The sequence below is a fragment of the Butyrivibrio sp. AE3006 genome (assembly GCF_000424165.1).
Lineage (GTDB): Bacteria > Bacillota > Clostridia > Lachnospirales > Lachnospiraceae > Butyrivibrio.
In genome coordinates this window covers 1-57,671 of sequence record NZ_AUJJ01000013.1, presented here as the reverse complement: position 1 = coordinate 57,671, position 57,671 = coordinate 1, and the positions used below count along the sequence as shown (strand labels likewise).

General features: G+C 43.1%; 46 protein-coding genes and 2 pseudogenes (1 of these 48 running past the window's edge). 41 read left to right on the top strand and 7 right to left on the bottom strand.

The features are described from left to right. From G603_RS19800 to G603_RS21480, 3 genes are all read left to right on the top strand, one after another. On the top strand, positions 1-2,202 hold the 3' portion of the coding sequence (locus G603_RS19800; protein ID WP_051207670.1) for a DUF3160 domain-containing protein. 147 nt of this gene lie to the left of the window's left edge; the window shows 2,202 of its 2,349 coding nt (coding positions 148-2,349); its start codon lies beyond the left edge, outside the window; it ends in the stop codon at positions 2,200-2,202. Next, positions 2,202-3,626 (top strand): CapA family protein, encoded by a 1,425-nt coding sequence (locus G603_RS21485; RefSeq protein WP_051207668.1) that lies wholly within the window; start codon positions 2,202-2,204, stop codon positions 3,624-3,626. The genes G603_RS19800 and G603_RS21485 overlap by 1 nt, the downstream gene beginning before the upstream one ends. Before the next feature lie 193 nt (positions 3,627-3,819). After that, the gene (locus G603_RS21480) at positions 3,820-5,649 is read left to right on the top strand and encodes a sensor domain-containing diguanylate cyclase (RefSeq protein ID WP_081669874.1); all 1,830 of its coding nucleotides are present in this window, start codon (positions 3,820-3,822) and stop codon (positions 5,647-5,649) included. Position 5,650: 1 nt separating this feature from the next. Here the strand turns inward: G603_RS21480 and G603_RS0108865 are convergent, their stop codons facing one another. Beyond that, positions 5,651-6,517: an AraC family transcriptional regulator gene (locus G603_RS0108865; RefSeq protein WP_026670003.1), complete on the bottom strand. Its 867-nt coding sequence runs from the start codon at positions 6,515-6,517 to the stop codon at positions 5,651-5,653. 316 nt (positions 6,518-6,833) lie between these two features. On the opposite strand from G603_RS0108865, the gene G603_RS0108860 reads away from it, so the two are divergent. The 6 genes from G603_RS0108860 to G603_RS0108835 all read left to right on the top strand — a co-directional run bounded on the left by G603_RS0108860 (position 6,834) and on the right by G603_RS0108835 (position 14,578). Further along, on the top strand, positions 6,834-7,814 hold the full coding sequence (locus G603_RS0108860) for a glycoside hydrolase family 43 protein (RefSeq protein ID WP_026670002.1): 981 nt from the start codon (positions 6,834-6,836) through the stop codon (positions 7,812-7,814). A gap of 150 nt (positions 7,815-7,964) precedes the next feature. Beyond that, complete coding sequence (locus tag G603_RS0108855; protein WP_026670001.1) at positions 7,965-8,357, top strand: pyridoxamine 5'-phosphate oxidase family protein; 393 nt, start codon at positions 7,965-7,967, stop codon at positions 8,355-8,357. A gap of 204 nt (positions 8,358-8,561) precedes the next feature. Further along, positions 8,562-9,848: an ABC transporter substrate-binding protein gene (locus tag G603_RS0108850; protein ID WP_026670000.1), complete on the top strand. Its 1,287-nt coding sequence runs from the start codon at positions 8,562-8,564 to the stop codon at positions 9,846-9,848. An 88-nt stretch (positions 9,849-9,936) separates the two neighbouring features. Further along, positions 9,937-12,759 carry a response regulator gene (locus G603_RS19785; RefSeq protein WP_051207664.1) on the top strand — a complete coding sequence of 941 codons (2,823 nt, stop codon included), beginning with the start codon at positions 9,937-9,939 and terminating at the stop codon, positions 12,757-12,759. Next, positions 12,760-13,530, top strand: a complete 771-nt coding sequence (locus tag G603_RS0108840) for a response regulator (protein ID WP_026669999.1) — start codon at positions 12,760-12,762, stop codon at positions 13,528-13,530. A gap of 37 nt (positions 13,531-13,567) precedes the next feature. Next, positions 13,568-14,578 (top strand): HD-GYP domain-containing protein, encoded by a 1,011-nt coding sequence (locus tag G603_RS0108835; protein ID WP_026669998.1) that lies wholly within the window; start codon positions 13,568-13,570, stop codon positions 14,576-14,578. A 134-nt stretch (positions 14,579-14,712) separates the two neighbouring features. On the opposite strand, the gene G603_RS0108830 is transcribed toward G603_RS0108835, so the two are convergent. Beyond that, the gene (locus G603_RS0108830; protein WP_026669997.1) at positions 14,713-16,077 is read right to left on the bottom strand and encodes an MATE family efflux transporter; all 1,365 of its coding nucleotides are present in this window, start codon (positions 16,075-16,077) and stop codon (positions 14,713-14,715) included. A 177-nt stretch (positions 16,078-16,254) separates the two neighbouring features. On the opposite strand from G603_RS0108830, the gene G603_RS19780 reads away from it, so the two are divergent. The 9 genes from G603_RS19780 to G603_RS0108785 all read left to right on the top strand — a co-directional run bounded on the left by G603_RS19780 (position 16,255) and on the right by G603_RS0108785 (position 24,317). Continuing rightward, the gene (locus G603_RS19780) at positions 16,255-16,998 is read left to right on the top strand and encodes a DUF4886 domain-containing protein (protein ID WP_051207662.1); all 744 of its coding nucleotides are present in this window, start codon (positions 16,255-16,257) and stop codon (positions 16,996-16,998) included. A gap of 25 nt (positions 16,999-17,023) precedes the next feature. Further along, positions 17,024-17,266, top strand: a complete 243-nt coding sequence (locus G603_RS0108820; RefSeq protein ID WP_026523978.1) for a hypothetical protein — start codon at positions 17,024-17,026, stop codon at positions 17,264-17,266. A gap of 147 nt (positions 17,267-17,413) precedes the next feature. Further along, positions 17,414-17,776, top strand: a complete 363-nt coding sequence (locus tag G603_RS0108815; protein ID WP_026523979.1) for a GntR family transcriptional regulator — start codon at positions 17,414-17,416, stop codon at positions 17,774-17,776. A gap of 4 nt (positions 17,777-17,780) precedes the next feature. Beyond that, positions 17,781-18,479 carry an ABC transporter ATP-binding protein gene (locus tag G603_RS0108810; RefSeq protein ID WP_026523980.1) on the top strand — a complete coding sequence of 233 codons (699 nt, stop codon included), beginning with the start codon at positions 17,781-17,783 and terminating at the stop codon, positions 18,477-18,479. Further along, positions 18,473-19,297 (top strand): hypothetical protein, encoded by an 825-nt coding sequence (locus G603_RS0108805; protein WP_026669996.1) that lies wholly within the window; start codon positions 18,473-18,475, stop codon positions 19,295-19,297. Before G603_RS0108810 ends, G603_RS0108805 begins: the two co-directional genes overlap by 7 nt. Before the next feature lie 200 nt (positions 19,298-19,497). Next, positions 19,498-20,574: a mannonate dehydratase gene (gene uxuA / locus G603_RS0108800; RefSeq protein WP_026669995.1), complete on the top strand. Its 1,077-nt coding sequence runs from the start codon at positions 19,498-19,500 to the stop codon at positions 20,572-20,574. Positions 20,575-20,576: 2 nt separating this feature from the next. Next, a complete protein-coding gene (locus tag G603_RS0108795) occupies positions 20,577-22,079 on the top strand; it encodes a mannitol dehydrogenase family protein (RefSeq protein WP_026669994.1) in 1,503 nt (500 codons plus the stop codon). A gap of 546 nt (positions 22,080-22,625) precedes the next feature. After that, entirely contained in the window at positions 22,626-23,669 is a 1,044-nt protein-coding gene (locus G603_RS0108790; protein WP_026669993.1) for a Fic family protein, read from the top strand. Positions 23,670-23,708: 39 nt separating this feature from the next. Next, entirely contained in the window at positions 23,709-24,317 is a 609-nt protein-coding gene (locus G603_RS0108785) for a UvrD-helicase domain-containing protein (protein WP_026669992.1), read from the top strand. Between the two features lie 87 nt (positions 24,318-24,404). Here the strand turns inward: G603_RS0108785 and G603_RS0108780 are convergent, their stop codons facing one another. Together G603_RS0108780 and G603_RS0108775 are read right to left on the bottom strand one after the other, a co-directional pair. Continuing rightward, positions 24,405-26,120, bottom strand: coding sequence for a leucine-rich repeat protein (locus tag G603_RS0108780; protein ID WP_026669991.1), 1,716 nt, complete (start codon positions 26,118-26,120; stop codon positions 24,405-24,407). Between the two features lie 187 nt (positions 26,121-26,307). Continuing rightward, entirely contained in the window at positions 26,308-27,735 is a 1,428-nt protein-coding gene (locus G603_RS0108775; RefSeq protein ID WP_026669990.1) for an APC family permease, read from the bottom strand. A gap of 325 nt (positions 27,736-28,060) precedes the next feature. Here G603_RS0108775 and G603_RS0108770 point away from each other — a divergent pair, with 325 nt between their 5' ends. The 6 genes and pseudogenes from G603_RS0108770 to G603_RS0108745 form a co-directional block, all read left to right on the top strand. Beyond that, positions 28,061-29,017 (top strand): glycoside hydrolase family 43 protein, encoded by a 957-nt coding sequence (locus G603_RS0108770; protein ID WP_026669989.1) that lies wholly within the window; start codon positions 28,061-28,063, stop codon positions 29,015-29,017. Positions 29,018-29,029: 12 nt separating this feature from the next. Beyond that, positions 29,030-30,754 (top strand): glycoside hydrolase family 43 protein, encoded by a 1,725-nt coding sequence (locus G603_RS19775; RefSeq protein WP_051207660.1) that lies wholly within the window; start codon positions 29,030-29,032, stop codon positions 30,752-30,754. Between the two features lie 253 nt (positions 30,755-31,007). Further along, positions 31,008-32,537 (top strand): ABC transporter substrate-binding protein, encoded by a 1,530-nt coding sequence (locus G603_RS0108760; protein WP_026669988.1) that lies wholly within the window; start codon positions 31,008-31,010, stop codon positions 32,535-32,537. 95 nt (positions 32,538-32,632) lie between these two features. After that, positions 32,633-33,550 carry a carbohydrate ABC transporter permease gene (locus tag G603_RS0108755; protein ID WP_026523988.1) on the top strand — a complete coding sequence of 306 codons (918 nt, stop codon included), beginning with the start codon at positions 32,633-32,635 and terminating at the stop codon, positions 33,548-33,550. Positions 33,551-33,563: 13 nt separating this feature from the next. Then, the gene (locus G603_RS0108750; RefSeq protein ID WP_196808058.1) at positions 33,564-34,478 is read left to right on the top strand and encodes a carbohydrate ABC transporter permease; all 915 of its coding nucleotides are present in this window, start codon (positions 33,564-33,566) and stop codon (positions 34,476-34,478) included. Positions 34,479-34,762: 284 nt separating this feature from the next. Next, a pseudogene (locus tag G603_RS0108745) lies at positions 34,763-35,002 on the top strand (diguanylate cyclase domain-containing protein); the annotation flags it as partial. A 29-nt stretch (positions 35,003-35,031) separates the two neighbouring features. Here G603_RS0108745 and G603_RS0108740 read toward each other — a convergent pair. Then, the gene (locus G603_RS0108740) at positions 35,032-35,955 is read right to left on the bottom strand and encodes an ArsR/SmtB family transcription factor (protein WP_026669985.1); all 924 of its coding nucleotides are present in this window, start codon (positions 35,953-35,955) and stop codon (positions 35,032-35,034) included. Between the two features lie 189 nt (positions 35,956-36,144). On the opposite strand from G603_RS0108740, the gene G603_RS0108735 reads away from it, so the two are divergent. The 3 genes from G603_RS0108735 to G603_RS0108725 all read left to right on the top strand — a co-directional run bounded on the left by G603_RS0108735 (position 36,145) and on the right by G603_RS0108725 (position 43,200). After that, positions 36,145-37,557, top strand: coding sequence for a sensor domain-containing diguanylate cyclase (locus G603_RS0108735; RefSeq protein WP_026669984.1), 1,413 nt, complete (start codon positions 36,145-36,147; stop codon positions 37,555-37,557). Positions 37,558-37,933: 376 nt separating this feature from the next. Then, the gene (locus G603_RS0108730) at positions 37,934-40,711 is read left to right on the top strand and encodes a family 78 glycoside hydrolase catalytic domain (protein WP_026669983.1); all 2,778 of its coding nucleotides are present in this window, start codon (positions 37,934-37,936) and stop codon (positions 40,709-40,711) included. A 38-nt stretch (positions 40,712-40,749) separates the two neighbouring features. Then, entirely contained in the window at positions 40,750-43,200 is a 2,451-nt protein-coding gene (locus tag G603_RS0108725; protein ID WP_026669982.1) for a glycoside hydrolase family 2 TIM barrel-domain containing protein, read from the top strand. 16 nt (positions 43,201-43,216) lie between these two features. Here G603_RS0108725 and G603_RS0108720 read toward each other — a convergent pair whose 3' ends face one another. Continuing rightward, complete coding sequence (locus G603_RS0108720; protein WP_026669981.1) at positions 43,217-44,335, bottom strand: AraC family transcriptional regulator; 1,119 nt, start codon at positions 44,333-44,335, stop codon at positions 43,217-43,219. 176 nt (positions 44,336-44,511) lie between these two features. On the opposite strand from G603_RS0108720, the gene G603_RS22330 reads away from it, so the two are divergent. From G603_RS22330 to G603_RS19765, 11 genes are all read left to right on the top strand, one after another. Further along, positions 44,512-44,685, top strand: coding sequence for a hypothetical protein (locus tag G603_RS22330; protein ID WP_155832655.1), 174 nt, complete (start codon positions 44,512-44,514; stop codon positions 44,683-44,685). A gap of 1 nt (position 44,686) precedes the next feature. Continuing rightward, positions 44,687-46,459 (top strand): sensor histidine kinase, encoded by a 1,773-nt coding sequence (locus G603_RS0108710; RefSeq protein WP_155832654.1) that lies wholly within the window; start codon positions 44,687-44,689, stop codon positions 46,457-46,459. Next, on the top strand, positions 46,449-47,237 hold the full coding sequence (locus tag G603_RS0108705; RefSeq protein WP_196808057.1) for a response regulator transcription factor: 789 nt from the start codon (positions 46,449-46,451) through the stop codon (positions 47,235-47,237). Before G603_RS0108710 ends, G603_RS0108705 begins: the two co-directional genes overlap by 11 nt. Positions 47,238-47,338: 101 nt before the next feature. Next, positions 47,339-48,901, top strand: a complete 1,563-nt coding sequence (locus G603_RS0108700) for an ABC transporter substrate-binding protein (RefSeq protein ID WP_026669978.1) — start codon at positions 47,339-47,341, stop codon at positions 48,899-48,901. A gap of 27 nt (positions 48,902-48,928) precedes the next feature. Beyond that, a complete protein-coding gene (locus G603_RS0108695; RefSeq protein WP_155831433.1) occupies positions 48,929-49,855 on the top strand; it encodes an ABC transporter permease in 927 nt (308 codons plus the stop codon). Positions 49,856-49,876: 21 nt separating this feature from the next. Next, positions 49,877-50,764 (top strand): carbohydrate ABC transporter permease, encoded by an 888-nt coding sequence (locus tag G603_RS0108690; protein WP_026523999.1) that lies wholly within the window; start codon positions 49,877-49,879, stop codon positions 50,762-50,764. Between the two features lie 123 nt (positions 50,765-50,887). Beyond that, a complete protein-coding gene (locus tag G603_RS0108685; RefSeq protein ID WP_026669977.1) occupies positions 50,888-52,228 on the top strand; it encodes a carboxylesterase/lipase family protein in 1,341 nt (446 codons plus the stop codon). A 20-nt stretch (positions 52,229-52,248) separates the two neighbouring features. Continuing rightward, the gene (locus G603_RS0108680) at positions 52,249-54,147 is read left to right on the top strand and encodes a family 43 glycosylhydrolase (protein ID WP_026669976.1); all 1,899 of its coding nucleotides are present in this window, start codon (positions 52,249-52,251) and stop codon (positions 54,145-54,147) included. Positions 54,148-54,725: 578 nt separating this feature from the next. Next, positions 54,726-55,691: a virulence RhuM family protein gene (locus G603_RS21945; RefSeq protein ID WP_242834860.1), complete on the top strand. Its 966-nt coding sequence runs from the start codon at positions 54,726-54,728 to the stop codon at positions 55,689-55,691. After that, positions 55,574-55,900 (top strand): MarR family winged helix-turn-helix transcriptional regulator, encoded by a 327-nt coding sequence (locus G603_RS22595; RefSeq protein WP_334291104.1) that lies wholly within the window; start codon positions 55,574-55,576, stop codon positions 55,898-55,900. Before G603_RS21945 ends, G603_RS22595 begins: the two co-directional genes overlap by 118 nt. Next, entirely contained in the window at positions 55,897-56,199 is a 303-nt protein-coding gene (locus G603_RS19765; RefSeq protein ID WP_330367601.1) for a hypothetical protein, read from the top strand. Before G603_RS22595 ends, G603_RS19765 begins: the two co-directional genes overlap by 4 nt. A 36-nt stretch (positions 56,200-56,235) precedes the next feature. Here the strand turns inward: G603_RS19765 and G603_RS0108660 are convergent, their stop codons facing one another. Next, complete coding sequence (locus tag G603_RS0108660; protein ID WP_013282515.1) at positions 56,236-56,568, bottom strand: winged helix-turn-helix transcriptional regulator; 333 nt, start codon at positions 56,566-56,568, stop codon at positions 56,236-56,238. Between the two features lie 145 nt (positions 56,569-56,713). Between G603_RS0108660 and G603_RS0108655 the strand changes: the two genes are divergently transcribed. The 3 genes and pseudogenes from G603_RS0108655 to G603_RS19760 form a co-directional block, all read left to right on the top strand. After that, positions 56,714-57,067 carry a cupin domain-containing protein gene (locus G603_RS0108655; protein ID WP_026669975.1) on the top strand — a complete coding sequence of 118 codons (354 nt, stop codon included), beginning with the start codon at positions 56,714-56,716 and terminating at the stop codon, positions 57,065-57,067. A 132-nt stretch (positions 57,068-57,199) separates the two neighbouring features. Continuing rightward, positions 57,200-57,364 carry a hypothetical protein gene (locus tag G603_RS22325; protein WP_155832653.1) on the top strand — a complete coding sequence of 55 codons (165 nt, stop codon included), beginning with the start codon at positions 57,200-57,202 and terminating at the stop codon, positions 57,362-57,364. Positions 57,365-57,498: 134 nt separating this feature from the next. After that, a pseudogene (locus tag G603_RS19760) lies at positions 57,499-57,671 on the top strand (MarR family transcriptional regulator); the annotation flags it as partial.

The following is a 57,671-nucleotide window of genomic DNA, read 5'->3' as shown; positions in this document are numbered from 1 at the left end:
GAATCAGCTTCCGGTGAGACGACTCCTGAAGTAACTGACGAAATACCGGAGAATAAAACTGAAAATACCGATAATGTCGAGGTTGACCAGGATAGTACCAAGGAGGCTTCGAGCCAGGCTGACAGCGGCTTTAAGGCGACTAAAGTATCTTTGCTTGGTGATACAGAAGAGAAATATTACGATGAAAACATTGTTCCTTCCGTACCTGCATATAAGGTTGCGGAGGACTTCTCCAATGTTGAGTACGCCGATAAATTCTCGTATTTCTTTGATCCGGCTGAGGATACAAGCTATAACCATGTGAATGAATTGCGTGAAGCTCTTATAAAGAATTCCTTTGCTGTGAGGCGTGATGGCGGAGACGAGTTCTTTGATATCTACGAATCCAATCGCTATATGATGTTTCCGAACTTTATAACGGTTGATTCACTGATGCATACCTATCATCTGTATTTTGCGCATCTGATGAAAACCACGGAGAAATCCTATCTGTCAGAGAGGCTTGAGATCCTTACGACCACAATGCTTGATCTGACATCAGCGCAGTATGATGAGCTTAAGGGTACAGATTTTGAGGCGGCTGCGTTCAATAATCTGGTTTTCTTTAATGTAGGTGCAAAGCTCCTTGAACTGCCGGGGGCAGACAAGGTAAGCGATTCTACAGTGATCAGTACATCAGACGATGAATATCAGAAGATTAAGGCTGCAAAATCCGCCGATCTTTGCAGTATTACCGGAGTTATGGAGGATTATACCCAGTATAAACCAAGGGGTTATTACGAAGGTGACGCCACACTTGAGAAGTACTTCAGATGCATGATGTGGTATGGACGCATTCCATTCATCCTTGGCAGTGAAGAGAGTGTTGGAAGTGCGCTGCTTATGACCAGTGCCATAGAGCAGGATCTTTCAGATTGGGATAGCATTTACACTATAACCAGTTTCTTTGCAGGAGCCTCTGATGATGTGGGATACCCGGAATTCGAGACAATGGTAAAGGATTCTTATGGAAAAATACCTGAAACTGCAGAAATCGCCTCAAACAGCGATGCCTTCAGTAAGCTTGTAGAAGCTTCTAAAACAGTGGAACCGCCAAAGATCAACTCAGTCCCCGTAGGAGAAGATGAGGAGAATGTGATACCATCCTTCAGATTCATGGGACAGAGATTTACAATTGACGCAGCGATTATGCAGCAGCTGGTTTACAGGGCTGTTGAGGAGGATTCCAAGGGCAATCGGCGTATGCTTCCCGACACTCTTGATGTGGCTGCAACCCTTGGCTCAAAGGAGGCTTATTCCATACTTGAGGAGCAGGGTGACACCGACTACAAGAATTATACCGACAATATGACATTTCTTAACGGATATTTTAATAATTCCGATCCAGCCCTTTGGAATGCTAGTTTGTACTCCGGATGGCTCAATACATTACGGCCGTTATTCAAAGAAAAGGGCAAGGGCTATCCCTCATACATGCAAAGTGAGGAATGGCAGAAAAAGGATCTGGAAACCTTCGCAGGCTCCTATGCGGAGCTTAAGCATGACACAATCCTCTACGCTAAACAGATTATGGCAGAAATGGGCGGCGGCGAAGATGAAGAGATAATCGACGACAGAGGTTACGTAGATCCTGAGCCTGAGATATACAGCAGATTTGCTTTTCTTTCTAAGAAGACCAAGGATGGTTTGGATGAGCTGGGAATGATCAGCGAAAGTGACAAAGAGGAACTTGATAAACTCACTGAGATTGCAATGAATCTCCTAAAAATATCTGAAAAGGAGCTCCAAAACGAGACACTTACAGATGAAGAGTATGAGCTCATCAGATGCTACGGCGGAGATATCGAGCATTTCTGGTATGAAGCAAATAAGAACGACGTAGATGATCTTTGCTATCCATATCAGGCACCCTGTCCTGTTATTGCAGATATTGCCACAGATCCAAACGGAGAAGTACTTGAAGTTGGAAGCGGTCAGGTAGACCTCGTTTATGTTGTTTTCCCTATTGATGGCAAGCTTCATGTAGGAAGAGGAAGTGTGTACAGCTTCTATCAGTTCACAACAGGTATGGATAACCGAATGACTGATTCTGAGTGGAGAGACATACTCAGAGGCGGACATTATGACGAAGACTGGAACTGGATCCCGGATGAGAATAAGCCGGAACAGCCCGCATGGACTCAGAGTTACCGAATTGACTGATGATGAAAAAAAGAGCCGGAATAATTAAAAAATCAGTATGGCTGCTGCTTTTATTAGTGGCAGCCATTTGCTGCATATACGCCTCTAAAAGCCCATATTTCAGGGTTAAGTGGCAGGATAAGTCCTTTACATCAAAACAGGGCTTATTTCTTGAGCTTAAAGCGAAAAGAGTCACTTTAAAAGCTTCTGATGGCAGCCCGATTTGGCACAGTGAGAAAAAGCTCCGGGTTCAGGATGCTTTTATCGAGGATGTGGATAGAAACGGTGATGAAGAGCTGGTTTTGCTTGTCTGGAAAAGAGGAAAGTACGGCAAACACAGACCATTCTGGGTAAAAAGCGACGAGATATGGTTGTCTCAGCATATTTTTATCTATGACATTGCGGAAGAGGGCGTAAAACAGAAGTGGTTTGCCTCAGACATAGGCCGCATAGTCACAAGGATGAAGGTGGTAAGCGAAGAAAATGCCTTTTTCCTGGTGGAGGATGAGAGCGGTGACAATACCCTGTGGAGGTGGAGTTCATTTGGGTTAAAGAACTTTGATAACGGGGTTAAGTTCGTAGCTTTTGGGGATAATTTAATTCATAAGGATGTCTATGAATATGCTTATCAGCGGCAGAAGGGGAATTTTGACTTCCTTTACGAGCCCTTTATAGGCGAGATTCAAGGCGCTGACATAGCTGCGATTCAGGCGGAAACAGTTCTTGTAGATAAGGATCAGGCTGTAAGCGGCTATCCTGCCTTCGGATCCCCCATAGCAGTGGGAGAAGCCATAAAAAACGCGGGTTTTGACGTAGCTGCCTGTGCCAATAACCACTGTCTGGACAAAGGAATGTATGGTATAGATGTAAGCACAGATTTTTACAGGGAAAACGGCATAACCTGTGTGGGGATCCAGGGAACATCTGATACTGAGTACAGACCTTATGAAATCATCAGTAAAAATGGCATAAAATTTGCTCTTTTCGCCTATACATACGGAACAAACGGCAACGAAGCTCCGGCAAAATATCCGGCGGCGGTACATTACCTCCCAAAAACTACCGAAGAAGAGACCCGGTTTGTGGAAGAGATAAGAAAGGCCCGGGAAGATACGGATTTTACAGTTGTTTTCGTGCATTTTGGAGAGGAATACAATACAGAAGTCACAGAAGACCAAAAGTATGTGACAGAGCTTCTGGCTGAGGCCGGGGCTGATGTGGTAATCGGTGCTCATCCTCATGTGGTTCAGGAGATGAAGATGATGGATAGACCTGACGGCGGACAAATGCTTGTGTATTATTCGCTGGGGAATTTCAGGTCGGCTAAAATGAAGGACAGAAATGCGGATATCGGCGGAGAAGCGGTCTTTACTGTGTGGCACACATTCGACGGTGTAGGCCTTAAAGACTATGAAATGAAGGAGATAAATACTTTTTACAAATAGTTGATGTCATGACATCAATACAACAAAGCAACATGATGTGCGCTGGGAGAAACCAATTACCTCCAGGCGCACTATTTTATTAATTTTAAATTTATAGGTTGTTAATGGAATTTGAGCTTTTTGCTGTTTAAAATTATTTTATGTAGCTGTGCAATGAGAGTCTTTTTGTAGTCATACAGCGCAGGTAACGCCTATGCATAGATCCAAGCAAAAGTTATATCTTCGCAGGATTGGTATCTTTTTACTGATAATGACAATCACAGCGGGGGTCATGATTGGCATATTCTATAAACTATATGATGCATCTAAGCAGAGCATCATTGGTTCATGGCGCAATAAAACAAAAGAAATCGCGCAGGAATTCAGTTATTACATAAAAATGCCCATGGATGCTGTTTCATTTTCAGCCATCAAGGTCAATGAGATGCTTAAGGACAATGTTCCGGAAAATGAAGTTGGGCGCTATCTGATAGACGAAACCCAGGTTTATTCAACCATAATCAGCGATAATACCACCGGTATTTACGGATATTACAGAGGAACCTATCTCGATGGAAGCGGATGGACACCGCCGGAGGATTATGAACCAACCAGCAGGCCCTGGTACATTGATGCGGTCAAGGGCGATGGTGAAATTGTCACGGTTAAACCATATAAGAATTTGCAGACATTTACTATGATGATGTCTGTTTCACAGCTTCTTGATGATGGCGAGAGCGTGGTCTCTATGGATATTTTCATAGATGGCGTCCAGAAAATGATAGAGGATATCTCTGAAGACAAGCATATACAGGAAGCCTTTGTTATCGACAAAAACGGATTTATTGTGGCCCATACAGATAGTAATAAGATAGCGGTTCACCTCAGTTATGACGGCAATGAAACGGATAGAGAGCTCTATGAGATTCTTAAAAAAGAGGATCGCAATTATGTTGAGTTTTCGTCTTCCGACGGAAGTAACATCGTTTTCATCGAGGATGTGAACGGTGTATGGAAAACCGTGGTGGTTTTGGATAAAAGAGATACGTTTTCATCTCTTAAATCCATCTATGTTATGTCGGGAGCAGTCCTTTTTGCCATTGCCATGACGCTGATCCTTTTGTTTATGTATCTGAATGAGAAGCACAGGGAAAATGTGGAGCTTAGCAGGGAAGTTGAGGCTATAGCTGATATTTATATGATCGTCCTAAAGATCGATCTGGTGCGGGATACGGTAAAGACTCTGCGTTTTAATAAAGGCGATGCCAGAAGTTTTCAGAGCAGTTTCAAGAACTACAGGCATAGTGCGCTTAAAATGGCTGATCAGATAGCATCAGGTCAGTTTAAGGCGCTTTTGGAACGGTTTATGGACCCCAATACGCTGGAAAAACGTCTGGAGGGAATTAATTCAATCTCCCAGGAATTTATAGATTATAACAACAGATGGATGCGCATCAGATTTATTGTTGTAGACAGAGACGAAAAGGGATCACTGCAACAGGTCATTCTGGCCTTTGAGTCCATTGATGAGGACAAAAAGAGGCAGGAAGCCTTCAAAAAGCTGTCTGAAACAGACAGAATGACAGGAATAAGAAACCGCGGAAGCGGAGAATCCATGATAAAGAGCAGGCTTGCAGAAGGAAGAAGCGGCATGTTCTGCGTAATGGATGCGGACAATTTTAAATCTATAAATGATAATTATGGTCACAAGGTTGGAGATAAGGTGATCATTGAGATGGCAAAATGCATGCAGTCTGCCTTCAGAGATTCTGATGTGGTATTCAGACTTGGAGGCGATGAATTTGCTGCCTTTGCAGATGGCGTAGAAAATGAGAGCGTAGGACGTCTGGTAATAGGACGTTTCTTTGAAGCTATTAACAATATGAGTATCCCGGAACTTGGGGATAGAAAAGTCAGCATCAGTGTCGGTGCCGCTTTCTATCCTTCGTCCAACGTGGATACATTTGACCTGTTATATATGCGCGCAGATGAAGGCGCATACGAAAGCAAGAGATATGAAGGAAACTTCATAACCTTTAAATAGCCTATCTTGAAGTCCAGTACATGTTTCTGAACTCGGTAGGTGTGCAGTTTTTGATGATCTTAAACATTCTGATAAATGAGGACAGAGACGGGAAGCCGCAGTTAAGGGCTACGTCTGTTATGGAGTTCCTGGGATCTATCAGGTATGTTTCTGCCTTGGCTATACGTTTCTGATTGACATATTTGTAGAAAGAAACGTTGGTAAACTGCTTAAATCTGCGGGAGAAATAAAACTTACTGAATCCGCTTTTTCCGGCAATCTCATCAAGGCTTAAATCTTCGGAGCAGTGCTCCTGAATATAATCACAGATTTCAATAAATCTCTCGAAATACTCGTCTCTGCGGACATGCTCCACAGGGTCATCTTCAACGCTTCTCTTTACGAAATTCTTGCCGATGCAGGAGAGGAATTCAAGAAGCTTACAATATATGTCCACCTCTGAAAAAGAGGCATTTTCTTTGTAAATCTCAGCAATCTCCAACAAAATAGAGCGAACTTTGGTATAGATCTGGGGATAATCCTCAGGTGTAACAACGATGTAGGGAGACATGATGCTGATAAGTGTCTCCACCTCGTGCATAAATCTCAGCTCAGTGGTATCGGGCTGGAAAATAATACGCTGACCTTCCTCCGGTGCCTTAATAGAGTGAATACAGCCTGGGCAGATTATGATGATATCACCCTCGCGAAGGCTTACGCTCTCCCCTGCGCAGTTTAAGTCATAGCAGCTGCGAATGGGCATAATAATCTCGATTGCAGCGTGCCAGTGTGGGGGATAATCCTCATACTCATCATTGTCATAGAGCTTAAGAGATGTGCTCTGCTTATAATTGACGGTTTCAACCAGTCCATTTAATGTTTCGATCATATTTAATACCTCTTATGCGCCTGTTTATCCATGTTTATGGCGCAATAACTCTTAAAACTCCCTGCGGATTCCCCCTCTAAAAAGCGCAAGAATTATTAATTGATATGTACTATTTTATTACAAAAAGATGCTCTAATAACAATTAAAAATTGCTATTTATTGCTTAAAAGTTGCTGTTTATCCCATGTTTTTCTATGTTTTGCCCAAAAATCCGAGCAATAATTAGTAGCTAATTAACAAGCATTGAAAAGATTAAGATTTTAAGCTGTGTTATTTTGTTATTACCAAAGAATTGATTCATTTTAAGGAGACAAATATGAGCAAAGAAAGAGAGCCCTTAGTTACACATATTTTCACAGCTGACCCTTCAGCTCATTATTTTAATGGCAAGATCTATGTGTATCCTTCACATGACGTTCCGCATAACGGCGAGGATAATGACAACGGTGATGAATATCAGATGGAGGATTATCACATTCTCTCCATGGATGAGATTGGAGGAGAGGTTACAGATCACGGCGTAGCCCTCAGCATGCATGATGTGCCCTGGGTCAGAGACCAGATGTGGGCTCCTGATGCAGTTTGCAAGGATGGAAAATACTATCTGTTTTTCCCTGCAAGAGATAAGGAAGGCAACTTCAGACTGGGCGTTGCTGTAAGCGACAAGCCGGAAGGCCCCTTCACACCTGAGGAGAAATGCATCGAGGGAAGCTTTAGTATCGATCCCTGCTCATTTATGGATGATGATGGCAAGGTTTATGTATATTTTGGCGGACTTTGGGGAGGACAGCTTGAGAAGTACAGAACAGGCAAGTTCAATCCTGAGGGAACAGAGCCTGAGAAAAATGAACCCGCTGTGTGCCCTAAATGCGCACTTATGAGCGATGATCTTAAGTCATTTGCAGAAAAGCCCGTAGATATCCAGATCCTTGACGAGGACGGCAATCCGCTTCTTGCAGGAGATGAGGATCGTAGATATTTTGAGGGCCCCTGGATGCACAAGTATAACGGCAAGTATTATTTCTCATATTCTACAGGAACAACCCATTATATCTGCTATGCAGTCGGCGATAAGCCCTATGGTCCTTTTACCTATAAGGGACGCATAATGGAGCCTGTTATCGGTTGGACAACTCATCACTCAGTAGTTGAGGTTGAGGGAAAATGGTACCTCTTCTACCATGACTGCGAGCTGTCAGGCGGTATCAACCACAGAAGATGCGTGAAATATACTGAGCTTCACTACAATGAGGATGGCACTATTTTGACAATCCATCCCTATGACCACAAGAATTGAAGAACTTAGGGAGAGATAGTCACTTCAATTTGTGGTCATAGCACACCTATTTAGGTAAAACCTATAAGATACTTCCTTGTTAATAACTTCTTCGAAGCGTATAATTACGTTATGCACAATTTAATTCATGCAAAAGAGGAGGTATTGGGGATGCAGGAAGTATATGAATTCTTAAAAAAGTGCGGAACTTACTATTTGGCAACGGTTGATGGGGATCAGCCCAGGGTTCGTCCTTTCGGAACCGTTGATATTTTCGAGGATAAGCTTTATATCCAGACCGGTAAGGTTAAGGATGTTTCCAAGCAGATTCAGAAGAATCCCAAGGTTGAGATCTGCGGATTCGCAGAGGGACAGTGGGTAAGAGTTGCAGGCGAGCTTGTTCGCGATGACAGAGTAGAAGCTAAAAAGCACATGCTTGACGCTTATCCGTCACTTCAGGGCATGTATTCAGCAGAGGATGACAATACAGAGGTTCTGTATTTCAAGAATGCTGTTGCAACCTTCGCATCATTTGGCGGAGAGCCCAAAGTAGTTAAATTTTAATAAAGTTTCTAAACAATCGACGCAGGTTTACGTAAACCTGCGCCGTTTTTTTAGGTATTTACTGCCTTTACACCCCCATTTTGCGTAAAAGTGCACTTGTTGATGAAAAAGCGTTATTTTCATATAATTAATGAAAAAATAATATCAGTGAATTACTACGTTGAGACATAAAAGAGATTTGCAGAATTGAGGGGGCTATAAAGCATGAGAAAGATTATCTGCAGCATTTTAGTTTTAAGCGTTTTGTCGCTGACGGCTTGTGGCAGTAAAGCACCGGAAGAAGCAAAGGGAGAGTTCAGCCCGTCGCTTGATACAAACACTGAGTGCAGTCTTACTGTGGCCGGAAGCTACGATAATTTCGAGGCCTTAGAGGCCGAATTTGACAGATTCAACGAGATATATCCAAATGTTCAGCTTAACTATGTGAAGCTTGATGACTATAACAATGTATTGAACACAGCGCTGGAAGGCGATGACAAGCCCAATATTTTCTTTACCTTTGCCTCGATGGTGGACGACGAAAAATACAGTCACATTTTTACTCATACTGAGGATTTGTCGGACTCCGCTCTTGGCCTTAATCTTGGCTGCATTCGCGAAGGCCTTATTTACCATGATGATGAAAACCATGTAATGATGGTGCCGGTTTTTTCAAGAAGCTATGGCATGCTGGTGAACAACGATCTTTTTGAAAAAGAAGGATTAAAAGTTCCCACCACATGGAATGAGCTTTTAGATGTGTGTGAAAAATTTAAAAGTAAGGGCTATGCAAATCCTATGATGGGTTACAGTGCAGGGTCATCCAGCTGTTTCATGTACACAGTTGCTTATCCCATGTTTATAGCCAGCCTTGCAGAAAAGCAGGAAGCCCTTGATCTTGCCAATAAACTCGATCCTGCGGCAGGAGAATACATGCGCCCTGCCTTGGAAGCTGTTGAGAATCTGGTTCAAAGCGGATGCATTGATATTGCTGAATGCGATAAGATCGAGGACAACTACACTGAGGTGATTCTGCGCTTTTTTGAAGGCGATGTACCTATGATGATCTGTAGCGGAGATACTGTATCCGGAACCAGGAAACGTGAGACCCAGTCTGAAGCCTTTTCCCAGAATCCCTTTAGTTACACATTTTCACCGATACCTTTGACTGATAAGGGCGGATACTTTATTGACAGTCCTTCCGTGGAGTTTTCCGTAAACAAGGAATGCGAAAATCTGGACATGACCAATGAGTTTATGCGTTTCCTTATAACAAATAAGGAGCTGGATCAGATGGCTTCTGTGAAGCGTCTTGTAACTCCCACATCGGATCTATCTTTTGATGCTGTTTATGCGCCTTTTGGACAGGTACCTGCGGATCGCACAATTTCCCCTGAGGTAATCGGTATCACAGATCCCCTCACAGTACAGATTAAAGGTGCGGCTTATCAGGTTGGAAAAGGCGAGATCACCATTGATGATGCTGTTTCCATGTATGGAACCTTTGAGTGAAAATAGCGCAAATGCAAGGAAGAACCTACTGTTATGATATAATTGTCTGGCAAGAATTTGACAATTGGGATGCCTTGGAGGATGTCGCGTGAAGAAAGCGCTGGTCATTATTCCCAATCTTCTCATAATAGGATTCGTACTTATTTTCATCGTTCTATATGCGAATACCAGAGTAGAAGAGAGCAATCAAAACGTCATAGATGAATATGAGAAGATGACTGTCACAGTTAATCTGATCATCACGAACTATCTTGAAGATGAGCAGCATCTGTGCGACATTTGGTCAAATTATGTCAACCGGTCAGCGGAGGCAGGTACTCCCATGACTCCCGAGGAGGCAATTTCTTTTATCAGAAAGGCCAAGGTATTTCCTGAGATTTCCGGTCATCTGATTTTCATGGATGATCCGGAGCGGTCCGGTATTTCAACTGCGGAAAATCCGTCAGGGTCCGGTGATTATGCGGTTTCTTACAAGAATATATCTATATTCGACAATCTCGACAGTGCGAGCAACGTCAATGGCGTGGTTAATCTCACAAGGTCTTATACCAATCCTCAGAACGGAATACAGTCCATTGCTTTCATGAATTATGTGCAGGTTCTGGATCCGGACACAGAGGAATTAAAGACCGGTCTTTTGATGAGGGTGGTCCCTTTAAGCCATCTTGAGCAGAAGCTGGTTTTTTTGAAGGGAGAGTATGATAGCGTTGAGATAAGCCTTATTGATAAGGACGGTAACTATATTTTCCATGGAAAATCCCTGAAAAACAGCAATTTCTTTGAATATTTCAAGTCCTACAATAACGTGCCCATTGAGGATTTTCAGCGCATAAAACAGGAGGTAATCGGCGAGGTCGGCTCAATAACAATGAAAAACTCAAAGGGCGAGGATTGTATGATATCCCATACCCCTCTGGAGGCTTTGAAGGTGTGGTATCTGCTAGCATACATTCCCAAAAAAGACCTTGCGGTAAGCCGCGTAGTTGACTGGATTTTGCTTGGTACGGTTTCTGTAGCCCTAATTATTTTGCTGGTCTACAATTTCCTGATACTAATGAATTATAACCATAAGCTGTCGGAAGCAGCGGAGCAGGCCAATCAGGCCAATGCTGCCAAGTCATACTTCCTTTCCACCATGTCACATGACATTCGTACTCCCATGAACGCCATCCTGGGACTCAACGAAATGGTGCTAAGGGACAGTAAGGATGAAAATATCATTAGTTATTCTGAGAGTATAAGGACCGCAGGAAATACTCTTTTGGGAATCATAAACGACATTTTGGACTTCTCGAAGATAGAAGCCGGCAAAATGGACATAATAAATGTGGATTACAGCTTTGTATCCCTTTTGAACGACCTTGTAAACATGGTTCAGAAGAAAGCAGCTGACAAGGGTCTTGCTTTTAAGCTTGATATTGACAGAGAAATTCCCACTATCCTTAACGGCGATGAGATAAGGATTAAGCAGGTCATTACCAATGTCCTTTCCAATGCGGTTAAATACACAAAAGAAGGCTCCATAACCCTTACTGTGGGCTATGAAAAGCCATTGTACAAGAACGATTCTATCATCCTGAAGGTAAAGGTTGCCGATACTGGAATTGGCATAAAACCTGAGGATATGGACCGCCTGTTTAAGGCATTTGAGCGAATCGAGGAAAAAAGAAACCGCAATATCGAAGGCACAGGTCTTGGCATGACCATAGCACAGAGCTTCCTTGCCATGATGGGAAGTCAGCTTCAGGTTGAAAGTAAGTACGGCGAGGGCTCAGTTTTTTCCTTTAATCTGGAACAGAAGGTAGTTAAATGGGATCCCATCGGTAATTTTGAGGAAGCCTTCAAGCGCTCCATCAATGAAAGACGGGGCTATCAGCAGAAGTTCACGGCTCCTGATGCGGCAGTTCTGGTGGTTGATGATACACTGGTTAACCTTAAGGTATTTGCCAATCTTTTGAGCCGCACAAAAATGCATATCGATACTGCAGAGAGCGGAGATGAAGCCATTTCACTGTACAAAGAAAGACATTATGATGTTATTTTCCTGGATCACATGATGCCTAAAAAGGACGGTATCGAGACCCTGGCAGAAATGCATGGTATCGCTGATTCACCAAATGCCGATACGCCTATTATCTGTCTTACGGCAAATGCTATTTCGGGCATGCGTGAGATGTACATAAAGGCTGGCTTTGATGACTATATGACTAAGCCCATCAATCCGGAGAGTCTTGAAAACCTGTTACTTGAGTACATTCCAAAAGAAAAGATTGAAGCTCCGGATGAAGGAAATGACGAAGATAAAACCGTAATTCCGAAGTTTATTTATAATATTCCGGAACTGAATGTCAACTCCGGCATAAGCCATTGCGGATCCAAGCATTCATATATGTCGACCCTTAAGCTGTATAATGATGCTGCGGCTAAGAATGCTGAGGAACTTGAGAAATTATGGAATGATGGAGATCTGAAGAATCTGACCATCCGTGTTCATTCGCTAAAGAGTACATCGCGAATGATCGGAGCACTTTCTCTTGGAGATCATGCAGCAGCGCTGGAAAAAGCAGGAGATGCGAAGGATACAGAGAAGCTGGAGAAGGAATTGCCGGTTCTTTTGGAAGAATACAGAAAGCTGACATCTTCGCTTAAGACCCTTAATGACAAGAATGAGAACAGTTCCAAGGAGGATACGAGGCCGATTATAACTGATGAATCACTAAAGGAAGCATATACTACACTTTCAGAATTCTGCGCATCATACGATTTTGACTCTGTGGCGCAGGTGGTGAAGAAGCTTGGTACCTACAGAATGCCTGAAAGTGAAGCTGCAAAATATGATGAGCTGGTAAAAGCAGTTGATAACTATGATTATGATCTTATTCCGGGAATACTAGATGGGGGGAAGCAGTAAATGGCAACCAGGATAATGATAATTAGCCGTGGCGCAGGTTTTATGATTTATGCACTTGAATCCAATCTTATGGAAAGTGGCTTCGAAACCGTCCACGCAGAACCTTTGGTTAAGAGTATAGAGATGGTAAAAGAGGATGTTGATATCGTCTTATTACTTGCGGATGAATACATATATGAATCCGCGGATGCCCTTGTTTATCTCAAGGATCTGTGCGAGGACAAGGAGCTTCCTGTCTGTCTTATAGGCTATGAAATTGAGGTGGAAGAGGTCAAGCGCTACATTCCGGAAAAATTCATAATTAAGGAGTTTACCCGCCCCTTTGATGCCAAAAATGTCTCGGAGGAGCTCAAGGATGTTTCCCAAATTGCCGAGGAGAAAAAGCTTGGGAAGCACATTCTTCTCGTTGATGACGATCCTACATCTCTTAGAATGTTTCAGGGGTGGCTTTCTGAAAAATACAGGGTAACCGCGGTAAAATCAGGAATGCAGGCCATCACTTACATTGCACATCACTTGCCGGATCTGATACTGCTTGATTATGATATGCCCATTACTCCCGGTCCCCAGGTAATGGAGATGATACGTAGCGAAGTCAGTGCTGCACAGATTCCGATAATATTCCTTACGGGAAAATCCGACAGGGAGAGCATAATGAAGGTCATGAAGTTAAAACCCCAGGGCTACCTTCTTAAGACCATGTCCAGAAAAGACATAATCGCATCTATTGATGATTTTTTCGAGAACAGAAAATGGAATAACAAGCTGTAATACTGATCTAAACTGATTTGAGGGTGGAGGATCATGGATGAACGAACGTGTAGTAGTTGTCGATGATGACACTGTGATTTTAAAAAATTCAGATGCTATCTTATCCAAATGCGGGTACAGAGTGACCTGTCTAAAGAGCGGAAAGCTTCTCCTTGGATATCTTGAAGCCAATGATGCGGACATAATTTTGATGGATATCCGTATGCCCGAGATGGATGGATATGAGACCATGAAGCTCCTCAGAGAATGGGAAAAGAAGACCGGAGCTGAGGAAATACCTGTGGTTTTCATGACAGCCAATGATGATGATGTATCTGAGACAACGGGATTATCCCTTGGAGCGATGGATTACATCAGGAAGCCTTTTCATGCTGAGGTTCTAAGGCTTCGTGTTACTCATCTATTAGAGCTTATAGCCTTCCAAAAGGATCTCCACGGTCAGGTTGTGCTTAAGACAAGGCAGCTGGAGAGCATGTCCCTTCATATCGTTGAGACTCTGGCGGATGCCATAGATGCCAAGGATAATTACACAAACGGCCATTCAAGAAGGGTTGCAGCATATTCCAAAGAAATCGCCAGTAGATGCGGGTTTTCATCGGATCGTCAGGAAGAGATATACATGATAGGCCTGCTCCATGATGTAGGTAAGATCGGAGTGCCGGATTCTGTGATAAATAAGCCCGGAAGGCTCAACGATGAAGAGTTTGATAAGGTAAAAAATCACCCTGTTATGGGTGCCAAGATACTGAGTAATATCGCCGAGATGCCTAACCTCATAAAGGGCGCCAGGTGGCATCACGAGAGGTACGACGGAACAGGCTACCCCGACGGCTTAAAGGGTGAGGATATACCTGAAGAAGCAAGAATTATAGCCGTTGCGGATGCTTATGATGCCATGACCAGCCGCAGAAGCTATCGAAACATAATTCCTCAGGACCACGTGATAAGTGAGATAAAAAATGGAATGGGAACTCAGTTCGATGAGAGATTTGCCCGTATCATGCTTGATATGATCGCAGAGGATACAGAATATACAATGCATGAGTGAATTAGAAATTATGGCAGTTCAAAGGCCCGGATTTTCCGGGCCTTTTTTATTCAATAGGAAATTCCTTTGGATTTCCTATTGAATAAAAAGCGCTCCGCTAAGGATGCGACTGGTGCGCAGATGAATTTTGCAAGCTAAAGCTTGCGCGCACCAGCGCGCAAAGAGTCGCGAGCGACTCTTTGATCTGCTGCTTTAATCCATTTTCCTTTGAAGTAATAGATTACGAAAATCACTGTGCTGACAGACCAGGTCAGAGGATAAGCCCAGAAAATCACGTTAACTACCGGGATAAGTCTGACAATTATGGTTATGTAGGTTATTCTGAGAAGACACCAGCTGGACAGCATGACAATCATAGGAACTGTGGTTTTTCCGGCACCCCTGTATATTCCCGCGAGGCAATGGCTAAGTGCCAACAGGAAGAAGAAAAGACTCTCTGTTCTTGCCTGGGTAGTACCGATTGCAAGTACGGCAGGCTCACTTGAGAAGATCCTTAGGAAAAGCGGCGCGAAGGCAAAAATGGCCACGCCTATAAGCTCTGCGCATCCAACACCGATAGCGCAGCCAATAACTGAACCTTTTCTGACTCTTTTGATCTCACCTGCGCCAAGATTCTGACTGACGAATGTGGTCAAAGCCATGCAGATGCAGGTTATCGGCAAAAAGACAAAGCCTTCAAGCTTGGAATAGCTGCCGCAGCCTGCCATAGCTGCTGAGCCGAAGGCGTTGATATTTGACTGTACAACCACATTTCCTATTGCGATTACGCTATTCTGTATTCCTGTCGGAATTCCTATTTTCAGCTCTTTCCACAGAAGATTCATATCCATCTTAAGCTTACTTAGGAAAATTCTATGAGGTCCGTCGACTTTAAGCAGTTTGGCGAAGGCCAGAATGGCACTGACAAATTGTGCGATTATGGTGGCAAGCGCTGCACCTGCGATTCCAAGGCCAAAGTATTTAACAAATGCAATATCAAGAATAGTGTTTACTACGGTGCTGACAACAAGGTAATACAGAGGCCTTTTGGAATCTCCCACGGCCTGAAATACTCCGCAGCAGGCACTATACAGAATATTGCCAAGGCCTCCGAGGAAGTATATTTTGAAGTACAACACAGAATTATCCATTACATCGGACGGTGTTCCCATCCACCTAAGAAGGATAGGCGTGAAGAAATAGCCCCACACAGTCATCACAATTCCCATGAGAATCGCAAATGTAATTCCCGTATGGGTTGCTTTTGAAACCTCTTTATAGTCCTTAGCGCCGTAACTTTTGCCTATAATAACGCTGTTACCCATGAACAAGCCGTTTATAAAGCCCACCATTAAAAAGATAAGGCTTCCCGTGGTGCTGACAGCTGCCAGAGCCTCCTTACCCAGGACATTTCCCACAACAACGGAGTCGACAATACTGTATAACTGTTGAAGAAGCTGCCCGAGAAACAGCGGAACAGCGAACATTATTAAATTCTTGGTAATAGAACCTTTAGTCATGAAAAATTAACCATCCTTAACTGCGTCCGATTTAGGGACACAGTATTTCTTTCTATCACTTTTTTCTATTTTGTGCAATCTTTTTACGGAAAATAGCGGATATTTGTTGACACGAAGCCGTCAGGCAATTATGCTAACAAAAAACTATTTTAAGAAAGTGATATGGGGAATATAAATATGACTAATATTTTGGCAATCGGTAACAGTTTTTCAAGGGATGCCACGGCATACCTGCATGATATTTGTGAAAACATGGGGCTTTCAGTACATGTGGTGAATCTTTATATCGGTGGATGTTCCTTGGAGCGCCATTGGAGCAACATCGAGAGGGATGAGAAGGCATATCAGTACCAGGAAAATGGGATCTGCACTGACAGATATGTGAGCATTTCAGAAATCCTGCGCAGCAGGCCCTGGGACTACATTGTAACCCAGCAGTCCAGCCATGACAGCGGATGGCTTGATACCTATGAGCCGTTCGCAGGACTTATTTTTGATTATATTAAAAAAGAAGTTCCCGGCGCCAAAATCTGCATGCAGCAGACCTGGGCATACGAGATTGACAGTGATCATGGCTGCTTTATCAGATATAACCGCGATCAGCAGGAAATGTACAACCGTTCCAGGGCCAATTATCATGCCATAGCTGATAAATACGGCATTCAGCTGATTCCTTGCGGAGATGTGATCCAGAATATCAGAAAACATCCTGAGTTTGACGTATCAAAGGGCGGAAAATCAATCTGCAGAGACGGCTTCCACATGCATTATCTCTATGGAAGATATGCTCTTGCTTGCACCTGGGCGAAAAATCTTCTGGGTGCACCTGTTAGCGACTGCACCTATGTGCCGAAGTGCTTCGATACTGACGAAGCAGTGGATATGGGACTCCTTGCTATTGTGAAGGGTGAGATAATCTAGTCACTTACTTTCGGGGTTGCTGAATATGTATATACCAGAGCTAAAGGTTTCTATAATAGATTTTGAGACAAATGCCGGATTTATCTGTAATTATTGCAGCAAGGAAAAATCTGAGAATAAGACACGTCCGTTTTTTGATAAAACCATAAAGCTGTATCCTGAACTGGTCAGTGTTCAGGATATAGCTGACAGCGCGGAGAGAGAAGCGTTTATCAGGGAGGTTGTAGTATCGATAAAATTTTATTTTCGCCCGGGAGGCTGCAATTAAGCGGCTTCCCGGGCTTTTTATGTGCGCGATTTTTTTAGGCAGAAATCTTTCATGTGAAAAAATTTACGAAAAACAGTTGACAATGAATGCGAAGTGTATTATTGTACTATACAGCTAATACAATAATACATGAAAGGAGCAAATGCCATGCCATGGAATCTTGACTCGGATCGCCCGATCTTTATACAGATTGTGGAGCATCTTCAATATGATATTGTTTCAGGCTATTATCAGCCGGGGCAGAGACTGCCCAGTGTTCGCGATCTTGCTGCAGAAGCGGCGGTGAATCCCAACACGATGCAGAGGGCACTCAGCGAACTTGAGAGAGATGGATATATGCATTCAGAACGTACCAGTGGTCGATTTATTACGGAGGATAAAGGCATGATTGATGAACTGAAAAAGCAGCTGGCAACAGCGCAGATTGAAGTTTTTCTGGAGACCATGAAGAGACTTGGACTCAGTAACGATGAGATTCAGGTACTTGTTAAAGAAAGCATGAAGGAGTAACAGTATGAGCAAATTAGTTGATATTAAGGGGTTAACCAAGAACTATGAATCCATTACTGCTCTGTACAATGTAAATCTTGAGCTGGAAAGCGGTCATATCGTGGGACTTCTTGGACCTAACGGAAGCGGTAAGACTACACTTATCAAGATACTGTGCGGACTTTTACAGCCCACATCAGGACTTGTACAGGTAGATGGACACAACATCGGCGTAGAGACCAAAAGCGTAGTATCATATCTGCCGGATCAGACTTATCTTGACGGCAACATGACAATTCGCGACATTTTCGCGCTGTTTGTGGATTTTTACAGAGATTTTGATATAAATCGTGCATATAATATGCTGAATGTTTTAAGGATAAATCCTGACGCCAAGTTGAAGACACTGTCGAAGGGTAATAAGGAGAAGGTTCAGCTGATTCTGGTAATGAGCCGCCGCGCTAAGCTCTATGTGCTGGATGAGCCCATTGCAGGTGTAGATCCCGCAGCCAGAGATTTTATCCTGAACACTATTATTTCCAACTATGATCCCAGCGCAACGATTCTGATCTCCACACATCTTATTTCAGATGTCGAGAGCATACTTGATGATGTTATTTTCCTGCAGTATGGACAGATCGCATTACATGCTTCTGTTGATGAGATCCGAAGCAGAGAAGGTAAGTCGGTAGATGCATTGTTTAGGGAGGTATACAGATGTTAGGAAAACTTATAAAACACGAATTTAAGGCTACCTGGAAATACTTTGTAGCCATAGATGCCATCGCTATTGTGGTGGGTTTTATTGCAGCCATCGTGGGATTCGGGGTTGCCGGTAATATAGACGATCTTCCGGCTACCATGATAATTCTTCTTTCACTTGGACTTGCGGGATATGTATTTGCTTTGGTGTCTGCGGCAGTCCTTACTACAGTTTTGAATGTAGTGCGCTATTATCGCAGCCTTTACACAGCAGAGGGTTATCTGACATTTACCCTTCCGGCTACTACCACTGAGATATTGTCTGCCAAGATGCTGGTAGCTATAATCTGGCAGTTTATCATGGCCCTTAGCCTTTTCATAAGCATTTCCCTGTTGGTTGGAAGCTTCCTTTTGTATGGCAGCATTCATGATCTATTTGATATTCAGGAGTTCCTGGATGGGGTCGTGTACAGTTTCATGGAAATGCTTGGAATTATAGGCTTCTGGGGTACACTTCGCTATCTCTTCAACGTTCTGATGACGATAGTATTTAACATGTTGATATTCTTCTTTGCTATCAGCATTGGACAGCTGTGGCAGAAGCATAAGATTCTTGGTTCCATTATCGCATTTTTCACTACACGCTTCGTAATGGGAATATTCGGATTCGCAGTAAATATGATGTCCGGAGCTTTCAGTATGTTATATGACAGCGCTACGGATCCCGGTAAATACTTCTCACATACTACGATAGTAAGCCTGTTTATCAGTGTTGTGGCATCTGTGATAATGTACGTTGCCAGCATCTGGATCACCGACAAAAAGCTGAATCTTGACTAATTGCATTTATTCCCGAAATCCACGCTTGATGCGGATTTCATGAGAACAGGAATAAAACTACATACATAACAAGATTTGCAAGGTTGATAACAATCCTTTCAATTGGAAAAAAAGTGCCAAAGACTTAGTATATTTGCAGAAGACAAACTCACTACGAGATTTGATATTTTCAGATATACAAAGTTGGAGGTACTTTTTTTATGGAAATGACACTTAGATGGTACGGAAAAGAGTTCGATACCGTAACTCTTGAGCAGATTCGTCAGATTCCCGGCGTTAAGGGCGTTATCACTACTTTATATGACACTAAGCCCGGTGAAGTATGGTCAAGAGAACGCATTAAGGCCATGAAGGACGAGGTAGAGGCTGCAGGCCTTAAGGTTGCAGGTATCGAGAGCGTTAATGTTCACGAGGACATCAAGCTTGGCAAGTCCTCAAGGGGCCAGCTTATTGATAACTACATCGAGACACTTAAGAACCTTGGTGAAGAAGACATTCACATGGTTTGCTACAATTTCATGCCTGTATTTGACTGGACAAGAACAGAGCTTGCAAGAAAAAGAGCAGATGGTTCAACAGTTCTTGCATACACTCAGGAGGCTGTAGATGCTCTGGTTCCCGAGGAGATGTTTAACTCAATCTCATCAGATACCAACGGAAGCATCATGCCCGGCTGGGAGCCCGACAGACTTGCTCACGTTAAGGAGCTTTTCGAGGAATATAAGGATATTACAGATGAGGATCTTTTCGAGAATCTTAAGTATTTCCTTGAGAGAATCATGCCTGTTTGCGATAAATACGACATCAACATGGCTATTCATCCCGATGATCCCGCATGGCCCGTTTTCGGACTTCCCAGAATCATCATCAACAAGGAAAACATCCATCGCATGATGAAGATGGTTGATAATCCGCACAATGGCGTTACATTCTGCTCAGGTTCCTACGGCACAAACCTTGAGAATGACCTTCCTGACATGATCAGAAGCCTCAAGGGACGCATTCATTTTGCACATGTAAGAAATCTTAAGTTCAACTCACCTACGGATTTCGAGGAAGCTGCTCATCTTTCATCAGATGGAAGCTTTGATATGTACGAGATTGTTAAGGCTCTTTACGATATCGGCTTTACAGGCCCCATCAGACCTGACCACGGCCGCATGATCTGGGGCGAAAAGGCAATGCCCGGCTACGGTCTCTACGACAGAGCGCTTGGTGCTACATACATCAACGGTCTCTGGGAAGCAATCGAGAAAAGTCACGAGAGAGGTGTTTGAAGATGTTAAAGCTCACAAATGAAGGAATTAAAGATAAAAAAGCATGGGAAGAGAAGGGCTACAAGCTCCCTTCCTATGACAGAGAAAAAATGATAGAGAATACCAGGAAAAATCCCACCTGGATTCACTTTGGTGCCGGCAATATTTTTAGGGCTTTTCAGGCAAATGTATGCGAAAAGCTTCTTGATGAAGGCGTTATAGACACAGGACTTATCGTGGCTGAGGGCTACGACTACGAGATCATTGAAAAATACAACAGACCTTCTGATGATCTCAGCATTCTTGCTACTCTTAAGGCAGACGGAACTGTTGAGAAGAAGGTAATCGGTTCTATTGCAGAGTCCTGCATCCTTGATGAGGAAAATGAGAAGGAAATCGAGCGACTTCGTGAGATTTTCAGAGCTCCTTCCCTTCAGATCGTAAGCTTTACCATCACTGAGAAGGGCTATAAGACAAGAGCTTACATGGATAAGGTTGTAGGCCTTCTCCTTGAGAGATACAAGGCAGGAAAGCTCCCTGTTTCCGTTGTAAGTATGGATAATTGCTCACACAACGGCGATAAGCTTAAGGAGGCTGTTCTTGAGATAGCAGGAGAGTGGGCAGCTGCAGGAAAATGCGATGCTGATTTCTCCGCATATCTTCAGGATGCTTCTCTTGTGGCATTTCCCCTTACAATGATCGACAAGATCACACCCCGTCCGGATGATACAGTTAAGGAGATGCTTAAGGCTGACGGCCTTGAAAACGCAGAGCCCATCGTTACTTCCAAGCACACCTACGTTGCTCCTTTTGTAAATGCTGAGGAGACCGAGTACCTTGTTATCGAGGACAAATTCCCCAACGGCAGAGCGGCTTATGAGAAGGGCGGATTTATTTTCACAGACAGAGAGACTGTTGATAAAACTGAGAGAATGAAGGTTTGCACATGCCTTAATCCTCTTCACACAGCCCTTGCTATTTTCGGCTGCATGCTTGGTTATAAGACAATTCATGATGAAATGGACGACGCAGACCTTAAGAAGCTGGTTACAACCCTTGGAAAAGACGAGGGAATGAAAGTTGTGGTTGATCCTAAGGTGCTTTCACCTCAGGAATTCCTGGATGCAGTCCTCACAAAGAGACTTCCCAATCCTTTCATGCCTGATACACCACAGAGAATTGCCTGCGACACTTCACAGAAGCTACCTATCCGCTTTGGCGAGACAATAAAGGCCTACAGGAAGGATTCTTTCCTTAATACAGCAGACCTTAAGGTGGTTGCCCTGGTTATAGCAGGTTATCTCAGATATCTTGAGGGAATCGATGATGAAGGCAATGCCTTCGAGCAGAGTCCTGATCCGCTTCTTGATGAGCTTAAGGCGCTTTCTCCCGAGGAAGTACTTAAGAGAGAAGATGTATTTGGCGTAAATCTGTACGAAGATGGCCTTGCTGAGAGAGCATTTGAGCTCTATAAGCAGATGCAGGGTGTAGGAAATATCAGAAAAACAATTAAGAGTATTGTTTGAACCCCGGTTGGCGGATATCGCTGAGATAAGGGACTTAAACAATTGCAGGGGCTGCCGCGCTTATTGATTGGTGTGGCAGCCTTTTCTTGTGCCTTGCTATCGGGGTATAAGATGGGGGTCAGAGAATGAAGAAGATGGGGGCTGAGAATAAATATGGGGTTCAGAGGCCCAACGCGGCGGAATGGCCTTGAAAACTGGTGAAATCGCCGCGCAGCTTCATTACATCGTTCAAAGAAAAACGAAAATCCGATAGCCACCGCGGCGAAATTGTCCTAAAAATAGCGGATATCGCCGTGATGCTCCTAGCATCGTTCAAAATAAAATGAAAATCCGATAACTCGCGCGGCGAAACAGACTTGAAAACAACTGAAATCGCCGCGGAGCGCCCTTCAGAGCCTGAAAAAGTCAAACCTTCGCGTAAGGACTTAACAAGGGATCTCGCCCAGATGATTCAATCATCTAAAGCGACATCCCTTGTTTAATTAGTTTCTTGATTTACTACCTAATAAATGATAAATTTTAGGTAGTAAATACAGGGAGATGAATATGAGGAAATTTGATTATTCTTTTTTGAAGAAAGAGATTCCAGGGAATATAGTTGGAACAGTAAGTATAATATCTGACCTTAATGCAAGGAATCAGATTAGAAAGCTTCAGTATGAAAAGGCATTTGATGAGCTCAGAAAAAAGGCAATTATAGAGTCTGTAAAAGGTAGTAATGAGATAGAAGGCATTGTGACTACTGAAGAAAGGATAAGGGATCTGGTTGCGGGGGCTGCACCTATTACCCATGATGAGAAGGAAATCTCTGGATATAAGGACGCACTGAACCTCATACACACAGAGCATGAAAACCTTGATGTGTCTAGGGATGTGATTCTCATGTTTCACAGGATGATGGAAGAGTCTGTAAATCCGACTGAAGCAGGTACTTTTAAATCCAGGGATAACCTGATCATGGAGTATCTGCCAGATGGGAGCAGACGTATAAGGTTTACGCCAGTGAAGGCCGGTGAGACAGAGACAGCAATAGAGCAGCTTCTTTTGGCATACTATGATGCAAGACAGGACATGGAGATACCTGTATTGTTTCTGATTCCATGTTTTATTGTGGATTTTTTGTGCATCCATCCATTCCTTGATGGCAATGGCAGAGTGTCAAGGCTTCTGACAGTACTTATGCTGTACATTGCAGGATACGATATAGGGAAATACATCTCTGTCGAGAATCAGATAAATAAGTATAAAGACAGTTATTATGCAGCTCTTGAACAGTCATCTACAGGATGGCATGAAAACAAGAATGATTATATGAGCTTTATTGTGAATTTCCTGCAGATACTGTACAGGTGCTTTAAGGATCTTGATGAGTCTTTTATGGATATTTCACTCAAAAAAGCAAAGAAGTCTGAGCGTATAGAGGCTGTTCTGATGGGGGCAATAGCTCCTGTTTCAAAGGCAGACATTAAGGAAAAGCTTCCTGATGTAAGTGTGAAGACAATAGAGCTGGTCCTTAGTAAGATGCTTAAAGATGAAAAGATTGAAAAGATAGGTACTTACAGGGATGCCAGATATATGAAGAAAAGGTAGTGTGCAGCGCCTGATGCGCCTAAAACTAAGAGTGTAAAAATGGGAATAATTGATGGGCTTAGCAGGAAAATTGAATATAACAAAGCTATCTGTAATGAAATCTGTGATAAAGCGGATGTTTTTATAAACTCAGCAGATAGGGTATTATCAGGGAATGAGAATTTCCTGGATACAGATTTTATTAATTTGGTCAAAGCGGATCAGGAAGACATTTTATCCCGGATAAAAGAAATCCCATTTGCTTTTCGTGTTTCAAATCCAAAGGTAACTTCCAGGAAGAAGGTGATAGAACAGTTCATGGTGAACCTGGACGAAAGGATAGCTGCGCACAATGATGTAGTTGCTACCAGTCTCATCAGTAAGGCACGTGGCCTTATTGGCGATGTTGAAGGTAGGACGTTGGATGATCAGCAGATGAAGTGCATAGTAAAACCAATGGCTAACCATCTTGTTATTGCCGGTGCCGGAACGGGAAAAACGACTACGATTGTAGGAAAGATAAAGTATCTTTTAAAGAGCGGAGAATGTAAGCCTGAAGATATTCTTGTCCTGTCTTTTACCAATGCATCAGCTATAGAAATGAGAGAAAGAATAAACAAAGAAACAGGAGCAAAAATCGAAGCGTCCACATTCCATAGGTTAGTATAAAACCATGCCTGAATGGTATGCACTGTAATATAAAAGGTCGGCGGTCATTGACCGCCGACCTAAATTATTACGTAATTGAATCAGAAATTAAGATGTTCTCATCTTGAATGCAGAGAACTTTCCGCCGGCCTTCTTAATCTTTTTAACCAGCTTGTTGTACTTTGACTTGCCGGTAGATCTAAGAAGGAACATTGTACCATTATCTGCGGACTTAAATGCGTTCTTGCCAACCTTGTTGATCTTATTGCCAAGAGTTTCAACATAAACGAGCTTGGTCTTACCGGAGAAGGCCTCTGCGCCTATCTCTTTAACATAACAACCGATTGTTACGGATTCCAGCTTCTTGCACTTCTTGAAAGCATTTTTCTCGATTTTGGTTACATTGTATACTTTTCCGTCGATTGTAACTGTTGAAGGGATTACAGCGTTCTTAATGTTTGTCTTGGTGCATTTTACAAGTGTAACGGTGTTTGTACCTGTAACCTTGTACTTATAGTTCTTTGTGTCTTTTGGAATGTCATTTAATGTAACGCTGTAGTTTACTGTGGTCTCATCAAGATCTGTGCTCTTTTTATAAACAAGAGTAATGGTCAAAGCTCTGCTTGTGCCCTTGCCGTTCTTGGTGAGAGTGAAGTATGGTGTGCTCTTTGACCACTCGGTCCATGTAAATGCACTGTTATCGTCAGGAGCGATTGTAGCTGACTTAAGTATGCCGCTAAGGTTCTTAAGCTCGTTGTTGTACTTAAATACAGGAACGATATTTACAGTCTGCTCATCCTGAGTCAGTGTTGTACGAGTAACGGTATTATCTGAGTTAAGGACTGCAACGCCCAGATTTGCCGCATTGCCCAGCTGGCCGAGGTTATATTTCTTAAGCTTACTTCTTGTGCTTTTTGCTGTACCGGAAGAACTATTGAATTCCTGACAATAGTCGACTCTGGTTAAGCCATCGCTCTTCATTTCCTTTGAAGAGATATTGAATCTTGAGTTTACGAAGTTGACCTTTGTTTTGTCGCAGTTTACAAGGTCGGTCTCATATCTGTTGCTTCCGATTTTTACCTGATTCCAGCATTTTGTTGCATTAAACAGAATGTTGTTGTCGATATCGAGCTCGTCAAGCAGAAGAGAGAAGGCTGCAGCATAGCCCTGTGAGGATGCTTTGTGCCATACAAGTGCACCGTAAGCTGTGTTTCTAAGGTCGTAGCTGTCGATTTTGATGTTGTTGTAAGTAACGTTGTTAAGTATGTAGGTTGCTATTTTTACTTCATTATCAAAATCAGAATCGTCCTCATCAAAGTTCTTCTTGATTCTCTTGATGGCGTTTTTCAGTCTCTTGCGCTGATAGGAGTACTCATCCTCATCAGTTCTCTGAAGATACGCAAAGCAGCTATACTGGCCGGATTTGTTCTTCACATACAGGAACTTGATCTGAGCCATAGCGCCGTCAAGCTCTAAAGGATTAGAGTAGATGTAGGCGCGTCTAGCATATTTAAGATCCGCATCAGAGTATTTTTTCTTGGACTCTGCGCCAGAGTACATAGTAAAGAAATTGGAAGTGCCGTAATCCTTCATGTTGGAAGCGGTGATCTCTGAGCCAAAGCCCATGATCTTAGAATCCAGATATACATACGCATCATAGATTTTCTGCTCGTTTTCATTGAGCTTGCTTCTGACATTGTCAGTTGCGGCAGCTGCCGTGATAGAATTTGTGCCAATGGCCGCTACGGGCAGGATGGTCACAAACAATACGATCGCGAGAATGAAGGTACTTATTCTGCGAAAGGTGTTACATAACTTCTTCATGTCTAACCTCCATTTTTTCTAATAATTGTATCTATATTTTACTATTTGCTTCGGGAAATTTCTATCGGGATTTCGATAAAAAAGAAGATTTTCCAGATTAATGAAAGGGATAAAAAAGAAGGGCGCAGACAGCAAAAAGGCGACATCCCATATGGAATGCCGCCTTCATATAGCTGAATATTATGCTTTATGCTTTTGAACCCTTTTCATTTTTGGCAATGATAGGAAGAATAACGCCAAGACCTGTGAGAACAAGAGGAGTTATTACGTTAAGTGCAAAAGTGAAAGGATCTGTATCATACATACCAAGTATGCAGCTTGCTGCTGTTACAAGGAAGCACCAACCACCGAAGAACAGAGCAAGGCCCTGGTTTTTCACAAAACGATACTCGGGCTGGAACTTCTCGCCTGCCTTACGAAGAGCCATGTAAGCAAAGAATACCCACAGGTAACGAAGAGGCATGCATACAGAGTTGAGCTTGGTGAGCTGCTTAAGAACTGCTGCAGCACCGGGTACGAATGACTGGATGAGGATGATTGAACCGGATAATATAGCAACCATCTTAATTCCGTTAATGTAAGCACCGGATTCGTTCTTTTTAAGAAGACCAGAAGGGATGTAAGCTCTTGCGTCCTCGTTGTCGAGAAGCATACGAAGAGGTGCATCGATACTGATAACAAGTGTTGAAAGCTGACCGATCATGTTACATACAGCGTAGATGATCAGAAGGCTGTCACCGATGTGGTAGTAGTTACCGAGCTTCTGGAATGCCCAGTAGCTTCCGTTTGAGTTGTAAGAGTTGAAGCTCTCTGTTGAAGCGTTGATCTCTGCGGGATCAAACATCATACCCATAGCGATTGTGCCAAGGAAAGCGCAGACTACAACCATGATAGCAAGTGTTATCATTGATTTGGGGAAGCCTTTGCTAGGGTTCTCAACCTTATTTACATAAGGAGAGATCTTCTCACATCCACCAACTGCGAATACAAGGATGGACAGAGATGTGAAGTACTTAACATCAAACTGAGGGATGAGGTTCTTCATGCTGAAGTCCATTGATACGAAGCCGCCCTGAGGGTTGATTGCAGGTGCAGCGAACATCATGATGATGTAGAGAATGGACATTACAAACATACTTGTTCCTGCAAGTGTAGCCAGTTTCTTAAGGGGATTAAGACCCTTTGAAGCAACCCAGCAGAAGAAGAGCAGGATAGCAAGAGTAACAAGCTGTACTGCAAGTGTAGGGAATGTGTCGTAGGTCTCACCATTCCTGAAAACAGCCCAACTAAGAGCCTTAAGGCCACCTGATGACTTAGAAGCGATGTAAGTGATGTGGCAAGCCCAGTAAGTCCAACCTGCGTAATAAGCAAGCTTGGGACCGGTTGTGCTGCGAATCCATGAGCTTACACCGCCGCCTGATGTCTTGAAGGCTGAACCAAGTTCACCAACCATCAGTGCGTAGGGCACAAAATAAAGTGCGAACATGAGTATCCAGCTGAAAATAACCTGAATACCATTGAAATAGACGAAACCATTGAGTACATTACCGAATCCCCAAACGGTTGAGAATGCCATGAATGCCAAAGTGGTCCATTTCATGCGTTTTGAATCCATTTTTTAATACCTCCTAAATACTAATTCTTCAATTCCTTCCAAAAATAGATTCGTTTTTGGGACAACTTATCTATATTACACCCTAAATTTCCAAATATCAAATGGTTGAAAATTGTAATCATTGTGTATATAATTTAGATAAATATAAAATAGTTCAGCATAATATAAAATTGAATATTGGTGATTTTAACAGGTAACAATGAAAAACAGTGATTGACTTATGGAACTGTAAAGTGTGATTAACTTATGAAACCGGTGATTTTTCGTGATTAACTTATGAGCTGAACTATAGAGTGAATATGAAAATTAAATATGGAGCAGATTTATGGATAAAGAAAAAGAACTTAAATATAACGAGCCGTGGATTCTGCAGCGCGCCGATCCCTACGTGGTAAAAGCGCCGGATGGATCTTACTATTTTACGGCATCCGTTCCTGAATATGACAGGATCGTTCTTAGACATTCAGATACAGTGGCAGGCCTTGCTGACGCAGAGGAGCATGTAATCTGGAGAAAGCATGACACCGGAGTTATGGGCGACCACATCTGGGCACCAGAGCTGCATTATGTGATGGGTAAGTGGTACATCTATTTTGCAGGGGGCGAAGCAGAGGATAAGTGGAAGATCCGTCCTTATGTTATCGAGTGTCAGGGCGAAGACCCCATAGCAGACAGCTGGATTGAAAAGGGCAAAATGAAGTGCTCAGAGGATGATGAATTCTCATTTAGAGCATTTTCCCTGGATGCCACAGTTTTTGAGAACAATGGAAAATGGTACTACATCTGGGCTGAGAAGGTTGGCGTAGGTAAGCAGATTTCCAACCTTTATATAGCAGAGATGAAGAGCCCTTATGAACTGAAAACAGTACAGGTACTTCTCACAACTCCCGATTATGACTGGGAAAGAGTTGGTTTTTGGGTAAATGAGGGACCTGCAATCCTTAAGAGAAACGGCAAGATTTTCATGACATATTCAGCAAGTGAGACAGGAATCGCCTATTGCGTTGGAATGCTCACAGCTGATGAGAATGCAGATCTTCTTGATCCTAGATCCTGGAGCAAGGAGAGATATCCCGTGCTTGCCAGTGACGCAGAGGCTGTGGTTTACGGCCCCGGACACAACTCTTTTACTGTAGATGAGAATGGTCAGGACATCATGGTCTATCATGCAAGAACTGAGACAGAGATTGTAGGAGATCCGCTTTACAACCCCAATCGTCACGCAATGCTCATGAAGATTCAGTATGACGACAGAGGATATCCTGTTTTCAAGTGCAGATGAGGATGATCGGTAATGGTAAATAAAAATAAAATAAAAAGGGCTTTTATGACGGCTGCCTGTATTGGAACAGCTATCGGCTTATATGGAATGGCTTCCGGATGTTCATCTGCCGAAACCGGAGAGAAGGTTTCCGGCATTGATGATGCAGAAGGAACAGGCAATGAGGCAGATAGCATGAAAAATTCAGGCGCAGAAGATGCCCAATCCGAAGAACTCGCAGAACAGGAGGAATCCATGGGAGCAGATGAACTTAGCGCAGATGAGATAAAAAAGGGCGTTTATAAAAATGCTGTTTGTTGCCATGATCCGCAGGTAATCCTGGCTGATGGCACCTACTACATGACAGGAAGCCATCAGGTACTGGCAAAATCCGATGATCTCAAGGACTGGAGCTATATCGGAAATGGCAACAACGTATTTGACAACCTGTTTTCAGGAAGTCTCCCCGCTTTTGATTTTGTAGGTAAAAACGAGGAGGGCGGCTATTCTGTGTGGGCTGCCAACACTTTTTACAATGAGACCATGCAGAAGTACGTGATGTATTTTTGTACCACTTCTTCTTATATTAAGTCGAATCTGTGTATGGCTGTGGCGGATGAGCCCGGCGGAAAGTATTCATATACAGATACTATCCTGTATTCCGGATTTACCGGTTCGCATGTGGATGAGACGGATATTAAAGATGTACTGGGGCAGGATGCGGATTTGTCAGAATATCTTAAATACGGCGGATATGACAATGAAAAGTGGCCCAACTGCATAGATCCTGCTGTTTTCACTGATGAAGATGGCAAAATGTGGATGGTATACGGATCCTGGTCCGGCGGAATTTTCCTGCTTGAGCTTGATCCGGCAACAGGAAAGCCTATTCATCCTATCGAAGAGGCTAAGGCAGGCACAGAGGATGCACCGGATCCCTACTACGGTTACAGGCTGGTTGGCGGCGGACATCATGCTATAGAAGGTCCCTATCTGACCTATTCCAAAGAGACAGGTTATTACTATCTATTCCTGTCATACGGCGGGCTTACCAGTGACGGCGGTTATCAGATAAGGCAGTTTAGAAGCGAAAATCCCACAGGCCCTTACGTGGATGCGGCAGGCAACAGACTTGGCGATGAAGAAGACTACATGAATTATGGTCTTAAAATGATGGGAAATTATACGCTTCCAAGCCTTTCCGTGACATACATGGCTCCCGGTGGACAGTCGATTTTCCAGGATGAAGCGGGAGATTACTACATCGTATATCATCAGAGATTCGATGATGGCCAGGAATTTCATGAGCCCAGAGTCCACAAGCTTCTCATGACAGAGGATGGTTGGTTTACGGCAGCACCTTTTGAGTACACGGGAGATGAGAGTATCACTTCAATAAGTGGAAGTGGTGAGGTTTCTGAAGTATCCGGTGCTGACGGGGCTGAAGGCGTAGGCGCGACTTCTCTTGAGGGTACTTTTTATGTGTTAAATCACGGCCTTGCTGTGAATAATATAGTAAATAAGCCTGTAAAATGCAGCTTCAGTGGCGGAAAAATCACATCAGCTGAGGGCGAAGAGAGCCTTAGCGGCAGCTATGAGCTTAAGGAAGGTACATCATTCGTTACGCTCACAATTGATGGTCAGAATTATGATGGCTGCGCATTTTCCATGACAGATGAAGCAGGCAACAAAACCCTGTGTATTTCAGCCAAGGGCAGCAATAATGAGACGATCTGGGCTGTAAAGTACCTTAAATAACAGGTAAATAGGCACTGTTTTATATCGCTTTAACGCGATGGAGAACACAGAAAAAGCAATTTGTAAATACTATGCAGCAATAATTGATAACTTTTGTTTAATTACACAAAAAGTATTTTAAGTTTTTATTAAAATCGACAAAAATGTAAAATGCTTTACAAAAATCTAAAATAATTATTGACGATGTAAAATACCTTGGTTAAAATTGCTATATAAGTTAATCACTTTGACAACTTTTTTAGGAGGATTTGACATGAAAAAGAAATTTATGGGTATGGCAATGGCAACAGTCATGGGTATCAGTACCCTGACAGGTTGTGCTACAACAACTGTTGAAGAAGCCGGCGAAGCTGAAGCTCCTGCTGAAGAAGCAGCAACAGAAGATGCAGGTGAGGCTACAGAAGAAACAGCAGAAGCTACCGAAGAGACAGCTGATGCAGCAGAGACAACAGATGGTTCTTCAACAGATTCACTTACAGGTAACGGTGACAAAGAGCTTCATGTATTCCTTTACATGCAGGAGCATGAGAAGAAGATCTACGAGGATCTCGTAAAAGAATTCGTAGATGAGCACAAGGATGAGATCAAAGAGGTTGTTTTCGAAGTAACTACTCAGGATGAGTACAACCAGAAGATGATCGCAAACATGACGGCAAACGATATGCCTGATGTATTCTATGTAGGACCTGCAGCAGTTCGCTCTTATGTAGATAACGGATATGTTCTTCCTCTTGACGATTATGTAGATGCTGATACAATCGGCAGCGTTTGGGGAACAACACAGGAGATTTACAGATACGACGGAAAGAACATCGGATCAGGTTCGCTCTATGCACTTCCTAAGGATCTTTCCTGCTTCGCATTTGCTTACAACCAGGATCTTTTCGATGCAGCAGGCCTTGATTATCCCGATCCTGAGAAGCCTTATACATACGACGAGTTCGTTGAGGTTTGTAAGGCTCTTACAATCGATAAGGATGGCGACGGCGAGATCGATCAGTGGGGCGTTGCTAACGCTGATCAGTGGGGCATGACTCCTTTCCTTTATTCCAATGGTGTTAAGTTCCTTAACGATGATATGACAAAGGTTAACGTAGCAAACAACGAGCAGCTCAAGGAAGCTCTTACATTCTACACAGACCTTACAAAGAACGGTCTTACACCTTCAGTTGAGCAGGATACAGCTCTTGGCGGATATCAGAGATGGCTTGATGGTCAGGTTGCTTTCTATGCATGTGGTACATGGGACGTTGCAGCATTCATGGATGAAGCTACATTCCCTTACAAGTGGAACCTCTGCGGATGGCCTGTAGGACCTTCTGGTGACGGAAGATCACACACATGGATGGGTTCAGTTGGTTACTGTGTATCTGCAACATCTGAGAATCCTGATCTTGCAGCAGCACTTATCACTAAGCTTTCAACAGATGAAAATGGACAGAAAGCTGTTTCAGGTATCTCCACAGGTGAGTCAATTCAGCTTCCTAACATCACAGATCTTGCATATGGCGAGTTCAAGGATGCTGTAAACAGTGGCAAAGTTCCTTATGCTTCAAATGTAGATGTTATCTTCGGATACTTTGATGGAAACGATCACTATGCAGCAGCTCTTCAGGAGTTTGACTACACCTACAACGCAGAGTGGTGGACACCTTTCTGGTCAGGTGTATTCAACATCAAGAACGGCGACATCTCTGTAGAAGATTTCTTACAGCAGGTAGAGCCTGAGATGCAGGAAGCTCTTGATGAGGCAATTGAGCTTCAGAACTCAGCTACAAACTAAGCTGCCAGGCGTTATAAAGTAATTATTAGCGGAGTCCTTTCGCAACGCGGAGGGACTCCATTTAATAGCAGGACTTCAATAGGAAGGAATTGAGTATGTCATCTAAAAAAGTAAAGACCCATATGTCTGCGATGGCAAAGAGAGAAGAAAGATGGGCATGGCTTTTCATAGCCGCTCCGTTTGTGGGATTCATGCTTTTCATGGCTTATCCCATTGTATTTGCTCTTATTGCCAGCACAAGCAAATGGACAGGTATTAACTCGTTATGGGGCAATATTGTCGGACTTAGGAACTACATCAAGATCATAAATGATGTAAAGTTCTGGAAGGCAATGGGTACCACAATTATTTATATGATAGGTATTCCGATAGGTATGATCCTTGGAATACTTGTAGCCATGGGACTTAACAGAAAAATCCCCGGTAAAAGATTACTTACAACCATGTACTATGTACCGGTTGTTTCATCCCTTGTTGCGGTTTCAATTCTGTGGGCATGGGTTTTCAACTATGACTACGGTTTACTTAACGGAATCTACAAGGCATTGACCGGATTGCACGGACCTAACTGGCTTGGCGACGAGGTTATGGTTAAAATATCACTTATTATTTTTATGGTCTGGAAGGGCCTTGGAGGTACAATAATCCTGTATTTGGCAGGTCTTCAGAACATTCCTCGCGACTACTACGAGGCAGCCATGATCGATGGTGCCGGAAGCTGGCAGAAGTTCAGAAATATCACGCTTCCTCTGCTTTCACCTGTTACATTCTATATCCTGATCACATCACTCATCGGTGGTTTCCAGGTATTCGTAGAGGTTCAGGTTATGACACCCTCCGGCGGACCAAACTACAGCGCAGCTACCGTTGTATTCTACCTGTATGAGAAGGCATTCACCAACGGACAGCTCGGCTACGGCAGTGCAGTAGCAGTTATTCTTGCGATTATCATATTCATTATCACGGCCATCAATTTCTGGGGTCAGGATAAATGGGTTAAGACTATAGATTAAGGAGGTATGGCACATGGAATTAGCGTTAAGCTCAAAAACAAGTCCAAATAAGAGTAAAAAAGCCAGTTCAAAAGATTACCAGACAGACCGTGTCATGTCCTCTAAGGAGAAAACTGTTAATATAATAATTTTTATACTGCTTTTCTTATTTGCGATAACAATGGTGTTCCCGCTTGTTTATATGGTGGCAACATCTTTTATGACCAAAAATCAGATACTTTCGGGTACATTAACACTTTTCCCGAACCCGATTCTTATTGGAAAATACAGCCAGGTATTGAGTAAGGGTCAGTTTATCAGCGGTATCATCAACACAGTTACCGTCGAGATCCCGGTTCTGCTCATCGGCGGATTCACTTCATCTCTTGCAGCCTTTGCTTTTGCAAAGATGAACTTTAGAGGTAAAAATGCGCTTTTCCTGGCGCTTCTTGCCACAATCATGATTCCCTTTGCGGTAGTTATGATCCCTCAGTACGTGCTTTTCACAAAGCTCGGCTGGACCGATTCACTGGCTCCGCTGATCATTCCGGGATGCTTCGGTAATGTAGGTATGATCTTTTTCCTTAGACAGAACCTGTACAGCATTCCGTCAGAGCTGATGGATGCAGCCAAAATCGACGGATGTAACTATTTTGGAATCTACTACAAGATTTTCCTGCCACTTATGAAGGGCGCCCTTGGAACTCAGCTGATGCTGTGGTTCATGGGAATCTGGAACGATTATCTTGCACCCACAATCTTCCTCAGAAGTGAGAAGCAGTGGACACTGCAGGTGGTTATCCGTTCCTTCAACCATTACTATGCGATTCAGAGTGACTACGCGCTGATCATGGCGGCTTCAGTTATAGCAATGCTGCCTACTCTGGTACTGTTCTTCCTGTTCCAGAGAGTCATCATCGAGTCTATTGCTATTAGTGGAATTAAATAAAAAATTGATAGTATAAATACGATAGGCCGTGCATCTTTCCGGATGCACGGCCTTTTTCTACGTTATAAAGGTAAATGTGCAAATACCTTTTTAGTTTTTTACAGTTGCTGTTTTGAATTACGTGGGTATCGTGAAAAACAATATTTTCCCCGTAATAAAACAGTGACAAGGAGATTTATAGATGAAAAGAAATGAACTTAAAAGAATTTTCCGTTAGCAATAGTGACAGTAGCAATGCGTGAAGGACCAGCGAAGGATACTTTGAGTCATCAGCAGGGCGCTGGGGCGGAGAGGAATTCATGCTATTTGTGAAAGGGTATAAACCTTCGGAAGTGAAAGAAGTGGCGGAAAACATAGCATCCCATGTGAAGAATAATCAATCCACGAAAGGAGCTATCACTATCAGTGTTGGAATAACAGCACATCATAAAGGCGAGGATGTCATACAGACAATCACTCGCGTTGATGAACTTATGTATATGTCAAAGAATAATGGTAAAGATCAGGTGACTTCGGACCTGTGAGCCGGAAGCCCGGATCCTTTTTAACCTCATCATCCCTGCTCTATAGGGCTGTATGATATCTTAACATTTATGTCCTGGCTGTAATTGCCGAAGGTCTTGCCAAAGATTGTAAGGCCGCCAACGTGGGCTGCATCCTCGGGAACAGCCATCTTGAATTTGATGCTGCTCTTGCTGGTAAGCTGGAACTGGTCGATTGTGGTATCAGAGATCTGAAGGCCATCGATGAAGGTTCCGCGGTGGTTGATTACAAGCATTTTCAGAAGACCGTACTGATTCCAGTTGGGGAACCACCAATCAGGGGTGAAAATGCCCTTTACATCGCCGAAATCGCCGGGTGAAACCCATGTGCCGAGAAATTCATTGTTTAGATAAAAGTGAATGTCTGAGGGCCATACATTGTTAACTCCGGGGGCCTCGCTTGAGAGCTCAGCGGAGATGCATATCTCGTCAATTTTCTGGTTGAAGGGAATGAAGTTGGGAACCACGTATTCCACGTAACCCTTGGTAAACCAGAGTATATCTGCATCGTAGCGATCGGGATGTGAAAAATAACGGGTGTCATCTACCTCTCCAATGAGTCTTGTGGAGGAGGCGAGACCGCAGGTAGGATAGACCTGGTAGTCAGAGAACTGGCCAACCTTTATGTCTGCAGTATAGATGTTTTCATCCTTAGTCTCATCCTGAATATCTATAAGAATCTTATCAACGTGCACAGAGCATATTTTCTGATTACCGTGGCCGTTTGTCTCGTTGCTGACAGTAATCATGCCGCATTCTTCAAGCTTGCGGATATGGCTTGTAAGAGCGCCGTTAGTGATGTTCAGGCGACTGGCAAGCTCGTTCATGTTCATGCCGTTATCTTCAAGTAATATCTTGATAATCTCAATTCGTACATCAGACCCAAGAGCCTTAAAAAGATCCAGGCCTTCTGACAGGGATTTAATGTGAAGCATGATAACTCCTTTACATAAATGTAAAATATTTAACATTAATATAATAACACATAGGGTCTTTTGCGTCCATTACATAATCATATAATGAACGTTTAAGAATTTGTTTATTAACGAAAGAATAGTCGGTTATGATAAACTTATAGTGGTACATGATGTAGATTCTATGTTTTCTTATCTTAGAGGTATTCTATGGGTTTTAGAAAAAAACCTTTGAAAAGAAGCATATTTCTCTTTATTCTCGGATTCATAACCTTACTATGCCTTGTCCTCAGCGTTATGACATATCGCACCTTTAATACTTCCATTTATGAGTCTTATGACAGGCGTATGACGGATATCCTCAATTATGTGTACAGTAATATTGATGTTGAGGATCTGTCTGTATGTGTGGAAACCAGTGTAGAGTCTGAAAAATTTAAAGAGATGATGACTTTCATGGATTCCATAATGGAAGACTTTGAAATCGATTTTCTTTATATTGTGCGCCCTATTATGGATAGGGATCCTATCACTGTTATGAATATTTTCTCTGCCGATACGGCTGAAGGCAGGGCAACAGATCCCGACGGGTATTATTTGGGTCTCATATTAGATGATGTATATGAGGAAAAGGATATCATCACATACAATGATGCGTTACAGAGGGATACAATCTCATATTTTAAGAACTTTTCCACCTGGGGATATGAATATACAGCCACAATGCCGCTTATAAACAGTAAGGGCGAGCATTATGCTCTTCTTTGTGTTGATATTGGTGTTGAGGACGTGGAGAGAGCAATCCAGACCTACACAATTATTAATATTATTCTGATTGTTACGCTAGGTATTCTTTTCATGATCATATTTATCGTGTGGATGAATCACAATGTTACAGAGCCTATCGGTCAGCTTGAAAAGAGCGTGGTTTCCTTTGCCATGAGGAGTCATGAGCAGAAGAATCCGGAGCTTCTTAGCTATGATGATCCGCATATTCACTCCCATAACGAGGTTGAATCTCTGGCTAACGCAGTTAATCAGATGTCAAATGACATGCAGCTCTATGCGAAGAATATTCTCGATGCCGAGGGTCAGGTTCAGGTAATGAGGACCAAGGTAAGCCACATGGATATAGTGGCCTATCAGGATGCTCTTACCCATGTAAAAAACAAGGCGTGGTATGACAAGATTGAGTCTCGTGTGAATAATGATATAGAAAATGGCACAGCCCGGTTTGGCATAGTTATGGTGGATCTTAACTGTCTGAAGATGATCAATGATACCTACGGTCATGAGCATGGAAACGAGTATATTTTCGGATCCTGCCACCAGATATGTATAATTTTCGATCATTCGCCTGTTTTCAGAGTTGGCGGTGATGAGTTTGTAGTTTTGCTTGAAAATCGTGACTACGACGACAGAGAAAAGCTTATAAAGGCTCTTAAAGACGCTTTTGCCAAATCTGCAGATGATTCGAAGAGAGAGCCGTGGGATCGCTATTCGGCAGCTATCGGTGTTTCAATATTTGATGCTACAACCGATAAGACGATGAATGACGTATTTAAGCGGGCAGATGAGGCTATGTATAAAGACAAGGTAGCTTCGAAAAAGGTAAGGCAGTGATGTCACGATGGATGCAGGCGGCAGCATAAACGCCAACATAACGGACAAGAGTGCCGTAAAGCCCACATGGGAAACGTGTGCGCATGTATGGGATTTGTCACAGATGGCAACACAACTGAATTGAAATGAGTTTTAAGGAGCTTCACGATGCTGAGGTTCCTTTTTTATAGTTTGAAAATGGTTTTTGATATTTTCAAATGAATATATGAGATAAACCAGCTTAAAAAATGTCGGGTTTTACTGAAAAGCACCTATGGAAAGCAGGAGTGGTTTTTATGTACCATTAAGTGATAAGAGTATGATAAGAGGTGCGTGTACCTGTCATGGTGACAGATACCGCAAAATGTATAGGAACTAATTCCGGAAAGGACTGAACATGCTGATTAAAGAGATGAAAATAAATGGGGTAAAAGAGCCCATAGGATACCTTACAGAATACCTTACTGCGACCTTTAAGATCACGGATACTAAATCTCACAAGGCGGATATATGCAGGCTGGAGGTAGCGCAGGACGAGAATTTTGATGATATCATTTTCACAGAAGATAATGCCAGCCCTATAGGGACAGCTATAAATATCGAATTAAAGCCAAGAAGCCGTTATTTCTTCCGCGCCTATGTCAAGGGAGATATGGGAGATGAGGCGACAGGAATGTCCTTTTTTGAGACAGGTAAAATGGAAGATGAATGGGTTGCGGACTGGATAACAGCAGGGAAGGGTGACCTTCATCCCATACTTCGCAAGACCTTCACCACGGAGAAGGATGTAAAACGTGCCAGACTCTATATCTGCGGTGTAGGCCTGTTTGAGGCATACCTAAATGGTGAGAAGGTGGGGGATGAGTATCTTACTCCTTATGTGACCAATTATGAAAAAGGGATTCAGATCATTACTTTTCCTGTAGAAAACTACCTGCAGGGCGGCAGAGAGAATGCCTTGGAAATATATCTGGCAAAGGGATGGTATATGGGAACCTTTGGCCTTGAAGGGACAAAAGAAAACTTCGGGAATCAGATGGCAGCCATCGCTGAGCTTCACATTGAGTATGAAACCGGAAGTGAACTGATAAAAACTGACGGTTCCTGGGAATACAGGGGCTCTGATTTTGAGGATACAGGTATATATGACGGTGAAGTATTAAACAGAACACTATGGGATGGAAAAGAAAACGAATGGAAGAGTGTGTCGGTTATTTCAGAACCTCAGGATGACAAGGGCACCGCTAACCTTGTAAAAAAGAACCTCAGGGACAGACTCTCCATCCCCGTAGTTGTCAGAGAAGAGATAAATGCAAAAGAAGTTATTGCCACACCCGCCGGGGAGAGTGTGGTGGATTTTGGCCAAAATTTTGCAGGATTCGTCGAATTTAAGGCCGATTTCCCCAAGGGCACAAGAATTGTACTTAACTTCGGTGAAATCCTCCAGAAGGGCAATTTCTACAATGATAATTACAGAGAGGCAAAATCTGAATACGTTTATGTCTCCGGGGGAGAGAAGGAGACGGTAAGAGCACATTTCACCTTCTTCGGATTCAGATATATGAAAGTCTCAGGGTGGCCGGGAGAGATTAGCACCAAAGATTTTACCGGAAAAGTATTGTGCTCTGATGTAGAAAGAACCGGGTTTATTGAGACAGGCAATGCAAAGATAAACAGACTCTATGAAAACACTTTGTGGGGCCTGTATTCCAATTTTATAGACATGCCGACCGACTGTCCCCAGAGAAATGAGAGGCTGGGCTGGACAGGCGATGCGCAGGTATTCTCTGCAACCGCAACCTACCACACTGATACCCTTGCTTTTTTCAGAAAGTTCAACAAAGACCTGAGGGATGAACAGGAGCTTATAGACGGTGCAATCCCCAATTATGTGCCTAATATAGGCCATAAGAAGGATGCAGGTCCTATATGGGGAGATGTGGGTACAATTGAACCCTGGAATCTCTACAATGCCTATGGGGATAAGGAATTCTTGAGATCAGCCTATCCGATGATGAAGGACTGGGTTGATTATATAGACAGAGAGGATGCAAAGAGGGGTGAAAGAAAATACATCAATGATTTCTCCTTCACATTCGGTGACTGGCTTGCACTGGACGGGGCTACTGAAACCAGCTTCAAGGGCAGCACAGAGGATGCATATCTAAGTACTGTGTATGATTACAGATCTGCGGTCATAGTGGCTGATGCGGCGAAAATACTGGGGTATGAGCAGGATGAGATGAAATACAGAGCCCATGCCGAAAAAATCCGTGAGGCAATTTTAAATGAGTATTTCACCCCCAACGGACGTCTTGCAATGGATTCACAGACGGGGATTCTTGTGGCACTTAAGTTTGGCATCTGCAAAGACAGGGAGAAGCTCATATCGCAGCTTAAAGCCAGATTTAAAAAGGATATGTACAAGATCAAGGGAGGCTTTGTCGGAGCTACCATGATGTGCACCGTTCTTGGTGAGAATGATATGTCAGACATTGCCTATGATTTTCTCTTTAACGAGAGCTTCCCGGGATGGCTCTACGAGGTGAATCTTGGAGCAACTACCATCTGGGAGAGATGGAACTCTGTCCTTGAGGACGGCACAATATCTCCTACAGGCATGAACTCGCTAAATCATTATTCCTACGGTTCTGTCGAGGAATTCATGTACGCTTATGCTGCGGGAATAAGACCTAAAACCGCGGGATACAGAGAGATAATTATAGATCCGCATCCGGACGTGAGACTAAAGTTCCTTAATGCTTCCTACAACAGTGTCAGAGGAAAGATTGTATGCGAGTGGAAGATTCGTGATGATGGAGATATCAGCCTCCATGTGGAGATCCCCTTCGGAACCCATGCAACTCTTCATCTTCCGGGGAATTCATCCGAACCGGTAAAGGAGCTTGAAAGCGGAGTGTATGATATTACCTACACACCTGACAGAGATTACAGGAAGCCCTTTGGATGGGATTGCAGACTTTCAAGACTTGCAGGTAATGCAGATGCTAAGAACATTCTCAAAAAGTATGTTCCGCCCCTTGCGGGAATGATGCATGACCCTGAGACAGCATGCAATACCTTCAGAGAGCTTTCCCATATGGGATTTTTGCCGATTGACCCTGAGGGACTTAAAAAAGCAGTGGCAGAGCTGGAGGAAGTTACTGCACTGTGAATGACAGATAATAACAATACAGGAAAGAGAGTGAACAAATGAAAAAACAGCTTTTTAACGATAACTGGAAATTCTGGAAGGGCGGGGATGCATTCGCTCTTATCTGGAGCGTGCCGGAGGACGCGCAGGACGTGACACTTCCCCATGATGCCATGATTCATGAGAAGGCTCATAAAGAAAGCCCAAACAGCGGAATGACAGGCTACCGCGACGGGGACTACTACACTTATGTGAAAGAGCTTAATTACTCTCCGGCGGAGACAGGAGAGAATGTTATCCTCCAATTTGAAGGAGTCTATAAGGATGCATTCGTTTTTGTTAACGGGGAATTTGCAGGAAAAGAGCACAGTGGCTACACCACCTTTAACGTGGATATCAGTGATTTTCTGAAGGAAGGAACAAATGAGATCCGGGTTCAGGTCCATAACGGGGATATGCCCAACAGCAGGTGGTATTCGGGCGGCGGAATCTATCGTGACGTATATCTTCTGACTTCTGAAAAACTGTGCATAAAACCTGACGGTGTGAAGATCCGCACAGAAAATGCGGATGAGGATGAGGCAGTCATCAATGTCAGAAGCAGTATCGTAAACGGAAGGTCCTTAAGAGAGAAAATATTTATAACCACAAAAATATACGATCCGGATGGACGTGCAGTAGCATCAGACACTGCTACTATGACATTCATGACCGGTGAAAAGAGAGATGTGAGTCGCAGAATAACCGTGATGAAGCCGAAGCTCTGGAGTGATGAATCTCCGGCTATGTATCGCTACGAAATGACAATTTCTGACCGTCAGGGAAAGGAGATTGACCGCGAAGAAGGCGCATTCGGTATCAGAATCATCTCCCTTGATTCAAAGCGCGGCCTTCGTGTAAACGGCAAAGAGGTGAAGCTCAGAGGAGCATGCATACACCATGACAACGGTATAATCGGCGCTGCGACCTATGAGATGGCTGAGTATCGCCGGGTATATCTTATGAAAAAAGCGGGCTTTAATGCCATCAGAATGTCACACCATCCCATGTCTCCTGCTATGCTTAGAGCCTGCGATGAACTTGGCATCTATGTTATGGATGAGCTCACCGATATGTGGAATCACGGCAAGGGCCAGTACGATTACGGAATGAGCTTTGATGATTCGTGGAGACATGACCTTGAGCTTATGGTAAAAAAGGATTACAACCACCCTTGTGTTATTCTTTACTCCATAGGCAATGAGATACCTGAAATAGGTCTTGAGCACGGCTCGCGCACAGCTTACGAGATAAGCTCTCTTTTCCATGAACTTGATGACACAAGATATACCACAGCAGGAATTAACGGCATTTTTGCAGCAAGCGATCGCATTCCTGAGATTATGTCAGACCTCAAAAAGGATGGAAAAGTTGATGGAAACGTCAATGACTTTATGAGTGTGATGCATGATTTCATGGACGAAATAGTGAAGCACAGGGCCATATCGGAAACACTTGATGCTGCCACTGCATCTTTGGACGTTGCTGGCTACAACTATATGACAGCCAGATATGAGCCGGACGGGAAGGAATATCCCGACAGAGTGATAGTCGGAAGTGAGACCTATCCTCCGGAAATCGCAAGAAACTGGGCAGAAATCAAAAAGTATCATCACGTCATCGGTGATTTTACCTGGACAGGATGGGATTATATAGGAGAAGCCGGAGTCGGAATTCCGGCCTATAAATTCGGAGAGGGCGGCTTTGGAGCCCAGTTCCCCTGCCAGCTGGCATATTGCGGTGATTTTGACATAACAGGCTACAGAAGACCTGCATCCTATTTCAGGGAGGCTGTATTCGGTCTTAGAAAAGATCCCTATATTACGGTTCAGAGCCCTTCTCATTACGGTGAGGAAGTAATAAAAACCGCATGGGTTATAAGTGACAGTATCCCTTCCTGGACTTATCCGGGATTTGAGAATAAACCTGTCATCGTTGAAGTCTATGCTGCAGGAGATGAAGTGGAACTATTAAGAAACGGTGAATCTCTTGGAAGAAAGAAATCAGGCGAGGCCGCAGGCTACATAACAGTTTTCGAGACGGAATATGAACCCGGTGAGCTCACAGCCGTATGCTATGAGAACGGAAAAGAGATTGGCAGAAATACTCTTAAAACAACAAAAGAAGCAGCAAAACTCGCGATAGTAAGAGAAGACGAGAGCTTTTTCGCAGGAGAGACATTAAAGCCCATTTGCGACAATGGAAAGCTGATATACCTGAACGTGCTTCTTGAAGATGAAAGCGGAGAGCTTGTCCAAAATGCAGATGAGGAACTGACAGTTACCTGTGAGGGCGCTGAGGTTCTCGGGTTTGGAAGCGGAGATCACAAACCCTCCCATAACTATGATGAAAAGGTAACGGACTCTTTCCTTGGAAGGGCACAGATAATCCTTCTTGAAGATGAGGCTGACAAAGAGATCAGTGTAAAGGTCTCTTCAAAGTCTGGACTTACAGGTGAGCTCATACTATAAAAATGGGAATCCGGGCTTACTCTTCCCTGAAAGGAATGAGCCTGTCTCCATGGCTGTTACTGTGCCTGTAGCTCTGAGGTGACATATGATATTCACCACGGAAAACCCTTGAAAAATGGTCGGCGGAATTGTAGCCCACACGGTCTGCGATTTCGCTGATTTTCATATTTGTATTTAGCAGGTATTCCTTTGCGTTGGAGAGCCTTAGCTGTTTTATCAGTGTGGTGAAGTTATAGCCCGTATTCTGTCTGATAAGGCTGCTTAAGTGGGGCTCGCTGTAATGAAAGAACTCTGACAGGGACTTCAATGTGAGAGTTCGGTAGTTGTGCTCTATATATCGTAAAACAAGTGAAAAATCCGTCCCAACCTTGTAGTCATGGAACTGAATGGTACTTGAATAATTGCGAAGGAGCTCTGTCATCATCAGATTTATCCAGTTAATGCAGCAGTTGTTGCTGTAATCATCCGTCTTATAGCACTCTATCATTGCATGTCTTATGTAATTCTCTATATTTGTATCCCGCCCGACAAAAAACTGAAGATAGTTCTCCTTTGATTCATCTTGAAGGATGGTCCTGAAGAATTGCGATAAAAGATCCTTTCTTGACATGAGTGAGAAAAAGTTGGTATTGAAGGTACTTTTTCTGAGCATTATGCAGAATACTGTGGAGGAATCATCATCTATCGTTATGTCATGCTCGGAAGATGGCGCAATTATACACATCTCCCCTGCGCCCATCTTGTGAGTCTCGCCGTCGAAGAAAAAGCTGCAGCTGCCTTCTGCAACGTAGTCCAGCTCGAAGTAGTTGTGCATATGGGATGAAGGTCTCGTATACCTGGGATGCCTTATGATGAATACATCGCGATTGGGCGGAATGATCTCATTCTCTGTCACAGTGTATCTGCTGGGAGAAGGGGAGACCACGAGATATAAAGAGTCGATTATTTTGTTGAAATCTGCGGTTGAGGTGGACTCATTCCACACCGGCTTTGGCATCTTTGGCTTTTGATCCGACAGAAGATGGTTAACGGACAGATAATTGATGAGTTCATTAAACTGCATACGCTCCCCCATCTTGTGGTAGCGTTCCGTCATGAACCTCTGATATTCTCCGATACTGATATATTGTTCCATGATCTCCTCCGCCGGATAATTGACCTGTCGCCTGCCGAAGGGGCAGGTTTGTATTTTCTTCTATCAATTGTACTACATAATCTTAAAAAATGTCGGATTGGAGTTCGGTAATGCTGTGTGAATTTTTTTAAAATAGCTCTAATATAAGGACACAGCGCAAACGTTTATACGGAGGGATGCTCTACAGAGAGGGTCCGGGAGAAGAGATAAAGAAAGCTCAGAGCTATTTACAAATTGTAGATACAATATATAGAGCCGTTGAAGAGAGTGAATATTCTGTTCCCGGGAAAAAGAGCAAAACCGGAGAGATTAATAAATTGGAATGGGTATTATCGTTCCAAGGAGTTTAATGTGAAAGTAAAACGAGGACAAGCTATATCAAATATGGGAAGCTTTCGCAAGGCTCTTTCGATGTACACCGTGAGAGCCTTGTTTTTTGTGTCGGGATTTGTGGTTGTCATATGCATGATCACAATCTTTCTTGTAGTTACTGTTATGAATGGATTGTATACCCAGCAGAAAAATAATGCTGAGTCTGCCATAAAGGTGTATGTGTCTGAACTGGACAATTCCATATTGCAGGTCACAAAGCGCATTGCCAAGGAGGCCTCCGAGAACTACGATTTTTCATATCTGAATGATGCTGATGTTGCAAGAGAAAATTATTACAAGATGATGGAAAGTGTTGTCAGTGTCCGGCACAAAATGGATGACATCAGAACGGAAAATGGCCTGGTATCAGGAGTATATATTGATTATCCGGATATTGATATGTTTCTGGTAAGCAATAATGATTCAACAGGAAACAGCATGGTCGTCTTGCAAGAGTATGTCAGGGATACAGAAAAAAGCGATGAGGCGCAGGGAGCCTGGAAATTTGTGGATACAGGCGAAATGAAGCTTCTGGTATATGTAAGACAATTCAGAAATGCTTATTATGGTGCGTGGTTCGACATTGATAACTGCGCAAAAGAGTTCTCTTTTTATGATACCGATATGGCGAATATCAGCGTTTTTTGTGACAAAGAAGGAACAGTAATAGGGCCGACTGACAGGCTTGCTGATAACTTCCCGGATAAGGTCCCTTCGGAAAACAGCTGGAGTAATTCCAAAGGATTTCTCTATGAGGTTGCACGGGTTGAATCTGCTGTTGCCGATTATGAGATTGCTCAGCTGATTCCTCTAAATTCAGTTCTTAGCGGGGTGCCGTCACTCATATGGATATTGGTTATTCTGACTGTCCTGTCTATACTGATGGTCCCGGCCGTTATCTATGTTCTTAACAAGTGGATGGTAAGACCTATCACAGATCTTAACCTGGCGATGGATGAGATAGGCTCGGGAAATGTGGACTACAGAATTAAGGAAAGCGGTGCAATAGGAGAATTCGAGAAGCTAAACCATGAGTTTAACAAGATGATGGATGATGTGCAGCGTCTCCAGCAGGGAGTTTATGAGGAGCGTCTCAAGGAGCAGAATGTTCGCCTGAAATTTTTAAGCCAGCAGATTCAGCCACATTTTATCATGAACACTCTAAATATCCTATACAGCTATGAGCAGGACGAATATCCCCTTATACAGAAGATGCTGATAAATCTTTCAAGATATTTTGCATACATAGTCAATGCCAGCAGGGATGAGGTGCTTCTCAAGGAGGAGATGAAACATATTCAAAACTATTTCGCTATCCAAAAAGTCAGATATCCCGATACTTTTTCCACGATCATAGAGTGGGAAGATGAGGTGGCAAATTGCCTGATTCCGCCGCTTCTTATCCAGAATTTTGCAGAGAATACCATAAAACACTCTATCAGGATAGGAGAGGAGATTCAGATTATCATAATAGCCAGGAGATACGATAAGGACCCGAATAAAGTTCAGGTGCTTATGCTCGATACAGGCAAAGGAATCAATGAGGAGACCCTCGAAGTAATTCACAGATTTCAGGATACAGGGGTCAGGGAATCCCAGCTGGGCGTGGGCATTCAGAACGCCATAGAGAGGCTGAAAATCCTCTACGGCGTAGAGACCAGACTGGAGATAATGAGGGATGAGCCTCACGGAACAAGAATAGAGATAATATTGCCGCTCAAGCTGGCAGAGGATGAGGAAGATGATGAATAGGAAGCTTAATGCGCTGATCGTTGATGATGAAGCGGTTGTATTAAATTCCATGAAAAAAAGGATCATGTGGGATAAATACGGCGTGGAAAATGTATATGAAGCGGGTTCAATGGCGATAGCTAAGGAGATATTCGAGAGGGAACATATAGATTTTATGCTATCTGACGTGGAGATGCCGCAGGGCTCGGGGCTTGAACTGTTCGAATGGGTTAAGCTTCACTACCCTGCAACAGAGTGCATATATGTGACCTGCCACCCGGAATACGACTACATGAGAAAAGCGATGCTGCTCGGAAGTGTCGACTATATATTGAAACCAATAGACTACAGTGAACTTGATGAGATACTGACTAAGCTCGTGGAGAGGCTCCAAAGTGAGAGAGAAAAGGAGGAAATCCCTGGGGATATAGTCATACGTGTTGCAGTGCAGGAATCACAGGAAAATCATAATCAGTCTGTCCATGATGCCAAACGGTTCATATTAGAGCATATTCAGGAGGATATCTGCGTGGATGATATAGCTATGACTGTACATCTAAATGCCAGTTATCTCATGAGGACCTTCAAGAAAGAAACGGGGGTTTCGATTCTTGAGTATATCACGAATGAAAGGATAAAACTGGCGAAGGAGATACTTTTATCCACTGATTATCCGGTCACCAAAGTAGCGGAACTTGTGGGGTACCCAAACTATTCGTATTTTACCAAAATCTTCAAGAAATCCGTTGGAGTTGGACCAAAAGGCTATAGGAATGAAAATGCAAAAAGTCATTTTTGAACATATAACAGGTAAGGATTTTTCTATTTTGAAAAATCCTTACCTGTTATCATTTGAGCAGTAACAAACATCAAAGTTGTAAATGGGAGGTAACAAAAATTATGAAGAAGAAACTTGTCAGTATTCTTACAGCCGGGGCTGTTGCAACAATGACTCTTGCCGGCTGTGGAGGAGCTTCAGATACCGCAACAGGTGAGGAAGAGACAGCATCAGCTGAGACCTCTGAGGGCACTGCAGGTAGTGAAGATAGCACATCTGATGCGGCTATAGATATGAGCGAAGAGCCTTACGAGATTGCGGTTCAGTTCATAGGACTTAATGAGTCTAACAATGATCTGGAGGCAGTTGAGGCTGCTATAAATGAGATTACTCTTGATAAGATAAATGCGACGGTTGACCTTCAGCCTCTTTTTATTGGGGATATGGGGACAACCACTTCCATGGGTATCGCCGGTGGTGAGAAGATGGATATTGTGACTGTCGGCCTGGTATACGCCATGAGTTCAGCAGTGAAGGATGGGGTGCTTCTTGAGCTTGATGATCTTATCGCAGAGAGAGGAAGCGCTATCTCAGAGGTATGTTCAAATGTTGAGGCAGCTCAGAAAATAAACGGCAAAACCTATGCGGTTTCAGGCTACCCTTATCCGGCAGTGTCAGGAGGATTCGTATATAACAAGACTGTTGCCGATAAACTCGGACTCGATATGCATGATGGAATGACAATCGACGATCTGACAGCAGTGGGAGAGACTTTGAAAGAAAATGGCATGTATCTTACAAGCTTTTCCAATTCCGCACAGCTCAATTTCAAATTTATGAATTCTGTAGATGTTTACGGTGCTTCGGGAGACTATGGCGTAGTTATGGATCCTTCCAATGATACTACAGTAGAGAATATATTTGCCACAGATGAATTTAAGCATTACTGCGAGACAGTAAAGACATGGTTTGACAACGGATATCTTCCGGAGGATCAGATGACAGATACAACTTCTGTTCAGCAGCATTTTGCCAATCAGAAAGTGTTTGGAACATCTACTGCATATACACCTGATCAGATAGCTGTATGGACAAACCCTGACTTTGAGACAGGAATAGTATCTATGGATAATCCTATTATCCAGACATCCTTTGTCCAGGAGATGATGCTCGGCATTGCTGCAACATCAGAGAGACCTGACAAATGTATGGATCTTATCAACCTCATCTACTCTGATGCAGATGTTGCCAACCTCTTTAATTACGGTATTGAGGGTACAGATTATGTTGCGGTTGATGGAACAGATAACGTTATCACATATGACGGCACAGCCAATGCAGATCACAGCGGATATTACACATCCTTTATGCACTTTGGTAATCCCACAACAAGACATATTGTGGCTCCTCTTACAGATGAGTATGTGAATGATCTTGAGGCATTCAATGATTCTGCAGTTGTTTCCAAGGCTTTTGGATATGCATTTGACGCAGAGGCTTACAGCACACAGGCAGCCGGAATATCTGCAGTACTTGCAGAGCAGCTTCCTCTGTTAAATGCAGGACAGGTCGAGGATGTGGATGCAGCTATCGAGAAGCTTGTCGCTGATCTTCAGACAGCAGGAATTGATGAGGTAATAGCAGCCAATCAGGAACAGCTTGATGCTTACCTTGCAGGTAATTAAGAGCAGGAGTTTTGAAGGAGCATGAGCATGAAAGGTAATAAAAAATCTCTCGGGAAACAGCTTCTGCACTGGCTTCCGTTTTATCTTATGGGACTTCCCGGATTGACTTATCTTTTTATAAATAACTATATGCCCTTGGCGGGTCTGCAGATAGCTTTCAAGGACTTTAACTACGCTAAGGGCATGTGGGAGAGTCCCTGGAATGGGGTAAAGAATTTTGAGTTTTTGTTTAAGAGCAATGATGCATTCGTTATGATCAGAAATACCCTGCTTTACAATATCCTATGGATTTTCCTTGGGATGGTACTTGGGGTTGGAGCGGCTATTCTCTTAAATGAGGTAAAAAATGCTGCGGCAAAGAAATTCTATCAGACGGTGATTCTTCTCCCTTATCTGATGTCGATGGTTGTAATTGCATACCTTGTATATGCTTACTTATCGCCCACATCAGGCCTTATATCAAAAATGATCGGGAGAATTACAGGAAGCATACCTCAGTTTTATCAGGAGCCAAAATACTGGCCGTTTATCCTGACCTTTGTGAATCAGTGGAGAGGCATAGGCTTTGGAATGATCCTGTATCTGTCGAGCCTGCTGGGAATAGATCCCGCATACTACGAAGCCGCCTCATTGGACGGAGCCTCGAAGTGGCAGCAAATCCGCCTGATAACGATACCGCTCTTAAAGCCGACTATTCTCATGCTCCTGATATTAAATATGGGGCAGATTTTCAGATCCGACTTTGGTCTGTTCTATCAGGTTCCCATGATGCAGAGTGCGCTTATGCCTGCGACACAGACTATTGACACCTATGTGTACAGGGCGCTGCTTAAGCTCAACAACGTGGGTATGTCATCTGCGGCATCATTTATTCAATCAGTTGTAGGCTTTATATTCATCGTCGTTGCCAACAAGATTGTAAGCAGGCTTGATGAAAACAGTTCGGTATTCTAAGAAAGGGGCTATACAGGATATATGAAAACAAAGACACAAAAACGCTGGTCTTTAGCAGCGAATATCATATTGACAATCAGCTCACTTCTGGCAATACTGCCGTTCATACTGTTGGTGATTGCTTCATTTACTGATGAGGAAGTTGCCATGAATGACGGCTTTTCATACCTGCCAGCAAAGCTGTCTATGGCAGCCTTCGGGTATATTGGACAGCAGTGGGCGATGATAGGAAGAGCATATCTGATGACGATTATTGTCACAGCAATTGGAACCGGTGCAAGCGTTGTAATGACAGCAATGCTGGCCTATATGCTCTCTCAGAGGAAACTTCCGGGAAGAAAGATTTTGAATTTCCTTGTAGTATTCACCATGCTGTTTAACGGAGGCCTCGTTCCCACCTATATCATGTACGTGAGAACTTTTCATCTGAAAAACAGCATAGGAGGACTTATAGTGCCAAACCTCATGCTGAGCGGTTTCATGGTAATGCTGGTGAGAAACTATTTTGAAAACAGCATTCCCGAAGAACTCTATGAGGCTTCGAGGATAGATGGGGCAGGTGAGTTTTACAACTTTTTCCATATAGCCCTTCCGCTGTCTGTTCCGATACTTGCCACCAGCGGACTTATGACGGGACTTGCATACTGGAATGACTGGCAGAACGGATTGTACTATCTTGATTCCAAGGGAGCAAAACTCTATACGGTACAGAACATTCTCAACAACATAAATGAGAATATCCAGTTTCTTGCATCCAATGCGACAGGCGGTGTTAACGTAGGAGATCTTCCGACAACTACAGTGAGGATGGCTATTGCACTGGTTGGAATACTTCCTGTGCTGATAATATATCCCTTTTTCCAGAAATACTTTGCAAAAGGTCTTACAATGGGCGCTGTGAAGGGATAATAGGATTTGGGACTATACTTTATGCCCGGGCTACGGCTCGGGCATGATTTGTATATGAAGAAGAGTCATAATGGCTTGATGTGCCGACAGTAGAGGATTAAGATTAATTGAGGAGCAGCGATCATGATAATAGATACAAAATACGGAAAGATACAAGGGCTTGATAAGGAGGGGTATTCCTGCTTCCTGGGAGTACCTTATGCGAAACCACCTGTGGGAGATCTCAGATGGAAGGCACCTGTGGAACCTGAGCACTATAGCGGTGTAAGGAAGGCTACGGCTTTTGGGAACAGATGCATGCAGGAGATTATCGAAGATGATCTTTACACGAAGGAATTCTACAGTAACAATGAGTACAACTGTACCATGTCCGAGGACTGTCTGTACCTGAATATATGGACGCCATTGACAGCAAAAGACGAGCGGGATTTGCCCGGTTCTGCAGAAAATAAGCGCTATCCTGTTGCCTTCTGGATTCATGGCGGGGCGTTTATGGGCGGCTATGCCAGTGAGATGGAGTTTGACGGTGAGGCCTACTGCAAAAGAGGCGTGGTGCTTGTAAGTGTTGAATACAGGTGCAATGTATTTGGATTTTGGGCACATCCCTGGCTGACAGAGGAGAATGAGAAAAAGATATCCGGCAATTACGGGATCCTTGACCAGATAGCAGCACTTAGATGGGTTCATGATAATATTGCAGCTTTTGGAGGTGATGCTGATAACATTACTATTTTTGGACAGAGTGCGGGAGCGATGAGCGTGCAGACACTTCTGTCCAGTGAGCTTGCAAATGGCCTTTATTCGAAAGCCATAATGCAGAGCGGCGGCTCCTATAAATATGGGCTTCACAGGGATATAACCCTGGGGGAACAGGAAAAAATAGGAAGAATGCTGCCAGAGGTACTTGGCGCAGCCGGTCTTGAGGAAATGAGAAGCCTTGATGCAAAGACAATAATCAGAAAGATGGGAGCATTTATTGGCAAGGGAATAGCCTCTTTTGACGGTTTATTCCTTATTCCGACAATTGATGGATATGTACTAAAGGATGGCTACTATAAACTTATGGATGAGGGTAAAATGCCCGACGTGCCATGCCTGATCGGATCAAATGCAGATGATATACTTCAGGATGAAGATAAGAGCGGTATAGCCAAAAAGCAGCCGCTTCATAAAGGAAGTGTAGCTTATAGCTTAAAACTTGAGGAGACGGGAAATCAGCCTGCCTATGTGTACTTTTTTAACAGGAAGCTTCCGGGGGATGATCATGGAGCCTTCCACTCAGCGGAGTTGTGGTATATGTTCGGAACACTTGGCAGATGCTGGAGACCGATGGATAAGCATGACTATGAGCTATCTGATGAGATGATGGATGCCTGGACCACGTTCATGAAACAAGGTCAATTTGGGGATGATGAATGGAAGAGGTGCATAAAGAGCGAACCTTATTACAGGGTATTTGAGTAGAGTTTGGAAGGAGTATAGCAATGAAAAAGTATTTTTGTAACCCGATAAACATCGATTATCACTATCAGTTTATCAAAGACAGTTTTAGAGGTGGAGAACTTCACATCTCAAGAGAGGCAGCTGACCCCACATTTTTATATTGGAAAGGGAAATATTATATTTTTGCTTCAATGAATCTCTCGGTGTGGGTGTCTGAGGATCTTGCGAATTGGAAGAGTGTGAGACTCCCTGATAATCTGCCGCTTGATGATTATGCACCAGATGTGAGGGTGATTGGTGATTATGTTTACTTCAGCGCATCAAAAAGGGGCGAGATCTGTAATTTCTACCGCACCAAGGACATAGAGAACGGACCCTATGAAGAAATCCCGGGTACTTTTGATTTCTGGGATCCCGATCTTTTCTGGGATGATGATGGGAAGGTTTATCTATACTGGGGCTGCTCAAATATGACTCCCATATGGGGCGTAGAGCTGGATCCCGAGACGATGAAGCCTCTTTCGGACAGAGTGGAGCTTGTCCACGGAAGACCCAGGGAGCTTGGCTATGAGAGAGTGGGTGAGGACCACTGTAAGCCTCTGATTGAAGGTGAAGAGCTGGACAGACTTTTTGAGGACTCTATTAAAAACATGGGTCAAGAGATGCTGGCCAATGCTTCAGATACGGACAAGGCATTTTTCAAGAACATGCTCAGTAATAATCCTTTTATCGAAGGTGCCTACATGAACAAGCATGACGGAAAATACTATCTCCAATATGCAGCAACGGGCGCTGAGTACAATGTTTACTGTGACGGTGTATATGTGTCAGATTCACCCCTGGGACCCTTTGAGCTTGCTGAAAATAATCCTTATTCCTATCAGCCGGGCGGCTTCATGCCGGGGGCAGGCCACGGTTCGACAATGGAGGATGCAAACGGTAATTTCTGGCACACCTCAACAAGCCGCATAAGCCTCAATGATAACATGGAGAGAAGATGTGGCATCTGGCGTGCAGGCTTTGACAAGGACGGAGAGCTTTTCTGTAATACAGGTTACAGTGACTGGCCTCAGTACGTGGATGGAGGAAAGCTTGATCCCTGGCAGGAGCCGGAATGGTACCTGCTTAGCCGCGGCGCGAAGATGACAGCATCTTCCTACTGCGTAGGCGAGGGAAGCGGCGCCGGCGAAGGAGATACGAAAGTAGCAGTATGGGACAGCATATCAACCGCACCGGACAATGCTCCTTCAAGAGCTTCAGAGGAAGATGACAGAACCTGGTGGAGAGCTGCCGGGAAGGACGCCGGTGAATGGCTTATGATGGACCTTGGCGATGTGAAGGATGTGCGTGGTATTCAGATCAATTTTGCTGATGACCGCGTTGATGCACAGCCGGAGACAGAGATAACGGGTCAGGGTATGGGCGCAAGACAGATAGACGACAGAACTCATCACACCAGATGGACTTTGGAAGGCTCCTTGGACGGTGAGACCTTTGCTGTTTTGATGGATAAGTCCGATGCGGATACAAACCTTCCTCATGACTTTATAGTTTTGAATGATTGTGAAGGTCAAAAGCTTCGCTATATCAGACTGACTATTCTTGAGACACCGTTTGATCAAAATGCTGCCATATCAGGCCTTCGCGTATTTGGTAAGGGCAATGGAAAAAAGCCCCAGGAAGTGAGCTTTGAAGCGTCGAGACTCGATGACCTTGATATGCGTGTATCTATGCAGGCTCAGGGTGCAGATGGCTACAATATCTGCTGGGGTCATGCTGCTGATAAGCTCTATCACAGCTGCATGTTTTACCCTGCGAAAGGCGCTGACAAGGCTGAGCGCATCATTGGCGCACTCATTTCCGGACAGGATGTATATGTAAGAGTTGATGCATTCAATGAGAACGGCATAACCTGCGGCAAGGTCAGGAAGCTCAAATAATGCGAAGAAGCGACCGAGAAATAACTGACGTTAAAATCTGAATTTAAAGAAAGACTGTGAAGAATGCTTATACAGGATTCTTCGCAGTCTCTTTTGATGTAACGGTATTTTCTTTTGAACCAAAGGTAATGAAGAATAACATCATAAAGATGAGACCAAAACCTATAGCATCATAGCTGTCTGTGATACCTATTCCGCTATAACGATGCGTCGATCTTATAAGGATAAGCGGACACATGAAGAAGCTATGGATATAATAAAAGATGTGTCGGGATCACAGCTTGATCCGGATATAGTAGCTGTTTTTATTACAATACCTAAAGAAGAGTTACAGGCATGTACGCCGGAGACGGTGGATTTTTAGATTATCTTCCATATATCTTGCTTGATGATATGTTAACAAAATGTATAATTCTTGCATAAAACAAGGGCGACAGACGACATTCATGTTTGTATCTAACGATGTTAATGCCTGTGAATTTATGTTATGCTTTATTACAGAATTTATTTGCGGTCAAGATTTTTGACCGCAATATATATTTATAGCGACATGCTAAAAAATGAAAGGTTTAAAAAATATGGTCGAAGAGAAAGGTGAGATTTTAATATACAGTTCAGATGATGGAGTGACCAAAATAGATGTCAGGCTTGAAGATGAGACAGTTTGGCTCACTCAGCAGCAGCTAGCAGAACTGTATCATACAAGTAAATCCAATGTCAGCGAGCACATAACCAATATATTCAAAGAGGGTGAGTTAGATGAGGCGGCAACTGTTCGGAAATTCCGAACAGTTCAAATTGAAGGCGGAAGAAACGTTGAAAGAAACCTACTTCATTATAATCTGGATATGATAATCTCTTTGGGATATCGTATAACTTCAATGACTGCTACCAAATTTCGCCAGTGGGCAACAGCCAGACTAAAGGAATATATGCAAAAAGGGTTCACTATGGATGACGAGCGCTTAAAGAACCTCGGCGGCGGTGGCTATTTCAAAGAGCTTCTTGAACGCATCAGAGATATCCGTGCATCTGAAAAGGTATTTTACAGGCAAGTCCTTGAAATATATGCTACAAGTGTTGATTATGATCCAAAGGCACAAACATCTATAGAGTTCTTCAAAAAAGTCCAAAATAAGATTCACTTTGCTGTACACGGAGAAACTGCTGCTGAAGTCATATATCATAGGGTGGATTCAGAGAAGGAATTCATGGGACTTATGACCTTTAAAGGTGAACAGCCTACTCTTGGAGAAGCGAAAATTGCCAAGAACTACCTAAATGAAAAAGAACTACGTGCTATGGGGCAGATTGTATCTGGATACCTTGATTTTGCAGAAAGACAGGCAGAACGTGAGATACCAATGACTATGGAAGAATGGGCAAGGCATCTGGATAATATGCATTTAACGGAGCTCAGGGAAGGATTCTTTATGTCTTATGGCAGGAAGATGGTGTTCCTATTAAAATTATTTCCGAGAAAAGCGGACTTGCAATTACTTCACTTACAACCATGCTTGAGCGGATGGAAAAAAACGGACTGATAAGCCGCAAAACTGATGAAGCTGATAAGAGAAAAACTCTTCTGTTCCTCACAGATAAAGCCAAAGAACTTAAAGAAGCTTATGACTCCGTATCCAATGAGATGGGGAATATTTATTATCGTGATTTTACGGATAAAGAGATTCTTCAGTTTGAAGAGTATCTTAACCGCATCAGGGTAAACCTTGAGGAAGAGCCTGCTGAGCTGTGAAGACATATCTTGAAAAGAGCGGACTTACTATAGTCAAGTCTGACCTTGTAGATGCTCCAATCAGCAATGAGCTTCCTATCGCCATGGAGTGTGAGTTTATCGAATATCAGAGTGACGAGACAGGAATGGGAGTTATCGGAAAAGTCGTAAAAACCTCTATTGAGGAAGCAAATATGTCTGGAGACAAGGTTAATATAGATTCTCTTGAAGCTATCGCCTTTGATCCTTACACACATGGTTATTATAAGGTGTCCGGAAGAGTCGGAGAGGCTTTTTCAGATGGAAAGAAGCTCTTTTGATGGACAACAATTTACAATAATGAAAAAGCTGAGGGCTCAACCTTCAGCTTTTTCTATTTCTTTAATATATTCAAAGCCGAAAAGTTCAATCTGATCCAAGACCTTCCTGAATTTTTCGCCCATTTCGCTAAGACTATATTCAACTCTGGGAGGAACTTCGGCATATACCTTTCTGGTTATCAGTTTGTCATTTTCCAATTGTCTTAACTGTCTGGTCAGCATAGCTCTGGTGATGTCCGGAATATTCCTTTCAAGTTCGTTAAAACGTTGTGTTCCTGTACTAAGCTGAAAGAGTATAACTATGGCCCACTTACCTTGAAGGACTCTTTGAGTTGTGGCATAAGGACATTGACCGTAAATGCTTTTCATTAAAATTTTCTCCTTGTATTTCCGCAATAGTATCAAAAATGTGACTATGTATTATAAATCTTCGTACTTGTTTGAAATTGCCTAAGGGATAAAATGATGATACAACAAACAAAAACAAATATCAAATACATGGAGGAAAACAAAAATGTCAAATCTCAAAAAAGTAAACGTAACAGAGGCTCCTAGAACAGAACTTCATGATGCTCTTGGTTTAACGGGAGCAGAGATAAGTATCAATCATCTTCCTGCAGGAGCAGGTGTTCCCTTTGTACACTCACATAAAAATAATGAGGAAATCTATCTTATTCTTTCCGGAAAGGGTAAGGCTGTAATTGATGGAGAGGATGTTGAAATCGCTAAAGGTGATGTGGTTAGAATTTCACCTGAAGGAAAGAGACAGTTTCTTGCTGCGGAAGATTCAGAGTTAAGCTATGCATGTATCCAGGTCAAGGCAGGTTCAATTGGTGGATTCACTGCAGAGGATGCAGTGATGTACTGATCCTCAAAAGACACCAGCTTTTTCCATAACCATGCCGAGTCTCGCAGTGACGAGCTGTGTGATTCAGAAGGGTGTCGCAAACTGCATCCAACATATGCGGGAATCCAACTCAGAAATGCCTGCGCAAAAATCATGGGGGTAGAAGATATCGGGGTGATTACTTCTGTTGGAGAGCAAAATTCTATTCTCGAAAGAAGAAAAGAAATGATTGAACATGGTTTTGTGTCTGAAAAGTTAAACGTAGGTGTAATAAAGGAAAAACTTGATGAAATTAGGAAGTTTGGTAGAAGACTATAGCAGATGGAACACGTTATCAGATTCAGGTTTTTCGAGATGAATGATAGAACATAAAATCCGAAGTTATGATATGTGTGCTTGACAAAAATACTCCTATATCGTAGTATAAAACTACGATATAGGAGTATTAAATTATGAAGGCAAATGGTGGATTTCTTGTTACAAAAATAAAACAGCTGGGTGATCGTATATTTGAAAGGATACTGGCAGAAAAAAACATTGATGCATTTAACGGAGCTCAGGGAAGGATTCTTTATGTCTTATGGCAGGAAGATGGTGTTCCTATTAAAATTATTTCCGAGAAAAG

What these genes read in the sequence shown, in the direction of transcription:
- G603_RS0108805 (WP_026669996.1), top strand. Translation starts at nt 18,473, where the DNA reads ATGTTAGGAAAACTTATAAAACACGAATTTAAGGCTACCTGGAAATAC.
- G603_RS22330 (WP_155832655.1), top strand. Translation starts at nt 44,512, where the DNA reads ATGCTCTACAGAGAGGGTCCGGGAGAAGAGATAAAGAAAGCTCAGAGC.
- G603_RS0108660 (WP_013282515.1), bottom strand. Translation starts at nt 56,568, where the DNA reads ATGAAAAGCATTTACGGTCAATGTCCTTATGCCACAACTCAAAGAGTC.
- G603_RS0108865 (WP_026670003.1), bottom strand. Translation starts at nt 6,517, where the DNA reads ATGATCGAAACATTAAATGGACTGGTTGAAACCGTCAATTATAAGCAG.
- G603_RS0108810 (WP_026523980.1), top strand. Translation starts at nt 17,781, where the DNA reads ATGAGCAAATTAGTTGATATTAAGGGGTTAACCAAGAACTATGAATCC.
- G603_RS21480 (WP_081669874.1), top strand. Translation starts at nt 3,820, where the DNA reads ATGCATAGATCCAAGCAAAAGTTATATCTTCGCAGGATTGGTATCTTT.
- G603_RS0108815 (WP_026523979.1), top strand. Translation starts at nt 17,414, where the DNA reads ATGCCATGGAATCTTGACTCGGATCGCCCGATCTTTATACAGATTGTG.
- G603_RS0108840 (WP_026669999.1), top strand. Translation starts at nt 12,760, where the DNA reads ATGGCAACCAGGATAATGATAATTAGCCGTGGCGCAGGTTTTATGATT.
- G603_RS21945 (WP_242834860.1), top strand. Translation starts at nt 54,726, where the DNA reads ATGGTCGAAGAGAAAGGTGAGATTTTAATATACAGTTCAGATGATGGA.
- G603_RS21485 (WP_051207668.1), top strand. Translation starts at nt 2,202, where the DNA reads ATGATGAAAAAAAGAGCCGGAATAATTAAAAAATCAGTATGGCTGCTG.
- G603_RS0108730 (WP_026669983.1), top strand. Translation starts at nt 37,934, where the DNA reads ATGCTGATTAAAGAGATGAAAATAAATGGGGTAAAAGAGCCCATAGGA.
- G603_RS0108700 (WP_026669978.1), top strand. Translation starts at nt 47,339, where the DNA reads ATGAAGAAGAAACTTGTCAGTATTCTTACAGCCGGGGCTGTTGCAACA.
- G603_RS0108705 (WP_196808057.1), top strand. Translation starts at nt 46,449, where the DNA reads ATGATGAATAGGAAGCTTAATGCGCTGATCGTTGATGATGAAGCGGTT.
- G603_RS22325 (WP_155832653.1), top strand. Translation starts at nt 57,200, where the DNA reads ATGGGGGTAGAAGATATCGGGGTGATTACTTCTGTTGGAGAGCAAAAT.
- G603_RS0108780 (WP_026669991.1), bottom strand. Translation starts at nt 26,120, where the DNA reads ATGAAGAAGTTATGTAACACCTTTCGCAGAATAAGTACCTTCATTCTC.
- G603_RS0108680 (WP_026669976.1), top strand. Translation starts at nt 52,249, where the DNA reads ATGAAAAAGTATTTTTGTAACCCGATAAACATCGATTATCACTATCAG.
- G603_RS0108655 (WP_026669975.1), top strand. Translation starts at nt 56,714, where the DNA reads ATGTCAAATCTCAAAAAAGTAAACGTAACAGAGGCTCCTAGAACAGAA.
- G603_RS0108785 (WP_026669992.1), top strand. Translation starts at nt 23,709, where the DNA reads ATGGGAATAATTGATGGGCTTAGCAGGAAAATTGAATATAACAAAGCT.
- uxuA (WP_026669995.1), top strand. Translation starts at nt 19,498, where the DNA reads ATGGAAATGACACTTAGATGGTACGGAAAAGAGTTCGATACCGTAACT.
- G603_RS0108850 (WP_026670000.1), top strand. Translation starts at nt 8,562, where the DNA reads ATGAGAAAGATTATCTGCAGCATTTTAGTTTTAAGCGTTTTGTCGCTG.
- G603_RS0108740 (WP_026669985.1), bottom strand. Translation starts at nt 35,955, where the DNA reads ATGCTTCACATTAAATCCCTGTCAGAAGGCCTGGATCTTTTTAAGGCT.
- G603_RS19780 (WP_051207662.1), top strand. Translation starts at nt 16,255, where the DNA reads ATGACTAATATTTTGGCAATCGGTAACAGTTTTTCAAGGGATGCCACG.
- G603_RS0108795 (WP_026669994.1), top strand. Translation starts at nt 20,577, where the DNA reads ATGTTAAAGCTCACAAATGAAGGAATTAAAGATAAAAAAGCATGGGAA.
- G603_RS0108695 (WP_155831433.1), top strand. Translation starts at nt 48,929, where the DNA reads ATGAAAGGTAATAAAAAATCTCTCGGGAAACAGCTTCTGCACTGGCTT.
- G603_RS0108755 (WP_026523988.1), top strand. Translation starts at nt 32,633, where the DNA reads ATGTCATCTAAAAAAGTAAAGACCCATATGTCTGCGATGGCAAAGAGA.
- G603_RS0108685 (WP_026669977.1), top strand. Translation starts at nt 50,888, where the DNA reads ATGATAATAGATACAAAATACGGAAAGATACAAGGGCTTGATAAGGAG.
- G603_RS0108820 (WP_026523978.1), top strand. Translation starts at nt 17,024, where the DNA reads ATGTATATACCAGAGCTAAAGGTTTCTATAATAGATTTTGAGACAAAT.
- G603_RS0108775 (WP_026669990.1), bottom strand. Translation starts at nt 27,735, where the DNA reads ATGGATTCAAAACGCATGAAATGGACCACTTTGGCATTCATGGCATTC.
- G603_RS0108750 (WP_196808058.1), top strand. Translation starts at nt 33,564, where the DNA reads ATGGAATTAGCGTTAAGCTCAAAAACAAGTCCAAATAAGAGTAAAAAA.
- G603_RS0108690 (WP_026523999.1), top strand. Translation starts at nt 49,877, where the DNA reads ATGAAAACAAAGACACAAAAACGCTGGTCTTTAGCAGCGAATATCATA.
- G603_RS0108835 (WP_026669998.1), top strand. Translation starts at nt 13,568, where the DNA reads ATGAACGAACGTGTAGTAGTTGTCGATGATGACACTGTGATTTTAAAA.
- G603_RS0108860 (WP_026670002.1), top strand. Translation starts at nt 6,834, where the DNA reads ATGAGCAAAGAAAGAGAGCCCTTAGTTACACATATTTTCACAGCTGAC.
- G603_RS0108770 (WP_026669989.1), top strand. Translation starts at nt 28,061, where the DNA reads ATGGATAAAGAAAAAGAACTTAAATATAACGAGCCGTGGATTCTGCAG.
- G603_RS0108735 (WP_026669984.1), top strand. Translation starts at nt 36,145, where the DNA reads ATGGGTTTTAGAAAAAAACCTTTGAAAAGAAGCATATTTCTCTTTATT.
- G603_RS0108725 (WP_026669982.1), top strand. Translation starts at nt 40,750, where the DNA reads ATGAAAAAACAGCTTTTTAACGATAACTGGAAATTCTGGAAGGGCGGG.
- G603_RS0108855 (WP_026670001.1), top strand. Translation starts at nt 7,965, where the DNA reads ATGCAGGAAGTATATGAATTCTTAAAAAAGTGCGGAACTTACTATTTG.
- G603_RS0108790 (WP_026669993.1), top strand. Translation starts at nt 22,626, where the DNA reads ATGAGGAAATTTGATTATTCTTTTTTGAAGAAAGAGATTCCAGGGAAT.
- G603_RS19775 (WP_051207660.1), top strand. Translation starts at nt 29,030, where the DNA reads ATGGTAAATAAAAATAAAATAAAAAGGGCTTTTATGACGGCTGCCTGT.
- G603_RS0108720 (WP_026669981.1), bottom strand. Translation starts at nt 44,335, where the DNA reads ATGGAACAATATATCAGTATCGGAGAATATCAGAGGTTCATGACGGAA.
- G603_RS0108760 (WP_026669988.1), top strand. Translation starts at nt 31,008, where the DNA reads ATGAAAAAGAAATTTATGGGTATGGCAATGGCAACAGTCATGGGTATC.
- G603_RS0108830 (WP_026669997.1), bottom strand. Translation starts at nt 16,077, where the DNA reads ATGACTAAAGGTTCTATTACCAAGAATTTAATAATGTTCGCTGTTCCG.